General features: G+C 32.6%; 51 protein-coding genes and 2 tRNA genes (2 of these 53 only partly in view). 41 read left to right on the forward strand and 12 right to left on the reverse strand.

The window, feature by feature from the left end:
• The 7 genes from J2W48_RS01180 to J2W48_RS01210 form a co-directional block, all read left to right on the forward strand.
• Positions 1-383, forward strand: the final stretch of a protein-coding gene (locus tag J2W48_RS01180) for a glycoside hydrolase family 97 protein (protein ID WP_310276815.1). The gene continues 1,732 nt to the left of window position 1, outside the view; the window shows 383 of its 2,115 coding nt (coding positions 1,733-2,115); the start codon falls outside the window, past its left edge; the stop codon is at positions 381-383.
• 128 nt (positions 384-511) lie between these two features.
• A complete protein-coding gene (locus J2W48_RS01185) occupies positions 512-2,374 on the forward strand; it encodes a glycoside hydrolase family 13 protein (protein WP_310276818.1) in 1,863 nt (620 codons plus the stop codon).
• Between the two features lie 197 nt (positions 2,375-2,571).
• Positions 2,572-3,249, forward strand: a complete 678-nt coding sequence (locus J2W48_RS01190; protein WP_310276821.1) for a glycerophosphodiester phosphodiesterase — start codon at positions 2,572-2,574, stop codon at positions 3,247-3,249.
• A 98-nt stretch (positions 3,250-3,347) separates the two neighbouring features.
• The gene (locus J2W48_RS01195) at positions 3,348-3,998 is read left to right on the forward strand and encodes a DUF4844 domain-containing protein (protein ID WP_310276824.1); all 651 of its coding nucleotides are present in this window, start codon (positions 3,348-3,350) and stop codon (positions 3,996-3,998) included.
• A gap of 376 nt (positions 3,999-4,374) precedes the next feature.
• Positions 4,375-5,583, forward strand: a complete 1,209-nt coding sequence (locus J2W48_RS01200) for a BaiN/RdsA family NAD(P)/FAD-dependent oxidoreductase (RefSeq protein ID WP_310276827.1) — start codon at positions 4,375-4,377, stop codon at positions 5,581-5,583.
• Between the two features lie 4 nt (positions 5,584-5,587).
• On the forward strand, positions 5,588-6,235 hold the full coding sequence (locus J2W48_RS01205; protein WP_310276830.1) for an HAD family hydrolase: 648 nt from the start codon (positions 5,588-5,590) through the stop codon (positions 6,233-6,235).
• A gap of 108 nt (positions 6,236-6,343) precedes the next feature.
• Positions 6,344-7,090: a hypothetical protein gene (locus J2W48_RS01210; RefSeq protein ID WP_310276832.1), complete on the forward strand. Its 747-nt coding sequence runs from the start codon at positions 6,344-6,346 to the stop codon at positions 7,088-7,090.
• A gap of 41 nt (positions 7,091-7,131) precedes the next feature.
• On the opposite strand, the gene J2W48_RS01215 is transcribed toward J2W48_RS01210, so the two are convergent.
• A complete protein-coding gene (locus J2W48_RS01215; protein WP_310276835.1) occupies positions 7,132-7,608 on the reverse strand; it encodes a TspO/MBR family protein in 477 nt (158 codons plus the stop codon).
• Positions 7,609-7,752: 144 nt separating this feature from the next.
• Between J2W48_RS01215 and J2W48_RS01220 the strand changes: the two genes are divergently transcribed.
• From J2W48_RS01220 to J2W48_RS01240, 5 genes are all read left to right on the forward strand, one after another.
• Complete coding sequence (locus tag J2W48_RS01220) at positions 7,753-8,856, forward strand: diphosphomevalonate decarboxylase (protein WP_310276838.1); 1,104 nt, start codon at positions 7,753-7,755, stop codon at positions 8,854-8,856.
• A 29-nt stretch (positions 8,857-8,885) separates the two neighbouring features.
• Positions 8,886-9,104, forward strand: coding sequence for a hypothetical protein (locus J2W48_RS01225; RefSeq protein ID WP_310276841.1), 219 nt, complete (start codon positions 8,886-8,888; stop codon positions 9,102-9,104).
• Positions 9,105-9,412: 308 nt separating this feature from the next.
• Positions 9,413-10,351, forward strand: a complete 939-nt coding sequence (locus J2W48_RS01230; protein WP_310276846.1) for a mevalonate kinase family protein — start codon at positions 9,413-9,415, stop codon at positions 10,349-10,351.
• A gap of 73 nt (positions 10,352-10,424) precedes the next feature.
• Positions 10,425-11,378: a geranylgeranylglycerol-phosphate geranylgeranyltransferase gene (locus J2W48_RS01235; RefSeq protein ID WP_310276849.1), complete on the forward strand. Its 954-nt coding sequence runs from the start codon at positions 10,425-10,427 to the stop codon at positions 11,376-11,378.
• A gap of 363 nt (positions 11,379-11,741) precedes the next feature.
• Positions 11,742-12,650, forward strand: a complete 909-nt coding sequence (locus J2W48_RS01240) for a pseudouridine synthase (RefSeq protein WP_310276852.1) — start codon at positions 11,742-11,744, stop codon at positions 12,648-12,650.
• A 130-nt stretch (positions 12,651-12,780) separates the two neighbouring features.
• On the opposite strand, the gene J2W48_RS01245 is transcribed toward J2W48_RS01240, so the two are convergent.
• A complete protein-coding gene (locus tag J2W48_RS01245) occupies positions 12,781-14,184 on the reverse strand; it encodes a hypothetical protein (protein WP_310276854.1) in 1,404 nt (467 codons plus the stop codon).
• Between the two features lie 22 nt (positions 14,185-14,206).
• Positions 14,207-16,471 (reverse strand): TonB-dependent receptor plug domain-containing protein, encoded by a 2,265-nt coding sequence (locus J2W48_RS01250; protein WP_310276857.1) that lies wholly within the window; start codon positions 16,469-16,471, stop codon positions 14,207-14,209.
• Positions 16,472-16,612: 141 nt separating this feature from the next.
• Between J2W48_RS01250 and J2W48_RS01255 the strand changes: the two genes are divergently transcribed.
• Positions 16,613-17,665, forward strand: coding sequence for a helix-turn-helix domain-containing protein (locus J2W48_RS01255; protein ID WP_310276859.1), 1,053 nt, complete (start codon positions 16,613-16,615; stop codon positions 17,663-17,665).
• Positions 17,666-17,741: 76 nt separating this feature from the next.
• On the opposite strand, the gene J2W48_RS01260 is transcribed toward J2W48_RS01255, so the two are convergent.
• Complete coding sequence (locus J2W48_RS01260; RefSeq protein WP_310276862.1) at positions 17,742-18,842, reverse strand: DUF4407 domain-containing protein; 1,101 nt, start codon at positions 18,840-18,842, stop codon at positions 17,742-17,744.
• A 266-nt stretch (positions 18,843-19,108) separates the two neighbouring features.
• Between J2W48_RS01260 and J2W48_RS01265 the strand changes: the two genes are divergently transcribed.
• The 6 genes from J2W48_RS01265 (at position 19,109) to J2W48_RS01290 (ending at position 27,844) form a co-directional block, all read left to right on the forward strand.
• Positions 19,109-21,916, forward strand: a complete 2,808-nt coding sequence (locus J2W48_RS01265) for a TonB-dependent receptor (RefSeq protein ID WP_310276865.1) — start codon at positions 19,109-19,111, stop codon at positions 21,914-21,916.
• Positions 21,917-21,989: 73 nt separating this feature from the next.
• Positions 21,990-23,048, forward strand: coding sequence for a phytase (locus J2W48_RS01270; protein WP_310276868.1), 1,059 nt, complete (start codon positions 21,990-21,992; stop codon positions 23,046-23,048).
• A gap of 162 nt (positions 23,049-23,210) precedes the next feature.
• Positions 23,211-25,784 (forward strand): M1 family metallopeptidase, encoded by a 2,574-nt coding sequence (locus J2W48_RS01275; protein WP_310276871.1) that lies wholly within the window; start codon positions 23,211-23,213, stop codon positions 25,782-25,784.
• The gene (locus tag J2W48_RS01280; RefSeq protein ID WP_310276874.1) at positions 25,781-26,707 is read left to right on the forward strand and encodes a DUF58 domain-containing protein; all 927 of its coding nucleotides are present in this window, start codon (positions 25,781-25,783) and stop codon (positions 26,705-26,707) included. The genes J2W48_RS01275 and J2W48_RS01280 overlap by 4 nt, the downstream gene beginning before the upstream one ends.
• Before the next feature lie 85 nt (positions 26,708-26,792).
• Positions 26,793-26,866: transfer RNA gene (locus tag J2W48_RS01285), tRNA-Asp, on the forward strand.
• A 318-nt stretch (positions 26,867-27,184) separates the two neighbouring features.
• Positions 27,185-27,844, forward strand: coding sequence for an HAD family hydrolase (locus tag J2W48_RS01290; RefSeq protein ID WP_310276877.1), 660 nt, complete (start codon positions 27,185-27,187; stop codon positions 27,842-27,844).
• A gap of 144 nt (positions 27,845-27,988) precedes the next feature.
• Here J2W48_RS01290 and J2W48_RS01295 read toward each other — a convergent pair whose 3' ends face one another.
• Both J2W48_RS01295 and J2W48_RS01300 read right to left on the reverse strand, forming a co-directional pair.
• Positions 27,989-28,405: a hypothetical protein gene (locus J2W48_RS01295; RefSeq protein ID WP_310276880.1), complete on the reverse strand. Its 417-nt coding sequence runs from the start codon at positions 28,403-28,405 to the stop codon at positions 27,989-27,991.
• A gap of 17 nt (positions 28,406-28,422) precedes the next feature.
• A complete protein-coding gene (locus J2W48_RS01300; RefSeq protein WP_310277898.1) occupies positions 28,423-28,548 on the reverse strand; it encodes a helix-turn-helix domain-containing protein in 126 nt (41 codons plus the stop codon).
• A 745-nt stretch (positions 28,549-29,293) separates the two neighbouring features.
• Here J2W48_RS01300 and J2W48_RS01305 point away from each other — a divergent pair.
• The 6 genes from J2W48_RS01305 (at position 29,294) to J2W48_RS01330 (ending at position 35,263) form a co-directional block, all read left to right on the forward strand.
• Positions 29,294-29,566 (forward strand): hypothetical protein, encoded by a 273-nt coding sequence (locus tag J2W48_RS01305; RefSeq protein WP_310276883.1) that lies wholly within the window; start codon positions 29,294-29,296, stop codon positions 29,564-29,566.
• A gap of 60 nt (positions 29,567-29,626) precedes the next feature.
• Positions 29,627-30,427, forward strand: a complete 801-nt coding sequence (locus tag J2W48_RS01310; RefSeq protein WP_310276886.1) for a GLPGLI family protein — start codon at positions 29,627-29,629, stop codon at positions 30,425-30,427.
• A gap of 9 nt (positions 30,428-30,436) precedes the next feature.
• Positions 30,437-33,019, forward strand: a complete 2,583-nt coding sequence (locus J2W48_RS01315) for a hypothetical protein (protein WP_310276889.1) — start codon at positions 30,437-30,439, stop codon at positions 33,017-33,019.
• A gap of 107 nt (positions 33,020-33,126) precedes the next feature.
• Positions 33,127-34,344: a hypothetical protein gene (locus J2W48_RS01320; protein ID WP_310276892.1), complete on the forward strand. Its 1,218-nt coding sequence runs from the start codon at positions 33,127-33,129 to the stop codon at positions 34,342-34,344.
• A 9-nt stretch (positions 34,345-34,353) separates the two neighbouring features.
• Positions 34,354-34,914: a LemA family protein gene (locus J2W48_RS01325; RefSeq protein ID WP_310276895.1), complete on the forward strand. Its 561-nt coding sequence runs from the start codon at positions 34,354-34,356 to the stop codon at positions 34,912-34,914.
• Positions 34,895-35,263 (forward strand): hypothetical protein, encoded by a 369-nt coding sequence (locus J2W48_RS01330; RefSeq protein ID WP_310276897.1) that lies wholly within the window; start codon positions 34,895-34,897, stop codon positions 35,261-35,263. Before J2W48_RS01325 ends, J2W48_RS01330 begins: the two co-directional genes overlap by 20 nt.
• 690 nt (positions 35,264-35,953) lie before the next feature.
• On the opposite strand, the gene J2W48_RS01335 is transcribed toward J2W48_RS01330, so the two are convergent.
• Together J2W48_RS01335 and J2W48_RS01340 are read right to left on the reverse strand one after the other, a co-directional pair.
• Complete coding sequence (locus J2W48_RS01335; RefSeq protein ID WP_310277902.1) at positions 35,954-36,181, reverse strand: transposase; 228 nt, start codon at positions 36,179-36,181, stop codon at positions 35,954-35,956.
• 229 nt (positions 36,182-36,410) lie between these two features.
• Positions 36,411-36,492: transfer RNA gene (locus tag J2W48_RS01340), tRNA-Leu, on the reverse strand.
• 108 nt (positions 36,493-36,600) lie between these two features.
• Here J2W48_RS01340 and J2W48_RS01345 point away from each other — a divergent pair.
• The 4 genes from J2W48_RS01345 (at position 36,601) to J2W48_RS01360 (ending at position 40,596) form a co-directional block, all read left to right on the forward strand.
• Positions 36,601-37,989: a dipeptidase gene (locus tag J2W48_RS01345; protein WP_310276900.1), complete on the forward strand. Its 1,389-nt coding sequence runs from the start codon at positions 36,601-36,603 to the stop codon at positions 37,987-37,989.
• A gap of 563 nt (positions 37,990-38,552) precedes the next feature.
• On the forward strand, positions 38,553-38,975 hold the full coding sequence (locus J2W48_RS01350; protein WP_310276902.1) for a hypothetical protein: 423 nt from the start codon (positions 38,553-38,555) through the stop codon (positions 38,973-38,975).
• Positions 38,976-39,004: 29 nt separating this feature from the next.
• Positions 39,005-39,376, forward strand: a complete 372-nt coding sequence (locus J2W48_RS01355) for a BlaI/MecI/CopY family transcriptional regulator (protein ID WP_310276905.1) — start codon at positions 39,005-39,007, stop codon at positions 39,374-39,376.
• The gene (locus tag J2W48_RS01360; protein WP_310276908.1) at positions 39,373-40,596 is read left to right on the forward strand and encodes an energy transducer TonB; all 1,224 of its coding nucleotides are present in this window, start codon (positions 39,373-39,375) and stop codon (positions 40,594-40,596) included. Before J2W48_RS01355 ends, J2W48_RS01360 begins: the two co-directional genes overlap by 4 nt.
• Before the next feature lie 75 nt (positions 40,597-40,671).
• On the opposite strand, the gene J2W48_RS01365 is transcribed toward J2W48_RS01360, so the two are convergent.
• Entirely contained in the window at positions 40,672-42,036 is a 1,365-nt protein-coding gene (locus J2W48_RS01365; RefSeq protein ID WP_310276912.1) for a saccharopine dehydrogenase family protein, read from the reverse strand.
• A gap of 181 nt (positions 42,037-42,217) precedes the next feature.
• Between J2W48_RS01365 and J2W48_RS01370 the strand changes: the two genes are divergently transcribed.
• Both J2W48_RS01370 and pckA read left to right on the forward strand, forming a co-directional pair.
• Positions 42,218-42,604, forward strand: coding sequence for a DUF423 domain-containing protein (locus J2W48_RS01370; RefSeq protein ID WP_310276916.1), 387 nt, complete (start codon positions 42,218-42,220; stop codon positions 42,602-42,604).
• 188 nt (positions 42,605-42,792) lie between these two features.
• Entirely contained in the window at positions 42,793-44,397 is a 1,605-nt protein-coding gene (pckA, locus tag J2W48_RS01375; protein ID WP_310276919.1) for a phosphoenolpyruvate carboxykinase (ATP), read from the forward strand.
• Between the two features lie 71 nt (positions 44,398-44,468).
• On the opposite strand, the gene trxA is transcribed toward pckA, so the two are convergent.
• Entirely contained in the window at positions 44,469-44,792 is a 324-nt protein-coding gene (gene trxA / locus J2W48_RS01380) for a thioredoxin (protein WP_367177907.1), read from the reverse strand.
• A gap of 253 nt (positions 44,793-45,045) precedes the next feature.
• Between trxA and J2W48_RS01385 the strand changes: the two genes are divergently transcribed.
• The 6 genes from J2W48_RS01385 to J2W48_RS01410 all read left to right on the forward strand — a co-directional run bounded on the left by J2W48_RS01385 (position 45,046) and on the right by J2W48_RS01410 (position 53,318).
• Entirely contained in the window at positions 45,046-47,505 is a 2,460-nt protein-coding gene (locus J2W48_RS01385; protein WP_310276923.1) for an AsmA family protein, read from the forward strand.
• 92 nt (positions 47,506-47,597) lie between these two features.
• Positions 47,598-48,818 (forward strand): DNA cytosine methyltransferase, encoded by a 1,221-nt coding sequence (locus J2W48_RS01390; protein ID WP_310276926.1) that lies wholly within the window; start codon positions 47,598-47,600, stop codon positions 48,816-48,818.
• Positions 48,819-51,332 carry a sensor histidine kinase gene (locus J2W48_RS01395; protein ID WP_310276931.1) on the forward strand — a complete coding sequence of 838 codons (2,514 nt, stop codon included), beginning with the start codon at positions 48,819-48,821 and terminating at the stop codon, positions 51,330-51,332. It abuts the gene before it with no gap.
• Between the two features lies 1 nt (position 51,333).
• Positions 51,334-52,062 (forward strand): hypothetical protein, encoded by a 729-nt coding sequence (locus J2W48_RS01400; protein WP_310276936.1) that lies wholly within the window; start codon positions 51,334-51,336, stop codon positions 52,060-52,062.
• A complete protein-coding gene (locus tag J2W48_RS01405; RefSeq protein ID WP_310276937.1) occupies positions 52,055-52,714 on the forward strand; it encodes a hypothetical protein in 660 nt (219 codons plus the stop codon). Before J2W48_RS01400 ends, J2W48_RS01405 begins: the two co-directional genes overlap by 8 nt.
• A 172-nt stretch (positions 52,715-52,886) precedes the next feature.
• Positions 52,887-53,318 (forward strand): very short patch repair endonuclease, encoded by a 432-nt coding sequence (locus J2W48_RS01410; protein WP_310276940.1) that lies wholly within the window; start codon positions 52,887-52,889, stop codon positions 53,316-53,318.
• Positions 53,319-53,395: 77 nt separating this feature from the next.
• Here J2W48_RS01410 and J2W48_RS01415 read toward each other — a convergent pair whose 3' ends face one another.
• On the reverse strand, positions 53,396-53,602 hold the full coding sequence (locus J2W48_RS01415; protein WP_310276942.1) for a helix-turn-helix domain-containing protein: 207 nt from the start codon (positions 53,600-53,602) through the stop codon (positions 53,396-53,398).
• 81 nt (positions 53,603-53,683) lie between these two features.
• Here J2W48_RS01415 and J2W48_RS01420 point away from each other — a divergent pair, with 81 nt between their 5' ends.
• The gene (locus tag J2W48_RS01420; protein WP_310276945.1) at positions 53,684-53,953 is read left to right on the forward strand and encodes a hypothetical protein; all 270 of its coding nucleotides are present in this window, start codon (positions 53,684-53,686) and stop codon (positions 53,951-53,953) included.
• Positions 53,954-54,222: 269 nt separating this feature from the next.
• Positions 54,223-54,537 (forward strand): HPF/RaiA family ribosome-associated protein, encoded by a 315-nt coding sequence (locus tag J2W48_RS01425; RefSeq protein WP_310276948.1) that lies wholly within the window; start codon positions 54,223-54,225, stop codon positions 54,535-54,537.
• 247 nt (positions 54,538-54,784) lie between these two features.
• Here J2W48_RS01425 and J2W48_RS01430 read toward each other — a convergent pair whose 3' ends face one another.
• Entirely contained in the window at positions 54,785-55,474 is a 690-nt protein-coding gene (locus J2W48_RS01430; protein ID WP_310276950.1) for a hypothetical protein, read from the reverse strand.
• 476 nt (positions 55,475-55,950) lie between these two features.
• Here J2W48_RS01430 and J2W48_RS01435 point away from each other — a divergent pair, with 476 nt between their 5' ends.
• Positions 55,951-56,442 carry a nuclear transport factor 2 family protein gene (locus tag J2W48_RS01435; protein WP_310276953.1) on the forward strand — a complete coding sequence of 164 codons (492 nt, stop codon included), beginning with the start codon at positions 55,951-55,953 and terminating at the stop codon, positions 56,440-56,442.
• Positions 56,443-56,703: 261 nt separating this feature from the next.
• A protein-coding gene (locus J2W48_RS01440; RefSeq protein WP_310276956.1) for an ammonium transporter crosses the window boundary here: on the forward strand, positions 56,704-57,671 show its 5' portion. Its footprint extends 415 nt past the window's final position; 968 of the gene's 1,383 nt are visible here — the first part of the coding sequence; its start codon is at positions 56,704-56,706; its stop codon lies beyond the right edge, outside the window.

The following is a 57,671-nucleotide window of genomic DNA, read 5'->3' on the forward strand; positions in this document are numbered from 1 at the left end:
CAGATACTCCTGAAAACTATAACCGTTTTCCGGATGCTTTCCAATTCATTAAAGATGTGGCTGTGGACTGGTCTGAAAGCAAGTATCTTGAGGCTGAACCAGGAGATTTTATTACAGTTGCCCGCAAAGCAAAAGGAACAAACAACTGGTTCGTTGGAAATGTAAACGGAGACAGTTCCCGTACCTCAAACATCGATTTCAGCTTCCTTGAAAAAGGAAAAAAATACACGGCAACCATTTATGCTGATGCAAAAGAGGCGCATTACAAAACAAATCCGCAAGCTTATACCATCAAAAAAATAGCTGTGACAAACAAATCAAAATTATCACAGTTATCTGCACCGGGCGGAGGTTATGCAATTAGCATAATTGAAACTAAATAATTTAATTATAAGACAAGTAATTTTCCCCGAGATTGCTTGTCTTTTTTTAATCTGATATATTTTACCTGTAAGGTTTCCAGACCTGTAGCTTAAACTTTTTCTCACCAGAGAAATTAAATCTATAAATTATGAGAATTCCAATAAACCATATCATTTATAAAATACTTTTATTCCTTCTAATCTTTTCTGCTTCCGCAAAAGCGCAAATTAAGAAAGTTGAACCACCATTTTGGTATGCAGGAATGAAAAATCCTGAAGTACAAATTATGTTCTACGGAAAAAATATCGCACAATATGAAACTTCGGTTTCTAATAATGTTGTGATTAAAAACATAGAGAAAACAGAAAATCCGAACTATCTTTTTGTTACAATTGATACTCAAAATTTAAAGGCATCTGAATTGGTTTTCTCATTCAAAACCAAAAATAAAGTTGCTTTTACGCAGAAATATTCGTTAAAAGAAAGAAGAGCGAATTCGGCAGATCGAAAAAGTTATGATGCATCAGACATGATTTACCTAATCATGCCAGATCGTTTTGCTAACGGAAATCCGAAAAACGACAGCGATGCTTCTTTAACTGAAAAAGGAAACCGCGCAGAACCAGGCGGACGTCACGGCGGCGATATCGAAGGAATCATCAAAAACTTAGATTATATTTCTTCTCTGGGTGCAACTACAATCTGGAGTACGCCATTATGCCAGGACAATGACGCAAAACATTCTTATCATGGTTACGGACAATCTGATGTTTACAAAATAGATGCCCGCTACGGAACCAATGAAGAGTATGTTCGCCTGTCTGCAGAAATGCATAAAAAAAACATGAAACTAGTGATGGATTATGTTACCAATCACTGGGGAATCACGCATTGGATGATCAAAGATTTACCAACAAAATCATGGATCAATCAATTTGAAAACTATACCCAAACACATCACAGACGTGAGGTAATCACAGATATCCACGCCTCAAAATCAGATCAGGAAATTTGTGTTGATGGCTGGTTCGTGCCTTCAATGCCGGATTTAAATCTCAGAAATCCATTAGTTGCAAAATACCTGACTCAAAATGCCATTTGGTGGATTGAATATGCTGATCTTGACGGATTCAGAGTCGACACTTATAATTATTCTGATGCTGCGGCAATGGCAAACTGGGCAAAAGCAATTACCAATGAATATCAAAACTTTAATATTGTTGGGGAAATATGGATGCACAATCAGGCCAATTTAGCCTATTGGCAAAAAGACAGTAAAATTGGCGAAATCAAAAACTACAATTCGAATTTACCAAGTGTAATGGATTTTACTTTGCACAATCAAATTGTTTCAGCATTTAATGACGATGATGCAAACTGGGATAATGGCATGATTAAATTCTACAACAATTTTGCTATGGATTATTTATATCCAAATCCGAATAATATTTTAGTTTTTGCCGAGAATCACGATACAGATCGTATCAACGATAAGTACAAATATGATTTCACGAAATACAAACTGGTTATGACCTTAATGGCAACCGTTCGTGGGATTCCACAATTGTATTATGGCTCAGAAATTGGAATGGGCGGCGATAAAAGCAAAAATGGCGATGCAGGTATTCGCCAGGATTTTCCGGGAGGATGGATCGGCGATAAAAATAATGCCTTTACCACAACTGGAAGAACGGCCGAACAGTCAAAATATTTCGACTTTACATCCAAATTATTCACTTGGAGAAAATCAAACGAAGCAGTTCATTCAGGCAAAATGATACATTATATTCCGGAAAACAATACCTATGTTTATTTCAGATATACCGGTGCTAAAACGGTAATGGTGGTTTTCAATAATAATGCAAAAGAGCAGGTTGTAAAAACGAATCGCTTTAAAGAAAACATCAAAAACTTTATATCAGGAAAAGATGTTCTGACGGGAAAAACATTTGATTTAGCTACTGAAATTACATTAGAACCAAAATCGGCTTTGATTTTAGAGTTGGAATAATTTATTAACTGATTATTTAACCGAAAAGAGAACGCAAAGTTTTACATTAGGTTCACAAAGACTTTTAGCCACAGATTATAATGATTAACACGATTTTTAATTTGTGTTAATTTGTGTAATTTGTGGCTAACTTTTTTAATAATCAAGTAGCGCACTTTGAGTAAAACTTTGCGACCTTTGCGGTAAAACTCACACAGATGCTAAAAATAGCGCACAGAGGTGCCAAAGGATACGAGCCCGAGAATACTTTACAAGCTTTTCAAAAAGCATTGGACTTACATGCTGACGGAATCGAACTCGATGTTCACTTGAGCGCTGACGGATATATAATCGTGATGCACGATGAAACCATCGACAAAATGACCAACGGAAAAGGAGCTGTAAACACCTTTACTTTAGCCGAATTAAAATCGTTTTTGATTGATGGCCAACATAAAATCCCAACTTTAAATGAAGTTTTTGATTTAGTAGATAAAAAATGTTTCATCAACGTTGAATTAAAAAATGCCGATACTTCAAAAAATGTCGTTTCTTTAATCGAAGAATATATTACCAAAAAAGGCTGGGATTATGACCACTTTATCATCTCTAGTTTTGACTGGAATGCTTTAACAGAAGTTAAAAATTTAAATCCTAATATCCCGATTGGTGTTTTAACCGAAGAAAATCTTGATACTGCTTTGGCTTTCGCCGAATCAATAAAAGCAAAAGCGATTCATCCTGATTTTCAATTATTGAACAATGAAAATGTTTGTCAAATTCAGGAAAAAGGATTCCTGGTTTTTCCATGGACAGTAAACACCGAAGAAGATATTCAAAAAGTAAAAAGTTATAAAGTAAACGGAATCATTACAGATTTTCCGGATAGATTATAAAAAAATATAGTTACAGATTTTAAAGATTAAAATCTGTGGTAAAAAAATAGAAGACCATAGTTTGCAGCAAACGACCCACAGAACTTAAAAAAATAAGAATGTCCATATTTGACAAACTAAAATACTTATTAGAGAAAAACAAGTTTTCAGACTCTGAATGGGAAAAAAGAGGATTAAATCCATCCGCTTCAGAATTATGTGAATATTTAGAAAATAATTTAAATAGCTGTTTAAGTTCATTAATCGATAAGGTTGAAAATAATGCTTCACAAAAAGAATTAAAAAAAACTTTGAGCTTAAACTTGAGAAGCTTAAACAAGTCGAACTTAGACACAGAGGAAAAGGAATTTGTATGTGATTATTATAATGATATTTCAAAAATTATTGAAGTTGACTTTAAAAATGAGCTTAATAATTGGCTTTATGGAACACTCTTAAATTCATTTTTAAAAATAATAGAAATAATAAAATGCAAAGAAAAAACCATAGAAACTTTAGTACAAAATTGTACGAAATGCATTTCTAAACTTGAAACATTTGTTCTTGAAAAAGATGAAAACCTTCCAGATTATGCTTTTTTTATTGTAAAATGCAAATCTTGCGGAGAATATAATTTAATAGACAAGGGGCCTAAAATTAAAAGGTTGAAATTTGGAGAATATGAATTAACCGAACAACTTGCTAAAAAAGATTATGATTTAGAAGGAGCAAAAATCAGATTAAAACAAATTCAATTTTTCAGAAACTAAACCACTCTGCACTGAAAGTGCAGAGGTTTGGTTGGCAGACTGAAAGTCTGCAAGGTTGCAGTACTTATTTATTAGCCACAAATTACACAAATTTTCACAAATTAATTAGCGCTAATTTGTGTAATTTGTGGTTAAAATATTTTTAGAAGCTAAAGCTAAATGCACTAAAGTGCATAGTTTTAAACTACTTCTGAGACCAATAAAAAAAGAAGCTGCCAACACACGTCTTTAGCCATTTGCAAATTTAGGGGGATTATTGTTTTTTCATCGTATTTTCGTTTAGCCGAAAATAATAGTCTTCATAATTCGCAAACGGCTACAGGAGCGGAAAGAGAATTTGTGCAAATTCGTGGAATTCGTGGCAAAAAAATAAAATATGAGTCAAAATTTCGATATACTAATTGTTGGCGGAGGCGCTGCAGGATTTTTTACCGCAATAAATATTGCAGAGAAAAACCCAAAACTGAAAATTGCCATTTTAGAAAGAGGAAAAGAAGTGCTTTCTAAAGTTCGTGTTTCCGGTGGCGGAAGATGCAATGTTACGCACGCTTGTTTTGAACCAAATGAATTGGTCAAATTTTATCCGCGTGGCGAAAAAGAACTTCGTGGCCCTTTTCATCAGTTTTGTTCCGGAGACACGATCGAATGGTTCGAAAAACATGGTGTTGAATTAAAAATCGAGGATGATGGCAGAATGTTTCCGGTTTCAAATTCTTCGCAAACCATAATCGATTGTTTCTTAAAAGCAACCGAAAAATTAGGCATCAAAGTTTTGACCGGACAAAGCGTCCAATCGATTTACAAAGCCGAAAACCATTGGAAAATTGACACACAAAATGATAAATTTATCACGGAAAAATTAGTTCTGGCAACTGGAAGCAATCCTAAAATCTGGGAAATGCTTCAATTGCAAGGTCACGCAATTATAAGCCCTGTACCTTCCCTGTTTACTTTTAACATTAAAGATCCGCGGATTAAGGGATTACCCGGAGTTGCGGCACAAGTAACGGTAAATGTAAAAGATACCAAACTAGAATCAACCGGACCTTTGTTAATCACACATTGGGGAATGAGCGGTCCTGCGATTTTAAAACTTTCGGCTTGGGGAGCGAGAACTTTATTCGATAAAAATTATCAGTTCACGATTTTTGTCAACTGGCTAAATGATGTTGATACGGAAGATGCCGAAAAAATCCTGAAAGACTTAAAACAGGAACACGCCAAAAAATCCGTTTCTAAAAAATCACCTTTCGACTTTCCGAATCGTTTGTGGGAAAGTCTGGTTTTGGCTTCCAAAATTGAATCGGAAACAAAATGGGCCGATTTATCCAAAATTCAATTACAAAATTTAGCTTCTCAATTGACAAAAGCAACCTTTCAGGTAAACGGAAAAAGCACTTTCAAAGAAGAATTCGTTACCGCAGGCGGAATTGATTTAAAAGAAATCAATTTTAAAACCATGGAAAGCAAATTGCATCCAAATCTTTATTTTGCAGGCGAAATTGTAAATATCGATGCCATTACCGGGGGTTTCAATTTTCAGAATGCCTGGACAAGCGGATTTATTTTAGCCAATAATATTTAATACAATGAAATTTAAAGGAATTATTTTTGACTTAGACGGAACGTTAGTAAATTCATTAGAAGATATTGCAGATTCCATGAACAAAGTTCTTCAGGACCTTAATTACCCTACCCATTCGTATGATGTATTTCAATATTTTATCGGCAGCGGCTTACGGAATACCGTTACCAAAGCATTGCCTGCATCAAACAATAGTGATGAGCAAATTGAAATCTGTCTCGAAAGGATGGTAAAAGGATATAGTGAATCCTGTACGCTAAAAACAAAACCGTATGAAGGGATTATCGAATTATTAGACAATTTGGCTTCCCGAAATATCAAATTGGCCGTTTTCTCTAATAAAGCAGATGAACTGACCAAAAAAATAGCAGCAGAAATATTTCCTGATTATTTTAATACTGCTGTTGGTTTGAGTGTTGAATCGCTTAAAAAACCAAATCCGTTTGAAGCGCTGGCAATAAGCAAAAATTGGAATTTAAAACCCGAGGAAGTCATTTTCGTAGGAGACTCTGATATTGATATGCAAACAGCCGTTAACGCCAATATGTTTCCTGTTGGGGTTACGTGGGGTTACAGAACAGAAGGCGAATTGAAAGCCAGCGGTGCAAAATTAGTAATACATAATCCTATGGAGTTATTGGAGATTTTGTAAAATACTTTTCGTTTTAGTGTACGAGTTTTATTTAACAAGAATTTACATCTTCGGTAAGTTTTCATTAAGACAATTCTAATAATTTTACTCTCAGAAAATTAACCTTTTATGAGAGTAAAATTACTTACTACAATTTCTTTTTTTACCTATCAGCTTAGCATTTCTCAATCAGAAAAATTACTTCTGGGGAAAGTTATTTCACAAAACTCTGTGCTTAAAGGTGTTGAAGTCATAAATAAAACGGCTAAAACCAGTACAATTACAAATGATTTAGGAGAATTTTCAATTTCTGTTAATGTGAAAGACAGCTTATTATTTTTTTCTAAAGATTATTTTTTTAGCCGGTTAAGAGTTTCCAAAGAAAATATAGAAACTAATAATTTGGTTGTCAATATGATTCTCAAACCAGAAGAATTGCGGGAAGTTGTTATCACTAAAATAAAATTTGAAAAAGTAAAAACTTCTCTACAAAATATAGATGAAATAAAATTGAAAAAAGACAGCCGCTCTTTGCAAAAATATACCGGTGTTTATGATGGAACTATTACAAATGGTATGGATTTCATCAGAATGGGAAAAGGGCTTTTAAATTTAATCAAAAAAGATAAGGAGGAACCCAAAAATAAAATTCCACAAATTGATTTTAAAACACTCATGGGCACAACCGTTCCTGATACTTTTTTCACTAAAGATTTAAAATTAAAAACCGAGGAAAAAGAGCTTTTTATTGAATTCTGCGATGCTGATCCACAGTCTAAATTGCTTCTTCAACATCCTAACATTTTGGCTACAATGGATTTTTTGTATTTAAAAAATGAAGAGTTTAAGAAGTTGAAAACGGAAGTTAAAAATTAAAGAAGTTTACAGATTAACGCCACTGAAGAGTGAGACTGAGACTATCGATTCAACCACCAGATACTGGCATTCAAAATCGCAGCAAATCCAACCCAAACCATATACGGAACCAGCAAATAGCCTGCTATTTTATTGATTTTGATGAATTTTAAATACGTCTCATAAATCATCAGCCATAAAAGGGCAATTCCGATCAAGGCTAGCATCGGGTTTTTTAATCCGAAGAATAAATATGACCAGATTGCATTTAAAGCCAACTGAATCAAAAAGAATCCCAAGGCTTTTTTAACTTCTGAATTTTGTTCTTTTATCCTATCCCAAACCAATCCTGCAGCAATTCCCATTAAAATAAAAAGCAAGGTCCAAACAGGCATAAAAACCCAATTGGGTGGATTAAAAGCTGGTTTTGCAATTGTGGGATACCATGTTTCTACTCCTGATTTTGTAACGGTTGATGAAGAATATCCAACCGTTAAACAAACGATTATGGCTATTGCAATTCGGGTTATTTTGTTCATTTTTATTTAAATTTTTATCCAAAAATAGCTAAAAAGAAAGTTTTAAACCATATAAGTCACACAAGTTCATTCAGCAAATACAACTTAAATTTTCTTATATAACTTATATGGTGAAAAAACTATCTTTGCCAAAATTTATAATTCATGTTTACAGCAGCTGATTTTATTCCTAAAATATATTCTTCGACTATCGAAAAGGGAAATTTTGAGTGGAGCGCTCCCAGCAATATTGCATTAGTAAAATATTGGGGGAAAAAAGACAATCAAATTCCGGCTAATCCATCGATAAGTTTTACGCTTAATAATTGCAAAACGATTACCAAATTGGGTTTTGAGAAAAAAGACATTTCTACTTCGCTCAATGTGGAAAATGATTCCTTTTCTTTTGATTTACTTTTTGAAGGAAAGCCAAAAGAAGATTTCAAGCCAAAAATCAGGAAGTTTTTAGAACGAATAGAAGTGTATTTACCATTTTTAAAAGACTATCACTTTACGATTGATACTCAGAATACGTTTCCGCATAGTTCGGGAATAGCTTCCTCAGCATCCGGAATGGCAGCTTTGGCAATGAATTTTATGAGTTTGGAAAAAGTACTGAATCCTGAAATGACAGATGATTATTTTTACCAAAAAGCATCGTTTTTAGCCCGTTTAGGTTCCGGAAGTGCGTGCCGAAGCGTAAAAGGAAATATTGTAGTTTGGGGACATCAGAAAAATATTGAAAGAAGTACGGATTTATTTGGAGTAGAATTTCCATATACAATTCATGAAAATTTCGAGAATTATCAGGATACCATTTTATTAGTTGATAAGGGCGAAAAACAGGTTTCAAGCACCGTTGGTCATGATTTGATGTACAACCATCCGTATGCCGAAAGGCGTTTTGCCCAGGCACATGAAAATCTGGACCAGTTAATTACCATTTTTGAAAGCGGGAATTTAGAAGAATTTATCAAGGTTGTGGAAAGCGAAGCCCTGACTTTGCACGCGATGATGATGACTTCGATGCCGTATTTTATTTTGATGAAACCCAATACGCTGCAAATCATAAATGGTATTTGGAAATTTAGAAATGAAACACGAATTCCGGTTTGTTTTACACTGGATGCAGGAGCTAATGTGCATGTTTTGTATCCGAAAAATGTATCCAATAAAGTATTACATTTTATTAAGAACGAATTAGTTGGCTATTGTCAAAATGGTCAGTACATTTGCGATGAAATTGGAAGCGGTGCAATTAAACTATAATTTTTGTATCTTTAGGTATAATTTAGATTATGAACATTCAATTAGAAAAACTCGAATTGATTAAAATGTTGACAGAAATTGAAAATCCTGCCATCATTAAATCTATCAAGAAAATTTTGACGAAAGAAAAAAAAGATTGGAGGGATGATTTGACTGACGAGCAGAAAGAAGAAATTGAAGAAGGTGAAAGACAAATTGAACGTGGTGAATTTGTTCTGTATGAAGACATGATGAAAAAGCACCGTTAATGAAAAGAACGATAATCTTTTCAAAAAATGCTGAAAAAAAATTATTTGAATTATTAACTTACTTGGAATTTAGATGGTCAAAAAAGTAAAAGATAAATTTATTTTAAAATTGGACAAAGTAATTTATCTAATACAAACCAACCCGGAAATTTTCCCCAAATCACAATTCAACAAAAAACATCACAAATGTGTGTTGTCAAAACAAACGATAATTTATTATAAATTCAGTACTAAAGAGGTGAGAATTTCATCATTTTTTGACTCCAGACAAGACCCAAATCAAATAAAGAAAGACATTAAATAAATTTATGAAAGGACCATTATTTTACTCAAAAATATTACTCTTTGGAGAATACGGGATTATTCGTGATTCTAAAGGACTTTCAATACCTTATAATTTTTATAATGGTGCACTAAAGAAAGATGAGAATCCTTCGGCACAGGCTATTGCCTCAAATGCAAGTTTAAAACGATTTGCAATTTACCTTGAAACTTTACAAACAGAACAGCCTGATTTGGTTGCTTTTGATTTAACTGCTTTAAAAAATGATGTTGATACGGGAATGTATTTTGATTCCAGTATTCCTCAGGGATATGGAGTTGGAAGCAGCGGTGCCCTTGTTGCTGCTATTTACGACAAATATGCTACACATAAAATTACGGTTTTAGAGAATCTAACTCGTGAAAAACTGCTGCAATTAAAAACCATATTTGCTCAAATGGAGAGTTTTTTCCACGGAAAAAGTTCTGGTTTAGATCCTTTGAACAGTTATTTGAGTATTCCAATTTTAATCAATTCCAAAGATAACATCGAAGCAACAGGGATTCCGACTCAAAGTTTTGACGGAAAAGGTGCTGTATTTTTATTAGACTCCGGAATTGTAGGCGAAACTGCGCCGATGGTGAATATTTTCATGGAAAACTTAAAAGACAAGGGGTTTCGCACCATGCTTAAAAACCAATTTGTTAAACATACAGATGCCTGCGTTGAGAATTTTTTACATGGTGACATGAAGTCATTGTTTACCAATACTAAAAAACTTTCTAAAGTTGTTTTGAATAATTTCAAACCGATGATTCCGGAGCAATTTCACGGAATCTGGCAAAACGGAATTGATACAAATGATTATTATTTAAAACTTTGCGGTTCAGGCGGCGGCGGTTATATTCTTGGTTTTACCGAAGATTTAGAACGTGCCAAAGCATCTTTGAAAGATTACAAATTAGAAGTTGTTTATCAATTTTAATCGAAAATTTTAAGCAAAAAACTTTCCCGACAATTTTCGGTTTTACTATTTTCCATAAACTTAAATTTATAGAATGTTAAGCAGGCAACACAAACTTTTAGTGATGAAAATTGTCAGTCTGTTCTCTGTGGTAAGAGGCTACAACATTCCGATAATTGTATTGGCACAATATTTATCAGCCATTTTTATACTGGCCCCTGAAAAAAGAGCACTTGATATTTTATTCGATTTTAATTTATTTCTGATTGTTTTTGCTTCGGCCATTACGATTGCTTCAGGTTATATTATCAATAATTTTTACGATAGTCAGAAAGATTTAATCAATAGACCCAACAAATCAATGCTGGATCGATTGGTGAGCCAGAAAACAAAGCTGACAGTTTATTTTAGTTTGAACTTTTTAGCAGTTTTAATGGCACTTATTGTTTCCTGGCGTGCTTTTTTATTTTTTTCAGCTTACATTTTCCTGATATGGTTTTATTCTCACAAAATAAAAAAATATGCAATTATAGGCAATCTTACTTCAGCGTTATTGGCAGTTTTGCCTTTTTTTGCGATTTTATTGTATTTCTATAATAAAATTTTATTTGAGGAAATAGAAAATCACATGAGTCATTTTGCTGTAATTTCATCACACGCCATGTTCTTGTTTTTATTATTGCTGATTCGTGAAATGATTAAGGATCTGGAAAATTTAAAAGGTGATTTAGCTAACGATTATCAAACTATTCCGATACTTTATAACGAAACGGTTTCTAAACAAGTCATTACTGTTTTAACCTTTTTGACTATCCTTCCGGTCTATTTTCTGATCAATGTTTACGATGTAGGTTATATGGATATTTATTTCTACTTCTGTTTTGTTGCTTTACTTTTTTTCCTGATTTACCTTTGGAAATCTAATTCGAAAGAACAATATCTACTTCTGCATAATGTTCTTAAATTCCTGATAGTTTCGGGTGTTTTTTGTATTGTTCTGATTAATCCAAGTGTTTTGTGGCATGCGAAGACTTTACTTTTGAAATAATTTTTTATTTTGCAGAAATGCACGAAATTTTTATATATTTCATGCAAATTTTGCAGATTTTTTCTTCACTGTAACTGTGGTCTCTGTGTAAAATTACTATCTTTAAAAATGTATGAAGTAATACGGAATATTGTATCCCTTAGCTTTTATTTTTTATATGAGTTCAGTGAACTTGTTTGAAGTAGAAATCCTTTTATGGTGGTGTTCACTATAAAAATTGAAAAGAATAGCGGAACCAAATACCTGAAAGAAAGCCCAATGTACAGCTCTTAAAAACTAAAAATTTGCAGCTAGTAATCTAAGAACAACGAACTTAAGATTATTTAGCAAGAATAAACTATCTTTGCACAAATTACAGAATTTATGAATAACAAGGAAGGCAATAATAATAGAGGTGGTTCTAGGCCAAATAGCTCCAGATCAAACTCTAATAAGCCAAAACCTGCCATGCAAAAGCGTGCCCAAGGGCCAAAAAAAGTGAAGCCTGCTGTTAAAGCAGCTGAAGAAGAAGCGGCACAAAAACTTAAAAAACAAAATCAGGCTCCAAAAAGACAAAAAGCTGCTGACGAAATTCGTTTAAACAAATTCATCTCGAATTCGGGAGTTTGTTCGCGTCGTGATGCCGATATATACATTCAGTCCGGGAATGTAAAAGTAAACGGTGTTCCGGTTACCGAAATGGGGTATTTAGTAAAACTTACGGATGTTGTCAACTTCGACGGTGTTGTTTTAACTCCTGAAAAAAAGGAATACATTTTGTTGAACAAGCCTAAAAACTTTACAACTGCTCTTGATGAAGGACAGGAATTTCGTAATGTTCTGGAGTTAGTGCGTGGTTCTACAACGGCAAAAATTGCTCCGATTGGAAGAATGGACAAAAATACAACTGGCTTATTGTTGTTTACTAATGATACTGATATGATTCGTAAATTTACTTTACCGAGTCAGAAATCATCTAAAATTTATCAGGTTTCATTAGATAAGAACTTGAAATTTGAGGATTTGGAAAAAATCAGCAAAGGTTTGGTTCTTGACGGACACCGCGTTTTTGTGGAAGAGATCAGTTATATTGAAAAAGAAGCCAAAAGTGAAGTAGGCCTTAAATTACGTTCATCAAATGTAAAAGTGGTTCGTGCTATTTTCGAAAACTTTGATTATGATGTTTTACGTATCGACCGTGTCTCTTTTGCTGGTCTGACTAAAAAGAATTTACCGAGAGGTAACTGGAGGATGCTGACTGAGCAGGAAATTATCAATTTGAAAAACGTTTAAAAACTAAATTCAAAATAATAAAAAAACCTATTTTACTTTCGTAAAATAGGTTTTTTTATGCATTGAAGTTATATAAAAAACAGATGCAGATTTAACAACATCTGTTTTAAACTTTTTGTTTTTCAGTACCTTAATAAGCACCCAAGTAAAAACTACCAGAAGCTGCTTTTAATTTAGCTCCTTTTTTGATTTCTTTAGTTTTCCAATTTACAATGTAAATGTTGCCTTCTTTACCTGCAGGAGTGAATGGAAGATATACATTGTCACCAACAAGACCTATATTTTGGAACTGACCGAATGTTGTTGTTAATGCTGGATCTGTTTCTATTTCTGTAGCTAATTTAGTTGCTGTTTTAGTATTTAAATCTATTAAGGCAACATAGCCGCCGTTATTACCAACACCTGTTGTATATAGCACTACACCAACTCCGTCTTTAATATAACGAAATGCCCTGATACCAGCATCACTAATGCCAAGAGCTGTATTTAAACTAAAGTCATAAGTATTATCATAATCATTAGTTGATTTACTGATACGCAATATTTGATGCCCACTTCCCATACTGGTTGCCGCTTGGTAGATATTTCCGTCAGTCCCTACGTATTGTGTCATAGTACGGAAAGAAAGATTATCTGTTACGGCTTTTGTAGATGTAATTATTTTTGGATTTTTCAAGGATGGATAATCTACAACATAAGTAAGGGTTCCTAAATCTCTTGGGTCTGTAGATAATTGCCACCCGCTTATAGCTCCAGTATTTGCATTTGTAGTAACTGTACCATTAATATTATGTCTTCTAATACCAAGACCAATAAACAGTTTAGTCTTGTCCTGATTTAATACAGGAACATCTGCTCTCCATACATGGTAACCTTTTGACTCTAAATCAGTACCCAGATTGACATCAATATTACCAGTATTTGTAATAGCGGTATTATTTAAATCAATGTTTGCAATTTTGATTTTACCTTTTGGATGTCTCCATACGTAATTTGGGGCAGTCCCCGTGTACGGATCTAATGCTTCACCAAAAGATACGCCTACACCTATTCCTTCAGCAGCTTTAACCCAACGAGGAGAGGTACCTAAAATAACAGCTGTATTTAATTCGTATCCAACTTCTTCGTATTTTCCTTCGCCAGAAACTTTGTATTTGTTGAATACACCACCTTCTGTTCCGGTATATTGAATGTTATATAAAAATTCACCATCTGCAGAAGCCTGAACACGGGCAGTACGACTAGATTTTAATGCAAATCCATTAACATATTTCTCACCATCCATTTTAAAAAGGTCTACCACATAGTCCGGATTTGCAGCATTCTCTGGTGTAATGGCATATGCACGGGTTCCTCCATTTCCTGCAGTTCCAGAAACATCAGGAAAAGATCCCGTCAAAGTTACCCAACGTGTACCTTCAGCTACTGGCGGATTGGTAACTGGATCGCTGTTGTCATCATTACTACAGCTTCCTAATGACAGGGCTGCAATAACAGTACTCAATAATGCTATTCTAAATAGATTTTTTTTCATGATATTAATTAATGTAATTTGATTATAAAAATTTACTAAATGTGTAATTCAATTTGAAATAGATTCCTCTCCCTGGTTTTTGTATTTGAAAATTATCATATACTTCGGCGTTAAACATGTTTTTTACATCTACGCTGGTTACCATTTTTTTAGAAGGAAAACGATAACTCACTCCTAAATCATGTGCAACTTGAGTAGGTGTTTTAGACCATTCGGACATTCCTCTTGCAGTAAAATATTCACCTACATACCCTGCATTATAATAAGTGCTTAATACTGATTGTTTTTGAAAAACATTATTAAAACTATATTGCATATTCGCATTCATGGTAAAAAAAGGCTCGTTGGCTACCTGATGGCCATAATAATCATTTATTCTGCCATCACTATTTAATTCGCTTTTATCAAGGTTGTTGAATTTTGAAATATTAAAAGAAGTATTTAATCGATTGTTAAAGATGTAAATAATTTCAGCTTCGAAACCTTTTGCTTGTGTTTTTTGAAGATTAATGTATTGTGTAGTTTGAATATTAGCATCTCCTTCGTTTACAACATCTGCGGCGTTTACAGTTTGCTGCGTAATTTTATTGTAGCCATTACGCCAGAAAACATTAGAATAAAAGGATATTTTGTGCTTACCAAAGTCCGATGGATTCCAACGAAAACCTAAATTGTAGTTGATGTATTTCTCTGCCTCCAATTGAAGATTAGGCAGAATATTACGTTCAGGTGCTCCGAATAATTGGGTCTCGGAAGGCATTATATATGAGTTTTCTGTAGAACCAATAATAAACAGATTAGAAATCACATTATAAGAAACTGTAGCTCCATAGCCAAAATTACTGTCTGTAGTACTAACCTCCTCTTGTAAAATCGAGTTTACTCCATCAGTTGTCACTATTCTTTTCCGGGTATCATTAACAAGATTAGTGGTGTATTTACCTAAAATAATAGTCTTTAATTTTCTATTAAAAGTTTCGGCTTCATAATTCATAGAAATAATATTTTTGTAGATATTACTGTCGGTAGCTAAATCTTTGGAGGCAGGATTTAGTAAATCCTCCTCTTTTCTATTTGTAGCTTCAAATTTATGGTTCAATGAAACACGATGCCCATCAGCAATCAAATAGCCCAAATTGCTACGTGCGTTTGTGATTTTTGTTTCGATATCCGAAATGACTTTTTTTCCTTGTTGTCCTCCATCTTTGGTACGCAATTGAACTATTTCGTCATTTTGAACAACCTCTCTTATTTTACCATCCCAATTGTAAGCATAACCCACTGTGTCTTGTAAATAGGTACTACGTTCGCTTCGCACGGCATTGACATTAAATGTCAAATCTTTTGTCAGGAAATTTTTCTTATTGTAGTTCAGTTCAAATACATGCGCTTCCGTTTCATTAAATCGGCCAACATAAGGTACCGCCATTGTTATACCATGAGGAATTTCTGTATAGTTACTGGATCCATTATATACAATAAAAAACTGATCAGCCCATTTAGTGTCGGTAAAACCAACTTCAAAACGACCTGCTATATTTTTGTAAGTATTGTTGAATCGTTTTGCCCTATAGTTTCTAATAATTTGCTGATAAACATTTACATATGTTGATGAGTGTCCCCAAGTTTCATAGCTATTGTCTGTGTAGATATAAGAACCAGAACCTCTAAATGACAGCCCTGTTTTTTTATCACGATATATTACGCCAAAATCTGATTGAAAAGTATTGAATGATCCATAAGAAACAGCAACATTAGCTGTGTTTTGAGATACATCTTTTTTTAATACAACATTGATGGCCCCACCTACATAGTCACCTGTTAAATGAGACGGCAGAACACCTTTGTAAACCTCTATACGTTCAATCATGGATGGTGGGATATTGTTGAGATTGAATGACTGACCATAAGTAGAAACTTCAATTCCGTTAAGAAAGATTCCGATTGTACTTCCCGACATACCGTTAAGGTTATATTCAACATTAGAGCCGACTCCCCCATTCTGTCTTACCCGAACACCAACTGATCGGTCTAATAATTCATTGGTTGTCAAATTTCTTAAGGATGCTTCCTTTGTTTCAATGATTGATACAGCAAAACCGGAAGTTTCTATTTTTTTCTTTTTTGATGTTCCCTGGACTTCTACATTTTCTAAAGTTTCCGCATTCGTATCTTTATTATCTGTTTTTTCGGTCTTATTGTCAATTTCCTTAGTAATGGTTTTTTGTGAAAAAACGGGAAGAAACATTAAGAGAAATAGAAAGGAAAAGATATATTTGTTATGCATGGATTTTAGTTGGTTTTTTTTTAACAGAAATCTATTCTTAATTAGACTTATTATAAATAAATTTGCTGCAAAAATACTATTGCCTTACTGATAACAGATAGGGAAAAACGGATTATTATTTTGTAAAAACGGATTATTATTTTGGAATTTAAATCAATTATTTTAGGGCACGAACAACCAATTATAAACGTAGAAACTGGTGATCTATACAATCCTAAAAGTCATTTTACAGAAGAAAAAATCAGTATAAAGAATGAAGAAGTCGAAGAAATTACATTTACCAGCCTGATTACTGAAGGCATTTTAATTATTGATGCTCAAATGTTGTTTTCAACTCCACAAACTATCATAACGCAAATGATTGGAGAGTCTGTAGTAATGAATTTTATTTGCTGTAACAATCTGGAAACCTATATTGACGAAGTAGAGAGCGAAAAGTATACTACAGAGAATACGCATAACATCCTATACACCTCACAATATAATGCAACATTCAAAATCCCTGCTTTTGAAGAAATTAATTACTTGTCTATTATATTATCACTTGATTTTTATTCTAATTTAATTAATGAAGATTGGAATCTCCATCAAAATTTCTCGAAAAAAATTTCACAAAAAAAATCCGGTTATCTTACTCCTAAATATGTTCCTTTTAATTCAGACATACAATGGGTTATTCACGAAATCAAAAATTGCAAATACACAGGCTCCTTAAAAAAAATGTATCTTGAGTCAAAAATAAAAGAGCTTTTAATTTTACAATTTGATTCATTAAAAAGACCTCAAAATAAAGTTCCTGTTGATGAGAAAGATTTTAAAAAGCTCCTTGAAGCCAAAAGAATTCTGGAGACCAATTTTACGAATGCACCAACGCTTTTAGAACTTTCAAGATTAATATCACTTAATGAGTTTAAACTAAAAAAGGGGTTTAAGGCGTGTTTTTCAACGACAGTAAAAAGCTATGTTACAAAACTCCGAATGGAGCATGCTAAAAATTTATTCAAAAACAAGGTTTCAAATGTAGGTGAGGTGGCATATAAATGCGGATATAAAGATGTATCTCATTTTTCAGCCGCCTTTAAATCCTTTTATGGATTTACTCCTATAAGTTTTCGAAAAATTAACGTCTATACCAAATTACATTTTCTATTCTTGGAATTAATGGACATTTTTCCTTTGATGGATCTCTTATAATTTTAAAATTCTTAACAAAAAAAGAAGCCAATTAAGCTCCTTTTTTTTGCAATTAAATTCAATCCTTATCGTAATACTAAAAAGTGTTTTTTTGTTTTTCGACAAAATTGTGTGCCTGTAGTTCTAATAATTCCGTTGCTTTTTTACGTTGCAGGTCGTATAGATTTTTATCCTCTGCAATATCAGCATATACTTTATCATGCATTAGGGCACTGGTTTTTACTAACAAATCACGTTGGTATTTATTCTGTGCCAAAGTTGCTTTCATTGCCGTCTCAGATTCTTCCTGCTTAAAATCGAATTCTCCTTTTGGTGCTAATAATTTTGCAATAATCGGAGAAGTTTCAATCGCCAAAAACAGCAACATTATAAAGAATGAAGGCAGCCACGGTAATTTATTTAATGCATTAATACGTGCCATCAAACCATCAAAACCCTCGATGATGGGCTGAGTCTGTGAAACCTTTTTATCTAAATCGGCTTGAAGTTGTTTTCCTGCTTTTTCTTTCTCAGCAATTTTAGCTTCGTTGACTGTTTTTAAGTCCGCAAATTCTTTTAAAGAGGCATCATGTTTTTCCCGTTTTTCTTTATAAACAGGGCCTTTTCCAAGTTTTTTAGTTCCAGCTGTACCTTCGGCTTCGGTAATATAAGTCGAATATAAAGCGTTTACTTCTTTTTCCTTATTCAGAATATCATTTTTCAACACTGTAATTTCAGCTTTATTCTTATCTAAATCTGATTTGAAATAATTTCCAATTTGTTTTTTATTGGCTAATTCCATTTCATTTTTTTCTTTCAATAAAACGGTATTGATTTCTTTTTCGAAAATTTTAATTTCTAATGGTTTCGAAATTACAATAGCAATAATAATGGCCAGCATAATTCTGGGAGTCGCCTGCAGCAATTCATCCATAAAACGATCCCTCTTTTTAATTGTCGAAACAATAAATCGGTCTAAATTAAAAATGAGTAAACTCCATACAAACCCAAAAATTAAGGCTGGATAAATAGAGTCAAAAACAGTAAAAAGTGCATAAGCACTGGCCAGAAAAGCCATAACTGCAGTAAAAAAAACGGTGGCCCCAATACCAACATATTTGGTTTGTTCGCCTTCTGAACAGCCTTCGAGCAGATTCCGATCGGCTCCTGAACACAGGATAAAAAATTGTTTTAACATGATTGATGATTTTTGATTGTGATTGCTTCGCCAGTTCGCCTTTTCAGGCTCGTGTGATAAGGCAAATTTAACGCCAAAATTTTAATCTACAGTAAATAGTTGGTTTCTTTTTTCCTGTAAATCAATTATTTGATCCTTAGATATTACCTAAACATTAAATGAATTTTGATTTCCCAGGACAATCATAACAGTATGTTAATTTTTATTAAGGGTTATAGTAATACGAAGGTTATAGTTTCGCAGACAAAATCAAACTAAAAAACACAATGAAAAAAATTTATTTATTATTAACGTTTATGTTATTAGCCTTTTCAGGTTATGCCCAAAAAGCAATTATCTCCGGAAAAGTATTAGATACAGACGACAAACTCCCATTACCAGGAGCGATGATTCAAATTGTAGGTGAAAACAAATACACGGTTTCAGATTATAATGGTCGTTTTGAATTGCTTAACATTAATGTTGGTACTTATCAGGTTTCTGTAAAATATATTGGATATACTGCAGTAACCCATGAAATCACAGTAGAGCAAGGCAGGAATAATGTCCTTGATTTTGTTCTTAAAGCCTCAGGCACAGAACTAAATGAAGTTATAGTTGGAGACATTTTAAAAGGTCAGGCAAAAGCATTGAATCAGCAAAAAAACAGCAAAAATATTGGAAACGTAATTTCATCTGACCAGGTTGGACGTTTTCCGGATGCCAATGTTGGAGACGCTTTAAAACGGGTTCCGGGTATCACCATGCAAAATGATCAGGGTGAAGCCCGTAATATTATTATCAGAGGTCTTGCCCCATCTTTAAACTCAGTAACTCTAAACGGTGACCGGATACCATCTGCAGAGGGAGACAACAGAAATGTACAAATGGACTTGATTCCGTCTGATATGATCTCTACTATTGAAGTAAACAAAACCCTAACTTCAGACATGGATGCTGATGCGATTGGAGGTTCTGTAAATTTAGTAACAAGAGCTACTCCAAACGGCGAAAGAATCTCGGCAACTCTTGCCGGTGGTTACATGCCTATTCGTGAAAATGCCACTTACACTGCAGGCTTAGTATACGGAAATCGTTTTTTTGACAATAAATTAGGTGCTGTTCTCAGTGGATCATACAACAATGTAGATTATGGTTCTGATAATATTGAAAACGAATGGGTTAAAGATGAGTTCGGAAACGAATATTTACAAGCATCAGAAATTAGAAAGTATGATGTACAGCGGATTCGCCGAAGCAGTTCTGTAGCTCTGGATTATAAATTTGATGAAAACAACACCCTTTTTGCCAATGCAATTTACAATTGGAGAGACGACAGAGAAAACCGTTTCAGAACCACTTATGATGATATTGAACCTATATATAACGGGGAACAAATTACAGGTTTTGAAGGTCGTGTAAAACGTCAGACAAAAGGTGGTATTGACAACAGCAGAAACAAGAGCAGAAGATTAGAAGATCAGCGTGTTCAAAACTATTCGATTCGCGGAGAGCATCTAATCAACTCAAAATTAGATTTAGACTGGTCAGCAAACTATGCAAAAGCGAGAGAATACCGTCCGGGAGAACGTTACATTGAATACCGTCAGAAAGGTCTGGAAATGATCCAAGATCTATCTGATCCACGATTTCCGTTAATGACAACTATTGGAGAATCAACAGATCAATTTGAATTTGATTCGGTAACCGAAAACACAGATGAAACGAGCGAAAGTGAATTTGGTGCTAAAATAAACGTCCGTTTTCCGTTCTCAATCATTGCAGCTGAAAAAGGAAGAATCAGAACCGGTCTTCGTGTTAGAATGAAAGAAAAAGAAAGAAATAATATTTTTTATTCTTACGAACCTCTTAGCGGAATGGAATTACTATCAGATGTTGCAACAAGTTATTTTGATGGAAAAAATTTCAATCCAGGCAGCAAATATGTTCCGGGAACTTTTGCTTCGGCTAATTTCTTAGGAAACCTTGATTTGAATAATGCAGCCTTATTTGATAAAGAAACAGATCCTTCAGAATTTCTCGCAGTAAATTACAATGCCAAAGAAAATATTTATGCGGCTTATGTCAGATGGGACCAGGATTTCAACGATAAACTTTCAATGGTTTTAGGTTTTCGTTTAGAGAACACTCACATTGATTACACCGGAAACCGTGTTTTAGATGAAGAAGAGTTAGAGAGTAAAATCAACACTACAAATTCTTATACTAATTTATTGCCTAGTATTTCATTTCAATATAATGCAACCAAAGATTTAGTTTTAAGGGCGGCCGCTACAACAGCTTTGGCAAGACCCAACTACTATGCATTAGCACCTTACGTAAACAATGTTGCGTCTGATAAAGAAATTACAGCCGGAAATCCAGATCTGGACGTAACATATTCATATAATTACGATTTCATGGCAGAAAATTATTTTAAATCGGTTGGATTAATTTCCGGAGGTATTTTCTACAAAAGATTAAATGATTTCATATACAATTATAGCGACAACCAATATACTGATGCAAAATTTGCAGCAGATTTCCCTAACCAGATGAACCCAGTTCCAGCTGGCGAGAACTGGTCGTTTATACAATCACGCAACGGAGATATCGTTGATGTATATGGCTTTGAGGTTGCCTTTCAACGTCAGTTAGATTTCTTGCCAGGCAAATTTCTAAAAGGATTGGGTATCTATTTAAATTATACTTACACGAAATCAGAAGCAAAAGGAATTGCCGATGAAGACGGAAACGAAAGAAACAACATTAGTCTTCCTGGAACTACACCACATATGTTTAACGGATCATTATCTTGGGAAAACAAACGTTTTTCTGCAAGAATTTCGACCAATTTCACTTCAGATTATTTAGATGAATTAGGTTCAGAATCGTATAAAGACAGTTATTATGACAAGCAATTTTTCTTAGATGCAAATGCTTCTTATAAAATTACATCACACCTTCGCGTTTTTGCCGAAGCCAATAACTTAACCAATCAGCCTTTGCGCTACTATCAGGGAGTTGAAGCACATACCAAACAAGTAGAATATTATCAGGCCCGGTATAATTTCGGATTGAAGTTTGACTTGTAATAATCCATTTAAAAAAACCTAAATTAGACAGAACTTAACCAGTTCTGTCTAATTCTATTAAAACAAAATTATAATGAAGAATACCTCTATAATCGCTTTTTTGCTTGTAAACTTATTATTGACAGCTTGCAAAGACAGCAAATTAGCTCCCGTTGCCGCAAATGCTATTAAACCCACAGTTATTACTGAAACTTTACCTCATGATACTGATGATCCTTCCATCTGGATTCACCCGACTGATGCTTCAAAAAGTATTATCATCGGAACTGATAAAGACACTAACGGTGGTTTGTACGCTTTTGATTTAAAAGGAAAAATTATTGCAAAATCAGAAGTTTTAAAGCGGCCAAATAACGTTGATATCGCTTACGGATTAATTATTGATGGAAAAAAAGTTGACATTGCCGTAACTACTGAACGCGAAACTAATGAAATCAGAATTTTCAGCTTACCTGATTTAAAGCCCATTGATAATGGCGGAATTTCAGTTTTTGAAGGCGAAACATTACGCGGCCCAATGGGAATTGCTTTATACACACGACCAACAGATGGTAAAATATTTGCTGTTGTTGGAAGAAAATCTGGCCCTTCTGGAAGTTATTTATGGCAATATGAACTTTCTGGAAACGGAAAATTCGCTGTTGCAAAAGTGGTGCGAAAATTTGGAACTTACAGCGGCAAGAAAGAAATTGAAGCAATTGCAGTTGATAACGAATTAGGTACCATTTTATATTGTGACGAGCAATTCGGAATTAGAAAATACAAAGCTGATCCGGCTTTAAACGACAACAAAGAACTGGCTCTGTTTGGAAAAACCGGTTTTAAAGCTGATAACGAAGGAATCGCAATTTATAAAAAAACCGATTCTACAGGATATATTCTGGTTTCGAATCAACAGGCCAATACTTTTATGGTTTATCCGAGAGAAGGCGCAAATGGAAATCCTAACAATTATCCTTTATTAGCTGAAATTCCAATATCGACAGTTGAATGTGATGGCGCTGATGTAACCAATATTAATTTAGGGGGAAATTATAAAACCGGCCTTTTTGTAGCGATGAGTAACGGAATGACTTTTCATTATTATGCCTGGGATTTAATCCAGAAACGCATTGACGAAGCTAAAAAATAAGTTGTCAGTTTATCAGTATTCAGTTTACAACTGTAACTCAATATTGAGGCCATAACCCTTATATTGAAGAGGCTGTCTAAAAGGGCAGCCACTTTTTATAGAAAAGATAGCTTTTAAAACCAATCCTTTTTTTTATTTTTAACGAATCTTATATTCCTTAAAATGAAAATTTTCTATTGGTTTCTTTATTTTTTTACATTTATTACAATTGGTTTTTCTCAATCCAAACAAAAAGAAAGCAGTGTTTTAGAAAACGGTGTTTCAGAACAATTAGCTGGTTTTCGCAAAAAACAGATTTCAGATGTTCAATACGATTTGATTTTTAAAATTCCGAATCACAAAAGTGAAGGCATCAATTCTAAGCTAGTTTTAGACTTGAATTTATCAGATTTGAGTCAGCCTTTATATTTAGATTTTAAAGAGAAATCTTCAAACATAAAATCAGTTCAGATAAACGGAAAAAATATTTCGATAGTGCATGAAAAAGGGCATGTTATCATTCTTCCAGAAACTTTAATTTTAGGAAAAAACACAGTTTCGATTTCTTTCATTGCAGGAAACCTATCCTTAAACCGAAATGATGATTTTTTGTATACATTATTAGTTCCGGACCGTGCGAGTACTTTGTTTCCTTGTTTGGATCAGCCCGATATTAAAGCGACTTATAAACTGAGCCTCTCTGTTCCAAAAGACTGGTCGGTTTTGGCTGGAGCCGGGGTAAGCCAAAAAGAGGAAAAAGGGAATTTTACAATTTATACTTTTGGAGAATCAGATAAAATGAGTACCTATTTGTTTTCTTTTGTAGCTGGAAAATTCAAAAATGTTACTCAAAAACCAGGTTTGGAAATGACGATGTTGTATCGCGAAAATAATCCGGAAAAGATACAGGTCAGTACCGATACTATTTTTAAACTGCATCAGCAATCGTTAGAATTTTTAGAAAAATATACCAATTATAAGTTTCCATTTCAAAAATTGGACTTTGCTTCTATTCCGGGTTTTCAATATGGCGGAATGGAACATGTTGGCGCCATTCAGTACAGAGAATCGACCTTGTTTCTGGATAATAGTGCCACAGACAGCGAGAAATTAGACAGAGCAAAACTCATCGCACACGAAACGTCGCATATGTGGTTTGGCAATTTGGTTACCATGAAATGGTTTGATGATGTGTGGATGAAAGAAGTATTCGCCAATTTTATGGCAGACAAAATCATGAATCCGATTTTTCCGAAAGTCAATCATAATCTACAGTTTTTCAGTGCTCATTATGCCAATGCTTATGCGGAAGACCGATCATTAGGAACACATCCGATCAAACAGAATTTAGCCAATTTGAAAGATGCCGGTTCACTTTACGGAAGTATAATTTACAACAAAGCCCCCATTATGATGCGTCAGCTGGAAACTTCAATGGGAAAAGACGCTTTTCAAAAAGGAATTGAAAAATACATTAAAAAATACGCCAACGATAATGCCGACTGGAATAATTTAGTAGAAATTCTGGATGCCGAGACATCGCTCGACATGAAAAAATGGAGTAAAGTTTGGGTCAACAAATCCGGAAGAGCCATTTTTACAGATAAAATAGAATACGACACACAAAACCGAATCAGGAAATTTGAAATTCAGCAAAAAGCGGAGGACCAATCAAAAAATATCTGGCCTCAGGTTTTTCAGATTGGTTTGATTTATACTGATACGGTGAAAGTGGTAAATGTCAATATAAAAGACAAAAAAAACAATTTAAAAGAGTTAATCGGCCAACCAAAACCGATTAGTATTGTTTACAATTATAATGGTTTTGGATACGGCATTTTTCCGATCGACGGGAATGATTTAGACAATATTTCAACTTTGAAAGATGAGATGGCAAGAGCTTCAGGTTACAGCAATCTTTACGAGAATACATTAATTGGAAATATTTCTCCGGAGAACGCTTTTAATTATTTTTTTAGAGGAATTCAAACAGAAGAAAATGAATTGGTTTTGAAAATTACTTCTAATAATTTGAATACTATTTATTGGAGATTTTTTACAGAGAAACAACAGAACAAAGTGCAAAAGCAATTGGAAAATGTATTGTACGAACGTTTGCAAACCAATTTACCAAGTAATATCAAAAAGACATTATTTAATTTATTTAGCTCAATAGCATATTCAGATTCGGGAAAAGAAAAATTATATCAGATTTGGAGTAAGAAAAATGTAATTCCGGGTTTGAAATTAAACGAAGACGATTATACCAATATCGCTATGAATCTGGCAATTTTCAAACATGAAAAAGCAGAAGAAATTTTAGAGAAAGCCAAAGCCGCCATTACAAATCCGGATAAACAGAAACGTTTTGAGTTTTTATTACCTTCATTATCCAAAGACGAATCAGTTCGGTTTGCTTTTATGGAATCGCTGCAAGACGATAAAAACAGGGAAAAAGAATCGTGGGTTTCGGTTGGATTAGCGAATATTCATCATCCGCTGCGTCAGGAAAGTGCTCAGAAATATATTCGCTTTCCATTAGATTTGACAGAAGAAATTCAACGTACGGGAGATATTTTTTTTCCGAAAGACTGGCTGAATAATACTATTGGAAAATATTCGTCTCAATATGCTTTTAATGAAGTGCATCGATTCTTAAAAGAAAAACCTAATTTTAGTCCGATTTTGAAAAGGAAACTATTTCAGACTACGGATTTGCTTTATAAAGCACAAAATATTAAAAAAGAAACCGAATGAAAATTGAATCGGAAATAGAGAAAGTCTCCAGTTTTCAGCATCTCGAAATGCTGGCGAATCAGGTTGTAGAAGGTTTTATATCCGGAATGCATAAAAGTCCTTTTCATGGATTTTCGGCTGAATTCGCGGAGCATAAAGTCTATAATGCCGGAGAAAGCACTAAACATATCGACTGGAAATTATTCGCCAAAACTGACCGTTTATACACCAAACGTTTTGAGGAAGAAACCAATTTACGTTGTCATTTGATTGTTGATAACTCATCATCGATGCATTATCCGGAACTAAAATCGAATCAGCCTTTTTATGAAAAAAAGATTGGTTTTGCGGTTTTGGCTTCGGCAGTTTTGATGAATATTTTAAAGAAACAGCGCGATGCCGTTGGTTTAAGTGTCTTTTCGGACAGCTATGAATATTATGCTCCGGAAAAAGGAAGCGATCGCCATCATAGAATGTTGCTCAACAAATTAGAACAGTTGCTAATAGAACCGAAAGTCAAAAAAAGTACGGATACGATTACGTATCTGCATCAAATTGCAGAGAAAATGCACCGTCGGTCAATGATTATTTTGTTTACCGATATGTTCCAGTCAGAAGATGATGAAAAATTGTTTAATGCCTTACAGCATTTAAAACACAACAAGCATAAAGTGGTTTTATTTCATGTGGTTGATAATGAAACTGAACTAAAATTTGACTTTGATAACACACCAAGAAAATTTATCGACCTGGAATCTGGCGAAGAAGTATCAATTTTTGCCGATAACGTAAAATCTGAGTATGAAAAAAGGTCTTCGGCATACTTTAAAAAATTAGCGTTAACCTGCGCAAAGAACCAAATCAAGTACGTTCCTGTGAATGTTGGTGATAATTTCGAAAAAATACTGACTACATATTTAGTTGAAAAACAAAACTTTGGCTAATAATTTAAAATTTATTAGATTTTTTTTATCAAAACACTTGCAGAAACGAAATTCTGTACTATCTTTGCAACCGCAATAACGCAGAGGTTTGGTAGTTCAGTTGGTTAGAATACATGCCTGTCACGCATGGGGTCGCGGGTTCGAGTCCCGTCCAGACCGCAATATTGGGAGAAGCCTTTCTTAACGGAAAGGCTTTTTTGCCCATAAACGGTATCTAAAATTAGTTGTGTTGTTTTGCTACGAATTTGTAACTCGTAGCTCGGTTTAGTAGTTAGACCAATGAAAAGCTTTCCACTTTTGTGGATGGCTTTTTTGATTTAAGGCTTTTTTTGTCTGAACCATATAAGTAATATTTAATGGATCAATCCCAAATTTTAAAATTGCTTCGCCAGTTCCCTATCGCTTAGTGCCAATACCAAAAAAAAAAAAAGATTAAATGATTGTATATTGCAATTATTAAAAACAACTCAATATATAATGAAGCAGCAATGTGTTATTTTTGATATGGATGGCGTGATTTGTCATACGAATCCACATCATGTAAAAGCTTTCGAGGCCTTTTTTAACAATTATCAAATTCCTTATACAGAAGAAGAATTTGAGGAGCATATGTACGGAAAACATAACGGTTATATTATGACGCATTTCTTTAAGCGTTCAATTACCGGAGAGGAACTTACAAAACTGGAGGATGAAAAAGAATCGATGTTTCGTGAGATTTATAAAGACAAAGTCGAAACGATTCCGCACTATCTGGAATTTTTAGAGGAACTAAAATCCCGTAACTTTAAAACAGCTGTTGCAACTTCTGCCCCGCGTGCCAATCTTGATCTTATTATAAAAACGTTACAAATTGAAGATAAAATGGATTCTATGATGTCAAGCGAAGACGTAAAACATCACAAGCCTGATCCTGAAGTGTACCTAAAATCGGCAGAACGTGTTGGAGTTTCTCCGGCTGACTGTATTGTTTTCGAAGATTCATTTTCAGGAGTTTCAGCAGCGCTAAATGCAGGAATGAAAGTTGTTGGTGTGTTAAGTACGCATACAAAAGAACAACTGCCTCCATGTAATTTTTATATTAACGATTACAGCGAAGTAAATGTCGATAAGATTCTGGAATTATTGAAAGCTTAGATAATTTGTGAAAAGTAAAAAGAGAATTGTTAAATTTTTAAACCATATAATATAAGTTCATTTAAATAAATGAGCAAATTTGAATAGCCTCCAGTTTTAACTGGAGGTTTTTATGTTTGAAAGAGAATGGCTTTAGCCGAAATTTTATTCCCAGAACATTTTTTGATTATGTTTTACCAAGTATAAACAGGTATTACCTTTATCATCTATTTCTTTCTTTAAGTCAAAAATATATGATCCTTTAGATTGTTTGTTTCTCTCTGTACCACACCAGCTCCAATTGAGTTGACTTACTTTCTTATTATTTATAATTCCACTAATTTGTTCGTATGGTTCACTTCCATCAAAAACAAATTCTTTAAAATTAATAGATTCGGTAGAACTGCCATTTTTAATATTTCCAATTAATGTTTCTCCTATTACCAATGAATCAATATTTTCTCCGGTTTTGTTGTAAAACTTCGCATGCAGACTTCTGAAGTTTACAAAACTGCTTAAGATAATTATGCTTAGTAATGTAAAAACAAACAGTTCTACTTTCCTTTCTTTAGATAGCAGCATTTTTTTAATGTAGGTTTTTATTTTATAGAAAAATCCAGCAATTCTTTTGGCTCAACATCTAAAGCATTGGCAATTTTTACAAGAGTTCTTACAGTTGTATTTATTTCAGCTCTTTCAATTCTACCTATTTGAGATTTAGGAATATCTGAACATTGGCTAAATCTTGTTGAGACATGCCTTTCTTTTCACGCAATTTTCTGATGTGAACCCCAAGATTTGCAATAAAAGTTTCTTCTGAAATATCCATATTTCAAAAGTCATAAGATTTACTCTTCAAATGGACTCATGTATGAGTCCAAAAGTATTGTATTTGAATGATCAAAAAAATAAGACGATGACTACAGAAACCCTTTTATACTAATTGAGCAGACCGAAGAAAGTTAGACGGTTATTTTAAAAATTCCTTATTAGAACCCATAATTTATATGTTTTTTATTTTTCAAATTTATAGTAGTTCAGAACGGATTTATATTCAGTGCTATCATATATACATCCCTTATAATAAGTGTTTTTTTAGTTTATATATTTGAATTACGGATTATGAATAAAAGTGAAGAATCATTTAATATTATATGACTGTCCACTAAGCGGACTAAACTATAAAATAACACACAGATTATACGGATAAAAACAAACGGATTTAAATTTGATCTGTGGTAATCTGTTTAAATCCGTATAATCTGTGTGCCAATTATTTAATTGGTATTAGAAGCGGATAGTCACATAACATTATAATAAAAACACTTTGCAGTTACAAATTGAAGTTTTTTTTGTTAATCTCAAAGAAAATAAAATAGTGAAATATTAGCTACACGAAAAAAAGAGTCTACACCCAAAATTGACTTTAAAATTAATGGGGAATTATTTATAAATTAAAAAATTAAAGAAATGAAAAAATTAATTTTCAGCCTTGTTGCAACTGTAATGATTACATCTTTTGGTTTTGCAAACCCAAACGAACCCGTAAAAGAAAAAAAGGATGAAAAAGCTTCAAAAGAAAAAGTGAAAAGGGAAGAAGAAGTTAAAAAAGTATCATGCTCAATAACAATTGGAGATTATACTTATAGTTCAACCTATTCCTGTTTCTTCTGTTGGGGCGGTTCTGATGATGGTTGTAAAGCAGCTTTGTTGGATTTCATTGAATTATGTCAAAATTATTAAACAAATTATTAGGGGTACTTTACTATTTTTTAGTACCCTGTTTTTTTAAACTAAATAACAATGAAATACTTGATAATAGCTTTATTATTATTTTCAATATCATATTCTCAAAATTTGAAAGTTGAATTCAATTTTACTATAAACAAATCAAATGATTTAGCGTCAACCACTAAGAAATACATTTTAGAACAAAATGAATCTAAATCCATCTTTTATTTTGAGCAAATTCGAGACAAAACACAATTTAAAAACTCAGAACTTGCAGAGGTAATTTTTGATAGAGACTCAATTGTTGCATATATTATTGGAGATGACGTTGTTGAATTTTTCCGAAAAGAGAAACATTATAAAGATTTTAAAAATAACCTGCAATATTATAATTTTGCCATTGCATTTAAATTAAAACCAATTTATATTAGAGAAGAAATAAATCTATTTGATTGGAAAATTTCTTCAACAGAAAAAGACACTCTTATTGGTGGATATAGTTGTAAAAAAGCAACAAGTAATTTTAGAGGTCGAAATTATGTTGCATATTTTACTAATGAATTAGCAAATGAAGGTGGTCCTTGGAAATTTGACGGATTACCTGGTTTTATATTAAAAGTTAATTCATCAGATAGGTATTTATCAATTGACCCAATAAAAATTGATGTGAACACAGAAAATGAAATAAAATTAACAAATCCATATTTACATAAGAATACTATTTCATACAAACAAATAAAGGGTGTGATTTTAGAAAGTGATAATGATTATCTAAAAAAAATTAGAAGTTTGCCTAATCCACCAGATAAAATTATAATAAATGGCCCGGAATCAATTGAAAATTTTGAACTTGGGGAACGTGTATATGAATAAATATATTATATGTATAAATATCTTATTTTGTTACTATCAACTCTTTCTTTTGGTCAAACTATAAATTTAAATATAATTAATAAAGAAGGTTCATTAATAAATAATTGTAATGTTTTATTTAAAGAAAAAAAAAATGATTTTATTAATGAGTTTATTAAAATATACAACGGTAAAAGTTCCTATACTTTAACATATACATATGATGAATTAAAAATTGAAGTTCAATCTTTTGGATATAGTAGTGAAACTATTTTAGTCAATAACCCTAAAAAAAATAACGTATATTCTTTTGATGTTAAACTAATAGTAAAAGTAAATGAATTAAAAGAAATAATTTTAGTTGGAAAACAAACACCTTTTAAAATTAAGAATGACACAATTGTTTTTAATGTAAATGAATATAAGGATGATAGTGATAAAAAAGTTGAAGACCTTTTAAAAAAATTACCTGGTATAGAAGTAGATGGTAATGGCTCCATTAAATACAAAGGAAAACAATTGGAAACTGTTACTTTGGATGGCAATAATATATTTAATAATAATTATAAATTAGGTACAAAGAACATAAATATCGACATGATTGATCAAATAGAAGCTATTGACAATTATACTAATAATTCATTATTAAAAGGTATTGAAAGTGAAGGCAAGGTCGCACTAAATTTAAAATTAAAGAAAGGGAAAACTGATTTTTCAGGTAATTTTGAAAATGCTTTCGGGCTAAAAAACGACTTAAATCCAGCATTTTACTCAAACTCTTATGTAATGCAAATATCTTCAAGAGTAAAGTCTTTTGGCTTATTAAATATTAATAACATAGGAAGAAGCGACACTTATTTTTATGAAAAACAAAACAATAACAGTTTAGACAGAATTTCAGATGATTATTTCAGAACCAAGAGGCTTTTTTCTGATGATTTATACAGTCCACAAATTGATCCCATTAGGTATAATATAAATAATCAAATTTATTTAAGTAATAACAATTTATTCAAAATAAATAAAAGACTCACCTTAAAGTCAAATTTAAACTTTATCATTGACAAAATTTATTCTAATCAAAATATAAATACCATTAATTTTATTGATACTACATTAGTTAAAACTAATGACAACTTTACTTCAATAAAAAAACCAAATGTATTTAGTGGAGATTTTGAATTAAAATATAATACAACCAATAATACTTTAATAGAAGTCTTTAGCAAACAATATTTTGAAAAAACAAGTGTGTTTAGTAATTATTTAAAAAATGAACAGATTGGTTTTCAAAACTTTAACGAGACAAAGAGTTTTTTTTCAATTAACAAATTAGCACATACTTGGAAAATTTCTTCCGATAAAGCTCTTCAAGCAAACTTATATTATTCATACAATACTATTCCGCAAACTTTCGAAAGTATAAACACACTAGAAAATATTAATCAAGATAGTAAATTTAAAAAGTCAACATTACTTTTAAACTATAACTTAATTGGTAAAAATAAAGATTATAGCTATGCGTTACAAATTGGTTCAGGTTTCCAAAAAAATCCTTATTTTTCAGAAAACTCAATAGATATTAATGATACCTCATTTAAAAAAAATTACTACTTTAGTCACTCAAGAATTAATATTTTTTTAAAAAAAATTACAATAATCCCTAATATTTCATTAACACACTATAATCTTTCTTTAGAGAATAGAATACCTATTAATAAATCCTATTCCAAAAGTTTTATTTTTGAGCCCTCACTAAATATTATTCTTAATAATAAAAATTCCACTTTCCTTATTTCATATTCTAATACACAAAAACCTGTTTCTGAAGAATATATTTTTACTAATAATGTTTTTACAAACAACCGAATAATAATTAATAATCAACCAACTTTAGACTATAAAAAAACAAATAACTTCTTATTTAATTATTTTTATAATAATTTATATACTAATACAACTGTAAATTTTTCTTCCCTATTTCAAAAAAACAATGGGCAATATTTATCTAAGTTTTCTATTACCGAAAATTATTCTATAATTAAGAATTCTTTTTATAATGAAGAAAACTCCTCTTTTAATACAAGTTTTCGCCTGTCAAAATTTATAGAAAAATTAGCATTAAATTTGACATATAGTTCAAGTTTAATTTATAATAAATATCCAAATTTTTTAAACAATTCTGATATCCGAAAAAACAACAATCAGGTATTTACAAATACCTTTATAATTAGAACAGGGTTTAATAGTAAAATTAATTTTGAGAATTCCATGTCTTATAAAATTTTAGAATCAAAATCTACAATTACAAATATTAATAGTTCAATAGATAATAATTTTAAAATAAGATGTAAAATAAACAAAAAATATAAAGCATCAATAAAATGGAATGTTTTTATGCCTGACTTTAACGACAAATCTAATGCTTATAATTTTGTTGACTTTGAATTGAATTATAAATTGAATGACAAAATTAATTTTATTTTAGTTGGCAACAACTTATTAAATTTAAAATACTTTAATCAAGTTGAAAACAATGACTTTTCCTCTTATGTTTCAACAACAAATTTAACTCAACAATTTTTCTTACTTAATATGGAGTATACCTTTTAATGTCCACTAACAGCAGTAGTTCTTTGGACATACTAACTTAGCCATCACATAAAGTAAGAAATAATCTTAATTTTAACCTATAAAACATTTACCCAAAAATAACAGTAATGAACGAGTTCATAGCCTTTTTTACCCAAAATGAAGTTACCTATGCGGGCATTGTCTTTTTTATGCTGGCAAGTTGTTTTGTTGCCATTTTTCATACCGTAATTCTGTCTGGCCTATTTCGTTTCAATTTCAAAGGCTGGTTGTTTTTTGTAGTGAATCCATTACTAATACTTCTAACGGGGATATTGAACAGCCCTTTAGTGCCACTTGTATTTTTTGTATTATTTATTTCTGTTTTTATTTTAGGTTTCATCGGGATGATTTATTCCGGATTCACCAAATCTAAAGAAGAAAAAAAGGAAAGGGAGCAGCTTATGAAACGATATCATATAGCCCCTAAACCATTGTGGAAAAAAATTGGTGGGTTCATTGTTGTTGCTCTGTTTTTTGTAAGTTTTTACTATTTTGGGTTCTATTCCATAGTGTTGCTTTTTATAATTATCCCGGTGCTTTCTGCCATATTGCCCAGTAATAAGAATAAATTCCTGAAGTACCAAAGGGCTTTGCCTACTTCTAAAATACGCTCAGTTGCTATGGGATTAGCCGAAATTGAAGGTACTTTGCAAGGGATAGAACCAATGCTCTCGCCCATAAAAAACAAGAAATGTATAGGCTACAGATACCGTATAGAAGATATTAGTACAGATAAGGATGGAGACAAAAGCTATTCCTCCATTTTTGATGAAACGGTATGTAACCCCTTTTATGTTTCGGATGAAACCGGTAAAATAAAAGTAAATCCAGATAAAATAGAATTTGTTTTTGTAGAGAATGACGAAATGTATAGTAGCAGTGGAAAGCGATATACACAGTTTCTAATAAAAGAAAACGATAAAATGCTGCTCATAGGCAAATCCGGTTTAGAAGAAAACAATCAACCAGTTTTTGAGTACGAAGCCATCAAAAAAGTTTTTGCCATAGCCCCTTCAGATAAAGTAATACATTACAACACCTTTAAACCATTGTTAAACTCTTTTTTAATTTTTTCCTGTGCCTTCGCCTTTATGGTTTCCATTATACTTGTAACCCCACTATATATAGAAAATGGCCAGTTAATAGTGGGGACACCAAATTTTGGGATCAATAGGAGTCCTACAGGGCCACTTGAAAACAGTAAAGAAGAAGAATTAGATATTCAAAACGAAGAGATTGAGGAAGATCCGGTTTTTGAACCTCAAACAGCACGACAACCCACAATACAAGATTCTATAAATTAAAACAAAAATATGAACGCAATTATCTCTTATGCCATTATTGGTCTATTAGCAATAGCTCTTTTAAGTGTTATTATTTCGGCTTACAACACGCTTATAATGCTAAAAAACAATGTAAATAAGTCCTTTTTTAATATTGATGTACTATTAAAACAACGGGCTGATGAAATACCCAACCTCATTAAAGTGGTAAAGGAAAGCATGCGTTATGAAGAATCGATGCTGACCAAGTTGACGCAACTAAGAACCGACTTTTTAAACAGTCCCAATAATGAGGACAAATTAAAATTATCCAATGAAATGGATAAAATGGTAAAATCCATTTTTGCCGTATCCGAAAATTATCCCGATTTAAAAGCCAACAACAATTTCGTACTCCTGCAGCAAAGGGTTTCGGGCATTGAAGACGCCATAGCAGACCGTAGGGAGTTTTACAACGAAAGCATCAATATGTATAACATTGGTATTGCCGAATTTCCTCCATTAATCCTGTCGAAACTATTGGGATACAAGGAAAAGCAACTTTTACATATATCAGAAAACGAAAAAAAATATGATGGTATCCAGTTTTGATTTGATTTCTGTTTTAGAAGCGTTAGAACAACACCCTGAATATATGGTTATTTGGGCTGCTTTTGGAATATTTTTTAGTGCATTAGTTCTGTTTATTCCGGTTATAATTTTAAGAAAATTAAATAAAACCGTTAAAATCGAAAATGCTATAGGACTGGCTGTAAGTGCCCTGATGATATGTTGGATCGTAGGTTTCGTCACTCAAATACTCTTGTTTTTTTCAGGAGTTTCAGGCATAAAATTATTTTTTATCTGGATAGTCCTTTTTCTCACTTATGTGGTTTTTACTATACTCAATAAAAAAATGATCCTGAAATGGAGCCATACCCTTACAAAAAAAGACACCTAAAAAGTGTTCTCACACACTAATAAAAACGATCTATTTTCTTAAGGATAAATTAATATATGAAGGCACCACTCCTGAAAAAAAATCAAAAACTTGAAAAAAGCTGAAAAATAAATGGAAGATTGTGAATGAAAAATAGGATTCCTTTGTCTGAAATACTCCTATGGTTTTTAATACTGTTTGCACCAATTTTTATTCTATCTGTTTACCTTCTGGTTTCTACGATAAACAAGTTGAAAGTTTTTTTTTGAAAACAGATTAAAGCTACAAATATAGAAATGGACAGCGTTGAATTTAACAGGAAAAGCAATAAATATATAATTTACAAATATTATGGTAATATAAAGGTTGAGCATAAAAATCAAAGATTGATTTCTAAATATGAATTGGGTAAGAACAAAAAGTGGAAGATGAACTGGATTTATACTATCATAGAAAATATGGGATTCTATAACTCCTTACCCAAAATTGGGATATAGCTTTCATAGTTATATTTTTGATTGTCTGTTCTTTCTATCTTATTTTTACTATTCCTGTTCTATGGAAAAGTTTTAAATCTATATATTTAGAGCCTGTTTAAATTTTATTCAATAATAATTTTATTGTTGCCATTTTAACCATATTCTCTGATGTTTCTAGAAGTAGTTCGTAATTTCCACACAACCTTCGGTCATTATCAAGCCAAGAAAATGTTCACTCTACAATCCATCTTTTATGTATGGGTTTAAAACCAGTTTTTCTATCGTCTGAACGCATTACCACTTGAATAATATGGCCAAATTTATTCTTTATATTTTCTATTACTTTGCCTCTGTAGCCTCCATCGGTAAGGATCACTTTTACAGGGCACAAGAAATAACGAAGGGTTCTCATTAATAAATCTATCGCTTTACTGTCATGAACATTAGCAACTGTTACCATTATAGCCAAAAGAAACCCTTTTTTATCAACCACAATATATCATTTAATTCCTTTTACTTTTTTATTGCCATCAAAACTATTAAGGAGGGATTATTTTCTCGCAATTGTGACAGTAATAAATCAAAATATTCCAAATTTGCCCAAGTTTGCTAATTTTAATGGATTTTATAAAATTTAGAAATATATCCCAAAACAAAAAAGCTCCTGAGTATCTCAGAAGCTTTTTCAGTGCGGATAATAGGACTCGAACCTACACGCCTTGCGGCACCAGATCCTAAGTCTGGCATGTCTACCAATTTCACCATATCCGCGTAATTGTGGGTGCAAAGATAAGCATAACTTCCAATTTTCAAAGCAATTTTGCAAAAAAATATTTATTCTCTTTTTTGTATATTTGAATTTCTACAAAAATATTTTAAATGGAAGATATAAAAGCATACGTTCAACAACATAAAGATCGGTTTATCAATGAATTGATCGAATTATTAAAAATTCCGTCGGTAAGTGCTGACACTGCATACTCACAAGATGTAATTGATACGGCAGAGGCTGTAAAAGTAAGTTTAGAACAAGCAGGTTGCGATTTAGTTGAAGTTTGTGATACGCCGGGTTACCCAATTATTTACGGAGAGAAAATAATCGACCCTAATTTACCAACCGTTTTAGTCTACGGACATTATGATGTTCAGCCGCCAGACCCAATGGAATTATGGACATCACCACCTTTTGAACCCGTTATCAAAACTACCGAAATTCACCCTCAGGGAGCCATTTTTGCCCGTGGTGCCTGCGACGACAAAGGACAAATGTACATGCACGTAAAAGCGCTGGAATATATGGTGCAAAGCAACACATTGCCATGTAACGTAAAATTCATGATCGAAGGCGAAGAAGAAGTAGGCTCGGCAAGTTTAGCCTGGTTTGTAGAACGCAATCAGGAAAAATTGAAAAACGACGTGATTTTGATTTCTGATACCGGAATGATTTCGAACCAACAACCGTCAATTACGACAGGTTTAAGAGGTTTGAGTTATGTTGAGGTTGAGGTTACAGGTCCAAACCGCGATTTACATTCCGGATTGTATGGTGGGGCTGTGGCGAACCCAATTAATATTCTGGCAAAAATGATTGCTTCGCTTCATGACCAAGATAATCAGATTACAATTCCGGGATTCTACGATAAAGTTCAGGAATTATCTACTGAAGAAAGAACTGAAATGGCAAAAGCACCTTTCAGTTTAGAAAAATATAAAAATGCCCTGGCCTTAAATGATGTTTATGGCGAAAAAGGATATGTTACAAACGAACGCAATTCGATTCGTCCAACCTTAGACGTAAACGGAATCTGGGGTGGCTATCAGGGAGAAGGTGCAAAAACTGTTATTGCGAGCAAAGCTTTTGCTAAAATCTCGATGCGTTTGGTTCCAAATCAGGATTGGGTAGAAATAACAGAACTTTTTACCAAACATTTCACCAATATTGCACCGGCCGGAGTTACAGTAAAAGTAACACCACATCATGGTGGGCAAGGTTATGTAACACCAATCGACAGCATCGGGTACAAAGCGGCAAACATGGCCTATACCGAAACGTTTGGAGTTCCGGCCATTCCGGTTCGTTCCGGAGGAAGTATTCCAATTGTGTCCTTGTTCGAAAAAGAACTGAAAAGCAAAACCATTTTAATGGGCTTCGGACTGGACAGTGACGCGATTCACTCGCCAAACGAGCATTTCGGAATCTTTAATTACTTAAAAGGAATCGAGACTATTCCGTTGTTTTATAAGTATTTTGTGGAATTAAGTAAATAATTTTTTTTAACCGCAAAAGGTGCTAAGATTTACGCAAAGTTCACCGTAGTTTTTTGCTCGCAAAGACGCAAATTTTTAACTTTATAAAGTTGACTTCAATATAATCCGTTCAGCAATGAGCGGATTTTTTTATGGGTTTTGAAGTTGATATTCCCATTGAAATTTGTCATAGATATTGAGTTGGGCGTTACCTTCGGCCGGGCTTTCGGCTATATCTTTTATTACGTTATCACTTCATAAAAGGATACCGCCTCTATCCCTAACGCAGACTCAGTATTTTCCAAGATGCAAAGTGTTTTGTTTGAGATCCTGTGTTTCAAATTTTAATAGCCTCTTCCGAAAAATTCGGTTATAGCCATTCTCTCTTTTTATTATAATCTCCAGCCAAAGCTGGAGGCTATTCATCAAAATCTTTGTAGTTCTGCACCTGTGCATCGTTGAAACTAAAATCATGAAACCTTATCAACATTGAATATCAGTGTCTTAAAAAAAACTTGCATATTAAAAAATAAACTCTACATTTGTAGAGCGTGATCTATAATTGTAGAAGTAAAAATATCAAAATGCGTCAAATATTTGTTTTATTATTTTATGGAATATTGATTTCGGGATGCAAAAGCAGCACAATCAATCAAAAGATTGATAAGAAAAAAGAAGGCGTCTGGATTGATAATTACACACAAGACAGTACAAATTACAAATCGTTCGAATATTATAAACACGATGAGCCAGTAAAAAAATGGAAATCCTACATTGACGAGAAAATCTACAAAACCGAAAAATATAAAAATGGAATTTGTACTGTAAAATATTATTACAAAAACGGAAAACTACAATCGAAAGGAAAAACGAAAATTGAAACCGACTCAAAAGAAATACATTGGTTTTATTTCGGTGACTGGAAATTTTACTCAGACAAAGGAAAATTGACAGAGATTAAAAGATATCATAATGGTGAATTAATTTCAGAACAAGAAATAAAATAAGAATCCTAACAACTTAGAAAACTCAAAAAATGCAATTAACAAACTCAGAAGAACAATTAATGGAGCATCTTTGGACGCTTGAAAAGGCCTTCATGAAAGATTTGCTAGAAGCGTATCCGGAACCAAAGCCTGCAACAACAACCGTTGCAACGCTTTTGAAAAGAATGATTGACAAGAAATTCGTAGCGTATAACGAATTCGGAAATTCTCGCGAATATTATCCGTTGGTTAAAAAAACAGCCTATTTCTCCAAACACGTAAACGGATTAATAAGTAATTTTTTTAATAATTCGGCATCACAGTTTGCTTCTTTCTTTACCACCGAAACCAATTTGTCAGCTTCGGAATTAGAAGAGCTCAAAAAAATAATTGATAGTCAAATTCAAAAAAAGAAAAAATGATCATCTACCTTTTAAAATCAGGAATACTGCTTTTTATATTTTATGCAGTATATATATTGTGGTTGGAAAACGAAAAAATGCTTCACTTTAATCGTATTTATTTATTAGGAAGTTTGGTTTTTAGTTTTGTAATTCCAATGCAAATTATTTCGTTTGGTTCTGCTGTTTCGAATAAAATTGGATTGATTCAGTTAGATGAATTAGTCATTCAAAGAAGCATTGAAAAAATTGAAGTGATCTCAACAAACGATTTCATAATTGGTTTAATTGGTTTTGTATATGTTTTTGTGCTTTTGTTCTTAATTATTCGATTTGTCCTGAATTTGCATTCATTTTATAAGAAATCAAAAAGCAATGAAACACGATTTATAAATGGTGAAAAAATACTTTTAATTGAGGAAACTGTATTGCCGCATTCCTTTTGGAAAACTATATACATTAATAAGCACGAATTTGAAAACGGAAAAATTCCATCAGAATTAATCGCTCATGAAAAAGCGCATTTAGAGCAAAGACACACTTTAGATATTCTTTTTATAGAGGTTTTGCAAATCGTTTTTTGGTTCAATCCATTGTTTATGTTTTATAAAAAAGCTATTAAACTCAATCATGAATTTCTTGCTGATGAGTTCGTAAACAAACAATTTGGTGCTGTTAAAAGCTATCAGAATTTATTGCTCGATTTCGCCTCAGATAAAAACACTATTTCGCTTGCCAGTAATATTAATTATTTAATAACTAAAAAACGTTTACTCATGATGACCAAAAAAGAAAATCCTGTTAAGATTGTATTTAAAGTATTTACCGTAGGAATAGTTTATGCTTTGTTATTGCTTGTTTTTTCTGCAAAAAGTATTGCCCAATCCAATATAAATGCATTAAATAAAAATGATTTAAAAATTAGTTATGATACAACTAGTATCAAAGAACCTCAATTTCCACAAGGAATTGAAGAATTTTATAAATTTGTTGGAAGCAACTTTAAAATGCCGTCAGTAGCATCTAAAAGTAAAGTTTCAGGAAAAATTCTTATGGAGTTTATAGTTGAAAAAGATGGAAGCCTATCAGAAATTAAAGTGCTAAAAGATTTAGGATATGGTTTAGGAGAAGAGGCAATCAGAGTTTTAAAACTTTCTCCAAAATGGAATCCCGCATCTAAAAATGGGCTACCAGTTCGTGTACAGTACAGTTTGCCAATAACAATTCAGACCGATAAATAGAAATAAAAAATCCGCTTCTAAATTTAGAAGCGGATAATCAAACTAAAAAAATTCAAAAACTAAAAATAAATCCGTTTAAAACAAGTCCGGATTGTATCCAAAATAAGGCATGGTTTGTTCATTAAAAATAACGCCATATTCTTCTAACTCTTTTAAAATCGGCAAATACACTTCTTTGTTCGTTGGAAGCTGAACGCCCGGAGTCGTTATTTTTTTGTTCAAAATTAATAATGTGGCTATGGCAACAGGCAATCCTACCGTTTTTGCCATTGCTGTATAGGTCTGATCATCGCCAATACAAACCATTTTCGAATCGATTTGTTTTTTTTCTCCTTTTAATTCATATCCGAATTTGTGATACATCACAATCATATCTTTATCATCAGGCTCCAGTGTCCAGCTGTCTGAAAGTATCTTTTCTAAAATCTGGGCTGGTGTAGCGTTGGGTAAATTCACTTTTTTATCGGGATTAAACAAATCCAGTTCCAAAAGTTTATCCCACATAATATCATCCTGATCGATTTTTAAAATCAACCGCATTTTTATTTCGACAGAATCTGTTGGATGATAGGGTAAAAACGAATTAGTAAACTGACGATAACTCATGTTTTCAGAATCTTCCATGATATAGCTGTCATCAGTCATGCCCAGTTGCACAAACATATTCCAGGCTTTCGAGAAACCGACTCTTCTAATCGTTCCTCTATATAATGTAAGAATATCGTCTAAACCGTAAATCGATCTGTATTTAAGTGAATCCCGATTAGAGTACGCTTCAAATTTTCCGTAACCTTCAACTTCAAGAAATTCGGTTCTTCTAAATAAAGTACCATACGGAATATATTTATAAGTACCTTCCTGAATAAATTTTGCTGCTCCACCCTGACCGGCTAAAACCACGTTTCTGGGTGCCCAGGTAAATTTATAATTCCATAAATTATTGTCGGATTCAGGAGCCACTAAACCACCACAGAAAGATTCGAAAAGCAACATTTTACCGCCTTCGGCCCTGATTTCATTAATGACCTTCATGGCACTCATGTGGTCGATTCCTGGATCAAGACCAATTTCATTCATAAAAATCAAATTGCTTTTTTTGGCTTCTTCATCCAATTCCTGCATAGCATCGCTTATATAAGAAGCTGTTACCAGATGTTTTTTGAATTCTAAACAATCCTTTGCGATTTCAATATGTAAGTAAGCGGGAAGCATTGAAATTACGATGGAGGCATTTTCAATAGCCGCTTTTCTTTCGGCAATGTCAAAAATATTTAAGGCCAGCGGAGTGGCATTTGGATGGTTTTCTGTTTTTTTTTCGGCCAAAGCCAAAGATAAATCGGCGACTACAAGATGTAAATTTTCACTATCTGATTTTAATAACAGATAACGAATCAAGGAAGATGCCGACCTTCCGGCCCCGATTATTAGAATACGTCTCATGATTTATAAATATAACACAAACATACTAAATTGTTATAAAAATAACAATCGGCATACTGTTAAATGATTGGATTTCTTAAAATAAAGCAGAACAAAGTAAATCAGATTTTTTTAAAAAGTATATTTGAAATGTTTTTTGTTTGATTGAATTAAGAGTATTTTTGTGATATAAAAAGATATTATGGAAAGAAAAATAATTTTAACAGCTACATTTTTTGGAATCTTAGCGATTATCTTAGGTGCTTTTGGTGCACATGCTTTAAAAGCAATATTGACTCCGGAACAATTAACCAGTTTTGAAACAGGAGTTCGTTATCAAATGTACCATGCTTTCTTTCTGTTTTTTATAGCCACGAGAAAAGAGTTGCCTTTAAAAGCGCTAAAAGTTATATATAATTTAGTGGTAGCAGGTGTACTTTTCTTTTCCGGTTCCATCTATTTGCTGACCACAAAAAATGTAACAAATGTTGACTTTAAAATTATAGGATTCGTAACTCCAATAGGCGGACTCCTATTAATCTTCGCCTGGTTGGTACTTTTTGCTACTTTTTTTAAGAAAAAATCATAAAATTGGTTTAAAAAAATTCTATCTGAAATTTAATAACTAATTTTGTTGTATATATAACAAGTAATTCTTTTAGTGTGAGTTTTTTACATTATTTAAGTTTAAAACTAAATAATATAACACATTAGGAAGTCGGATTATATTTTAAAATTGATATTTAAAATAATAATATAACTACAACAATTAAATTTATGGAGACTAACACAATTTCCACGCAATCGATTTCGCTAGATGATTTAGGAATTAAAAACGCTAAGGTTCACTATCAATTATCTGCTGATGAATTACATGCTATAACTGTACAGTGTGGGCAAGGTATTGAGAATTCTACAGGAGCATTGGCAATTAATACAGGAGAGTTCACAGGACGGTCTCCTCAGGATCGTTTTATAGTAAAAGATAGTATTACCGAAGATAAAGTTTGGTGGGGAAATGTTAATATTCCGTTTTCATCTGATGCTTTTGAAAAACTGTATAAAAAAGTAACCCAATTTTTATCAAATAAAGAAGTTTTTGTTCGTGATGCTTATGTTTGTTCTGATTCAAATTACAGATTAAATGTTCGTGTAGTTACAGAAACTGCCTGGTCTAATTTGTTTTGCTACAATATGTTTTTAGGACCGGAAGAAAGTGAGCTAACTAATTTTAGTCCGGAATGGACGGTAATTTGCGCTCCGGGTTTTATGGCAGATCCTGCAGTAGACGGAACACGCCAGTCAAATTTTGCTATATTGGATTTCACTAAAAAAGTAGCATTGATTGGAGGAACTGGGTATACAGGAGAAATGAAAAAAGGGATTTTCTCTGCTTTGAATTTCATTTTGCCGGTTTTCAAAAATACATTACCAATGCATTGCAGTGCCAATGTGGGTGAAGCTGGTGATACCGCAATTTTCTTCGGATTATCAGGAACAGGAAAAACAACTTTATCTGCAGATCCTTCCCGTAAATTAATCGGGGATGATGAACATGGATGGACAGCTGAAAACACTGTTTTTAATTTTGAAGGCGGCTGCTACGCTAAAGTAATTAATTTATCAGAAGAAAATGAACCGGATATTTTTAGAGCAATTAAAAAAGGGGCTCTTTTAGAAAATGTAGTTTTCAAAAAAGGAACAAACGAAGTAGATTATGATGATGTTTCCATTACACAAAATACTCGTGTGAGCTATCCTATAACTCATATTGATAATATTCAGCCAGGTTCTATCGGGCATGATCCTAAAAATATATTTTTCCTGACAGCAGATTCTTTCGGAATTTTGCCTCCAATCTCAAAATTGACTCCTGGTCAGGCAGCTTACCATTTTATTTCAGGATATACCGCTAAAGTTGCCGGAACTGAAGCAGGGGTTACAGAACCGCAACCTAATTTTTCTGCTTGTTTTGGAGCTCCATTCATGCCTTTGCATCCTACACGTTATGCCGAAATGCTGACTAAAAAAATGAAGGATGCTGATGTAAAAGTCTGGTTAATCAACACAGGCTGGACAGGTGGTGCTTACGGAACTGGAACGCGTATGAAACTAAAATATACCCGTGCAATGATTACAGCAGCACTGAACGGGGAGCTGGATAACGTAGAATTTAAAAATCATGCCGTATTTGGAATTGCAAAACCACAATCCTGCCCTAATGTTCCAGGTGAAATTTTAAATCCGAGAAATACTTGGGAAGATCCTGCGTTATATGATAAAAAAGCAATAGAATTAGCGCAGAAATTCAAAGCCAATTTTGCCAAATTTGAAGAGTTTGCCAATGCCGAAATTTTGGCCGGTGCACCCATTACAGAATAAGGGAAATTACTAATTCAAAAAAAAAAGCTGTTCGTTTTGAACAGCTTTTTTTTTTTATCATAATCCTACGATTACAACAAAGCATCTAAACTATCTGCATAGGTTTGTTTCGGAGCAACTCCTACTTGTTTTCCTACTACCTCACCGTTATGGAAAACCAAAACAGTTGGGATGTTACGAACACCGTATTTTGCAGCGAATTCCTGGTTTGCATCAACATCAACTTTTCCAACAACAACTTTACCTGCGTATTCGTTGCTTAGTTCGTCAATGATTGGACCAACCATTCTACAAGGACCGCACCATGCTGCCCAAAAATCTACCATTACCGGTTTATCTGATTTCAAAACTACTTCATCAAAAGTAGCATCTGTGATTGCTAATGCCATAATAATTTTATTTAAGTTACTCCTTCAACTTTATTAAAGGTAACAATTTTTAATGGGTTTTAAACTTAAGTACAAATTTAGAAATTTTAAATCAATGAAATGTCATTCGCAAATTAGTTTTGATTATAAATGTATTGCCAATACTTATATTAACAATAAACCTCTTATTTAAAGCATTCCATTTTCTAAGAAATTGCAAATTAAATTATAAATAACCGCTTTTTTTTAACGTATCTTTAATAATCAAAAAATTTTTCTGATGAAAAATGTTTTACTTAATATTAAAAACTTCTTCCAGTCTGTTCGCTTTAAAAAATATGCCAAACGTTTTGGCTATTTTATTTTAGGCTGTACAGCATTCCTTCTTATTGCTTCTGGCGCATTATCATTTTATTTTAATCAGAATAAAACCGAAATCATAACCAGGATTAATACCAAAATCAATGAAAATATTAACGGAAAGTTTCATGTTGGCGATTTTCAGTATAAGTTTTTAACTGGTTTCCCGAATTTTACTCTGGCACTAAAAGATGTTGAGTTAAAAGACAACAATTGGAATATCCACAAACATATCTTATTAAAAGCTAAGGAAATCGAAGCACGTTTAAATCTTTGGAGTTTGCTTCAAAACGAAATCAACATTCATAAAATCCTGATCAAAGGTGCCGATATCTACATTTATAAAGCCGAAGATGGCTACTCCAATGCCAATATTTTCAAGCCAAAAAAGAAAACAACTCCTGAAAACAAAGAAAAGTCAGGAACCACAATTGACCAAATCGATTTCAGCGCAGTTCACATTACAATTGACAATCATGTGGGAAATAAATTATTTGATTTTTATGTCGAAAGTTTAAAATCAAAAGTAGAGTATGACGGAGACGACTGGCAGACTGATTTATTTTTAGATACCCACATCAACAGTCTGGCTTTTAATACCCGTCACGGAAGTTTTGCGAAACAAAAAGAGCTGAAAGGCAAGTTTGAAATTTCGTATTCTGCCGAAAAACAAAAAATTGATATAACAACCCGTAAACTAAAAATTGGAAGTGACTCTTTCGACATCATTGCTTTTTTTAATATTGGCAAGACCAATTCGCTTTTCGGAATCAATATCGGAACCACCATTTTATGGAAAAATGCTTCCAATTTATTATCCGGAAACATCAGCTCTCAACTGAATCGCTTTGATCTAAAAAAAGAAATCAACGTAAATTGTGATATCAAAGGCGACCTGAATGCGCAGGGTGATCCTAAAATTGTCGTGCAGGCCGAAGTAAAAAACAACGAACTCAGTATTCCCGACGGTCTCATTACCGATTGTGCTTTTAAAGGCATTTTTACCAATAATTTCAAACCAAAAAACGGCTTTAACGATGGCAATTCAGCAGTGATTTTAATCCGTTTTTCCGGAAAGTACAAAAATATTCCGCTTACGATTCCGCAGGCCGTGATCAATAATTTAGAAAAACCAATTGCAACCGGTCTTGTCAATTCTGATTTTGATATTGAAAACCTCAACGAAATGAGCAACGACAAATGGATTCAGTTTACAGAAGGCCATGCAAAAGCCAATCTGAAATTCAGGTTTGACATTGTCGATTTACACATCAATAAACCTCATTTTATTGGGAATGTAGATGTGGAGAATGCCTCCTTCCATTTTATTCCAAAAAACGTAAAAGCCGAAAAAATAAACATAGCGCTTACCTTCACCGAAAAGGCATTATTAATTAAAAAAATCGCCTACAAGCACAAAAACAACACGGTTTTCATAGACGGAAAAATCAATAATTTCCTGAATCTGTATTACGATGCGCCGGAGAAAATGGTGGTCGACTGGAATATCTATTGCCCCAATCTTGACCTGAAACAATTTTTAGGTGTTTTAGCTACATCCCAAAAAAAGAAAACCACATCCAGACCCGCCAAAAAGGCAACCATGTCCGAACAATTACGAACTACAATCGAAAAATGTGCCGTAAACATCAACATCAAAGCCGACAAAATAACCTATAACAAACTGACCGCCACCCATACAAAAGCCACTATCCAGATGCTCGATTCGAGGCTGATCATCAAGAATGGTTTCCTGCAAACCTCTGGCGGAAACATTACTTTTAATACGGTCGTGTCGCCCAATGGCAAAAATTACAATTTCGCCTCCAATGCCCGCGTCAGTCAGGTAGATATTGCAGGGTTTTTAAAATCGTTTAACAATTTCGGAATCCAGTCTTTCATTCCCGAAAACATAAAAGGAAAACTCAGCAGTCAGGCCAATCTTACCGGTTTCATCAACAGCCAGGGCGAACTCATCACCAATTCCATGCACGGAAAACTCGATTTTAAGGTCACTCGTGGCGCTTTAGTCAATTTTGCGCCAATTGTAAAAGTGGGCAAATTTGCTTTTCCGTTTCGCGATGTCAAAAACATTACTTTCAGCGATTTATCCGGCAACCTCAACATGCGCGGAGAGTTAATCGACGTCAATAATCTAACCGTCAGCTCGAGTGTGCTGAACTTAGATATCAATGGCATCTATTCGTTTGGCGCAGGCACCAATCTAGCCCTCACCATCCCGCTCCGAAACTCCAAAAACGATGTCAACCTCGCCACCAATGCCGAGCGTGATGCCGTTCGCGACAACGGAATCGTTCTGCATTTAGTAGCCGTTGACGATGACGGAAAAATAAAATTTAAATGGGGGAAGAAAAAGTAAAAATAAAATTTTATGTATAATATGTGAGATTTTACATTTAAATTTACTATAATGTGTTTTTTATTGATAAATTTGGATTTTTAGAAATTTCAATGAAAAATAAATTTACTTATATAGATCTTTTTGCAGGGTGTGGCGGGTTATCACTTGGATTACACCAAGCGGGATGGCAAGGCCTTTTTGCCGTTGAAAAAAGTCCCGATGCATTTAAAACATTAGAATACAATTTAATAGAAAACAAAAACCATTTCAGTTGGCCGAATTGGCTTCCTCAAAAAGCACATGAAATTAATACTGTACTTGATCAATATTCTTCCAAATTAGTTAAGCTAAAAGGAAAAGTGACGATGATTGCGGGAGGGCCGCCTTGTCAGGGATTTTCAATGGCAGGAAAACGTAATGAATTCGATTTAAGAAATGATCTCATTAACTCATACATAAATTTCGTAAAAATTGTTGAACCTAAAATTATTTTCTTCGAAAATGTAAAAGGTTTCACGATGGAATTTAAGAAGAACAAAGAAAAAGGAATTGCTTATTCTTCACAAGTTACTCAAAAATTAGATGAAGCTGGTTATTTTGTAAAAGGACAATTGGTAAATTTTGGTGATTATGGAGTTCCTCAAAAAAGAACACGTTTCATACTTGTAGGAATAAAAAAAACATTAAAAAATGCTTCACAAGAAAAAGCAGAAAGTTTTTTTAATTCTCTGAAAGAAAATCGATTTGACTTTTTGAAAGAAAAAGGATTAAATATAAAAACAAATCTTCAAGATGCAATTTCTGATTTGTTTAAACAAAATGGATTGAAAGAAACACCTGAATATCCTAGTTTTCAATCCGGCATTTACGGAAAAGAAAAAGGAAGTTATCAAAAATTAATGCGTGCAGGAGTTGAAAATAAAATTGCTGACAGTCATCGCTTTCCCAGACACTCTTCTTTAATAATAAATAGATTTAAAAATATTCTAGAAGAAACTACTATTGAAAGAAGAAACTTTAACGTTAGTAAAACCATTCAAGAAAAATATAATATTAAAAAAAGAACAGTAATACCTCTAAACGGCTTAGATAAAACACCAACTATAACAACCTTACCAGATGATTATATACATTATTTTGAGCCTAGAATTTTAACTGTTCGAGAGTATGCTCGTATACAATCATTTCCAGATTGGTATATTTTTCAAGGAAAATATACTACTGGTGGGAAATTAAGAACTCAGGAAGTCCCTCGTTATACGCAAATAGGAAATGCAATTCCACCACTTTTTAGTGAGCAAAGTGGGTTGGTTTTAAAACAACTTTTATAAATGGATAAAGGTGTATTAAGTTTTGACATAAAAACAGGAATGAAAAATATCATCGGTAGGGATTTGATTACCGACGATTTTATTGCTATTTACGAGCTAGTTAAAAATTCATATGATGCATATGCAGATTCTGTAAAAATTATTTTTAATAAAGACGAAATCATTATTGCAGACAATGGTAAGGGAATGTCAAAAAATGATTTACAAAAAAAATGGTTTGCAGTCGCTTATTCTGCTAAAAAAGACAAAACTGAAGATAATGATTTATCACGAGATTCTCATTTAAACAATTTAAAATCTAGAAGATTTTATGCAGGAGCAAAAGGAGTTGGTCGTTTTTCTTGCGATAGATTGGGGGGTAAATTAGAACTTATTACATCAAAAGTAAATATAGATGAAACTTATAGAGTAGATGTAGATTGGGGAGAATTTGAAAAAGATGCACAGCAAAGTTTTGATTCAATCCAAATTCCATTTGAAAGTATTGAAACTAATAATATTTTTCCCAAAAATAAAAATCATGGTACAATTTTAAAAATTAAATTCTTAAATTCTAATTGGGATATTCAAAAACTAAGAGAGCTAAGAAGATCATTAGAAAAACTAATCAATCCTTTTTCAAAAGAAAATAGTTTTACTATTGAAATTGAGGCAAAAGATTTCGTAGAAATTGATAATAACTCAGGTAACAACCTCAAAATAAATGGAGTTATTGATAACAGCATTTTAAAAGTTCTTGATTTAAAAACTACTCAAATTGACTTAAGATTAAAAGATGAAACAATAAGTACTAAGATCATTGATAGAGGTGCGTTAATTTACCATATTGAAGAACCTAACAAATATTCTTCTTTGATTAATGATTTAGAAATTAATCTTTACTTTTTAAATAGAAGTGCTAAGGTAAATTTTGGAAAGTTAATGGATATTGAACCCGTAAACTATGGAAATGTCTTTTTATTTAAAAATGGTTTTAGAGTTCAACCTTATGGAAATGTGGGAGATGATAGCTGGGAACTCGACAATAGGAAACAACAAGGATATAATCGTTTTCTTGGTACGAGGGATTTATTTGGAAAGGTTGATTTAATAACTGAAAATTTTAATGAATTTAAAGAAGTTTCGAGTAGAGCCAGCGGTTTGGTTGAAACTTCAGGTAAAAAAGTATTATTTGATTTATTTAAAGAAAAAGCTTTTTTAAGATTGGAGAGATACGTAGCGGGAGTTCTTTGGGGTGAAGCATTTAAAAGGAGAAATTATTTTTTAGATAAGGAAATTGCTCAACAATTTAGAGATGAACTACAAAATGATAAAGATAACGACTCTTATGAAGATGCATTAAATAATTTAGGAAGTAAAATTGATTTTGTTAATTTAATTAAAACTTTGAGTGATGACAAAGACATAAAAATCATTGAATACAATAAGCATCTTGTTAATCTTGTAAATGAAAAACTTGATATTGTGCAACCTAAATTCATTTCTGATTTAGAAAAAATAGCTGAAAAAACTAATGATGGAAACTTATTAAATCAAGTTAGATTAACAGAAGAAAGTTTTAAAAAAATTTTAAATGATAAACAAGAGGCTGAAAAACGAGAAGAAGAAGAAAGAAAAAAGCGTATTGAAGCTGAAAAACAAGCTGAATTAGAAAGGTTAAAAAGAAACGAAGCTGAAAAAAAACAAAAAGAAGAGGAAGAAAGAAGGAGGAAAGCCGAACTTGAAACATTAAAAAAAGAAAAGGAAAGAGCTGAAGCTGAATTAGCAAAAATCAAAGCTGAGCAAAAATCAAAGGAAGAGCAAGAAATAAATAAAAACCTAACAGATAAATTAAGTATTGAAACAAAGAAAAATCAATATTTAAATGCTACTAGAAAAACTTTAAGTGAAGATGCTGAACAATTAGTTCATTCAATAGATTTATATGTTGGAAATGCTTCTACTTATATTAATGAATTGCTAACATCAAATCTTGATAACGATACAAAAGATAAGCTTTATTCAATTAAAAGTAATATCGATAAGGCTATAAAAGTTTCGCAAATTATAATCAAATCAAATTTTGATTATAAACATACTAAACAGAGAATAAATTTACCCATATATATAAGAGAATATATTGAAGATTTAAATATATCTAGGCCAAACTTAAAATTTACAATTGATGGAATTTTTGACAAATATTATTTAATTAATCCAATAGAAATAGATATTATTTTAGACAATTTGGTCTCAAATTCAATAAAAGCTAAAGCTACTAAAATCATAATAGCATTTGAAAAGTTAAATGATAAAATACAAATAAATTATTATGATGATGGTTTAGGCATGTCCGAAAAATTGCTTCATAACTCTGAATCTATTTTTGAATTAGGTGTAAGAGATTCATCTGAACGTGGCTCAGGGATAGGTATGTTTGATGTAAGGAAAAGAATAGATAATTTAAAAGGGAATATTAATTTTTTAGGTAACAATTTAAAGCTTAAAGGAGCTGCTTTTCAAATAACGATATAATATGGCGTCCACAGAAAAAATTCAATCAAGATACCTAGTTTTCGATGATGATGATGAAGCAGAAAATCAATATAAGAGAAATATAAAAATTGATGGCTATGAATGTATTCCTATTTATATTAATCCAAGTGATTTTTTCAATGCAGAAAATAATGAATTTAAAGAAGATGAGTTTATTGCTACAATAACTGAAAAAACTGCGGGAGTAAATATTAATTTAATTGTGACGGATTGGAATATTATAGACAAGAATGATGGCTATAATGGTTTAGTGGGATGGGATGTTTTACAATATGTTATAAAATCAAAAGATAAATTAAAATCTAGACCTTTCTTTATTTATTCTTCAGATATAAAGAAAGCTTCTAAATATATTTTAACAAAAATTTCTCAGGAAGTCTGCAACGGAGACGATAAAATAGATGATTTGTCTCTTAATAATTTTATTGCAAATATTCTTCAACTTAGAGTCACTTTTTGGAAAAGAGATGGCACTCAGTTTAATGAAATTACAACACTATTAAAAGGCTCAAATACAATATCAAATATCGTGTTAGATTCAATCTTATCGTTTGATAAAAACATGGTTATTAATACCGGTAATGAAAATTATGATGGGAAAAACATCGCTGAAATTTTAAATACAGATAATATCGATATTAATGGTTTAAAATTTGTACGAGAATTTATTGACCTTTCTATAGCGCATTATTCGAAATTAAATGAATGATTACAAAGGAATATTAGTTCTACATGCTGTAGATAATTCAACATTGTTTTTAAATGGTTTCGAGAAAGAGTTTAGTGATTATTATTTTTCATTTGACTCTACACAGGACTCAATTTTAAAAGCAAAAACTTTATTGGGTGATTTAAATCCAAAATCGTTAATAATATATCTCGGGCATGGTAGCTCTTCCGGTCTCTATGAGCCAGACGAAAGTCATCTATATGAAAAAAAATTCTTAGATGTGACATGGGGTAATCATTATTTTGAAGATCATGATATACTAATACTAAGTTGTAAATCAAACGACTATACGAATAAGGTTTACACATCAAATTTTTCATTAGGATTTGGAAATATTATAAGCTCTGAAGAAGAACTAAAGATTTACAATGAAAAAAATGATATTAAAAAAAAACTGAGTGTTAATGAAATAAATTTATTTAATGAAATTTATATAAAAATTTCCATCAAGATTGTTAAAAGCTTAATCAATAGCTTAATAAGTTTTGACAATATCTCTAAATACTTTAATTTTCTTATTAATCAGGAAATCAATAAAATACTTCTAGATAAAAAGAATGACAATAGGGTGGAATTATCCAGAATGCTATTTGAATTCCGAAATGAAATAGTTCTAAAGAAAAATGCATAAATATCTGAGCAAAATTACTTTCTTGTGATTAAAATTCTAATGAATTAATTAAAAAATAAAATAGTTTGTTGTAAGCTAACCAAGCTTAAATGTAAATTATAAAACATTTCATTTAACAATCTATAACCATAAAATACTACTAATTATTAAATTTAAAATTTTAATAATTATTATGGATTTCCTCACTCCAGAACAACGCTCCAAACTTATGAGTGCCATTCGAAGCACCAATACCAAAGACGAAGTTCGTTTGGCAAAAGCTTTATGGGCGTTAGGATATCGATATCGTAGAAATAACAAAACAGTTTTCGGAAGACCCGATTTTACCTTCAAAAAAATAAAATTAGCCATATTTGTAGATGGTGAATTTTTTCATGGCAAAGATTGGCATATTGACAGAAATCGTATTAAAACCAACACTGAATTCTGGATCAAAAAAATCGAACGAAATATGCAAAGAGATATAGAAGTCAACACACATTTAGAATCTCAAAATTGGAAAATTCTTCGTTTCTGGAGCAACGATATCAAAAAGAATTTAGATTCCTGTATTCTCGAAATTGAAAACGCAATACGCGAAAGGAAAGATAACAACTTCAAATAATTGAATTACTAACCTGTTTCCTCATTCTTAGGAATTGTAAACTCTAAATATATCTTCACTGTAAAATCTAATAAGCCCTATTCATCAAACAAGTCACTTATTTTGACTTCTAAAGCATTCGCTAATTTCTCAACAACTTCAATAGAAACATTTCTTTCACCTTTTTCTATCGTTGGTAAATAAGTCCGATCTATCTCTGCTAAATTGGCTAGCTTTTCCTGAGATAATCCTTTGAGTTTTCTAAGCTCTTTAATTTTAAGTCCGAATTTTTGTTTAATATCCATGTTAACAAAAATTGTAAAATGTAGACTCTAAAACAACGGAGTATAGTCGGGTTTTTTGTCTATATTTGAAATAAAAATCTTATGTTAAGTTTAGACGAAAAAATTCAATATTTAGAAAGATATTTGTCCATGTCAACTAAAAACTACGCAGATACTTTCAAAGAAGATATCGTTATGTTTTTAGATGACTTTACAAATAAAAATGAATTATTGTTTTTTCTTAATAAACTTAATTCATTTCAAGAAATTGAAAATTGGACTGATAATTTATGTTCAGGAATTGTTTTAAAGTTTGACTATGAAGCAGAGCACATAAATGATTTTATATATGATTATATAGAACTCGGCTAATTAAAAATAATTTTTAAAGGCTTTCAGAATATAATGAATCCGATTTAAGATATTTAAAAATATGATAGAATATTCAATATTAGAAATCCCAACTTCCCTTAATCCACCTATTAGGCTTAGGGATATTGTTGCGGAGTTTCTACTGTGATTTCTCCTTCGTCGAAAATGACAAAAATGAGCACAAAATTTTCATAATCTTTCCTTAACTCACTTGGCTTTTCATCTTAAATAAAATAGCTTTGAGAATAATCATTAAAATACAAACCAATATGAAAATTCAAATCAATACCGACAAGAATATAGAAGGACACGAAAGACTGGAAACCTATTTCTCAGGAGAACTGGAAAAAGGCCTAACCCGTTTTGAAGAAAAAATAACCCGCATAGAAGTTCATTTTGGAGATGAAAATGGAGAGAAATTTAGCCTGAACGATAAAAAATGCGTAATCGAAGTTCGTACAGCAAAACTACAGCCGGTAACCGTTACAGAACACGCTGAATCTATCGAAAAAGCATTTCAGGGTGCTTTGGCTAAAGTAAAAAAAACATTGACTACGACTTTCGAAAAAATGAAAGAATATTAAGTTTTTAAACCATATAAGAATCATTTAAGTTTTTTGATTCTTTTTAAAAAACCATATAGGTGATATAAAGTTCATAGTAAGCATGCGTTAAACGGTGCCAAATTAAATGAACTTTATATCACCTATATGTTTTTTTTCATTAATACAACTACATAATAAGTACGTTAAACAGGTACTAAATTAAATGAACTTATATCACTTATATGGTTATGGTTTTTCCCTTTCGACTTTCGACTTTCGACTATTTTTAAGATTTCGGTAATGGTGCTCCTACTGAAATATCACAGCGATGACCGGGTTGACCGTGTGCGGGGTTCATGCCTTCGGCTGTGGTTACGGCTTTTGTATTGGCACTTTCGGTACTTAATAAAGCAGGAACGGCAGGATCATTTGTAGGTGGTGTAACGGTAAAGGTTTTTTCAGTGCTTCCGCTTTGTGGAGCTGACGTTGAAGTTGCAGCTGTCGTTTTTGCAACTGGCGAATTCAAAGGCGAACCTACCGGAATATCACATCGGTGTCCCGACTGTCCGTGCGCCGGATTCATTCCTTTTGCCACTTTTGCAGGAACTACGGTTGTAGTGGTGGTTGTCACGACGTTTTTCTGATTCGGATTTACCTGAACAGTTTGTGTTGGTTGTGCGGTTGTGGTCTGCCCTTGTGTTGGAGCCGAATTTAAAGGAGCGCCAACAGCAATATCACAACGATGTCCCGGTTGCCCGTGTGCTGGATTCAATCCTTTTGACTCTCCCAAAACAATATTGGGATTTGTAGCCTGAGTCTGCACAACCGGAGCAGCGGTTTGAGAAGTATCTTTTGCAAGTCCTAATCTAACCAATTCAGATGTTGCGGTATTATCCTGTGGTTCTAATTCTTTTTTACAGGAAATAAAAAGTAAAGAAGTAATCGCTATTGAAGTTATGTAGATTTTCGGATTCATGATTGGGAATTTTAAAGCACTCAAATATAATTGTTTTTCCAGATTAAACCATATATAAATTTTTTTCTACCCTATAAGTTATATAAGATAATTTAAGTTTTGGTTTTACTTTGTCAATGATCTTATAAGTCATATAAGAAAATTCAAAAAAACTTTGTGACTTCGCGTCTTTGCGCGAGATTTATTCGCAATATCAAATCAACGAATCTCTTTGCGCATAATTTTTTAACACATAGAAAAAATATAGTTGCTGTACGCTGAAAAAAAAGCGTTCCACTTATTAAAAGACACAAAGCTATGTGTAAAAAAATGTATTTCTTTATTGAACTCTTTTTTTACCCCATAAAACTATGTTTTGCTATGTGTTTAAAATAAAATTTCACAAGATTAAAAGTGCCAGATTTAAATGAACTTATATAACTTATATGGTGGAAAAATTTTAGATCTTCTTATCTTTAAACTCAAATATTTCACATATGAAAAAGACAACCCTGCTTCTGTTATTCGTTATCATTTTTGCCAACGCCCAAACATTATACAAAGAAAAAATCAATCAGACTTTAGACAACTGGCATAAAGCTGCCGCCGATGCGAAATTTGACCTTTATTTTAACCTAATGGCAGATGATGCAATTTTTATTGGTACTGATGCCACAGAAAACTGGACAAAACCTGATTTCAAAGTCTGGGCAAAACCTTTTTTCGACAAAGGCAAAACATGGAATTTCACTACTCTCGAGCGTAATATCTTTTTTGACAAAACCGGAAAAACAGCCTGGTTTGACGAACTGCTGAATACCCAAATGAAAATTTGCCGTGGCTCAGGCGTTTTGGTAAAAATTGGAAAAGAATGGAAAATTCAACATTATGTTTTATCCATGACGATTCCAAATGATGAGGTCGATGCCGTAGTAAAAGTAAAAGCACCAATCGAAAACGTTCTGATAGAAAAACTTCAGAAAAAATAAACAATCTTAGCCTTTCTTATTACAATCCTAACTTTTATAGCGCTTTAAAAAAACATAGATCAATTACATTATAATGTATTTGGCAATAATTACTTTAATTTGCAACATCAAAATAAGATACTCTCAAAAAAACAGATGGAATTTTACAAAATTTACTAAAATAAAAGCTTAGCCTCTATTTTATCAGCCCTAAAAACCACAATATTTATTTTTTTTTAACTTTGCCCCCAAAAAAAATAGGGTTATATAAAGAATTTGAAAATGAAAATAGAAAAACGCTGGATCATCTCCTTTATTATTATTAGTATTGTTTGTATTATAGGTGCTTTTTGGCCAACCGTTACAGAAAACGCTTATGTATTATCTAAATTTGATACATTAGACCACATTGTACCTGCCGATGTTGCCTGGATGTTAACATCCTGCTGTCTTGTTTTGATTATGACACCGGGTTTATCTTTCTTCTACGGTGGAATGGTGGGTCGAAAAAATGTGATTTCGACCATGCTTCAAAGTTTTATTTGTTTGGGTGTTGTAACGCTTTTATGGGTAACGGTCGGATTTAGTCTGGCATTTGGAGAACCTGTAGGTTTTAATTCCGGAGATCATTTTTACAGTTTTTTTGGAAACCCGGCTACTTTTGCTTTTATGGATTATGTGGGTGTTTTGCCTCATAAGCAATTAGCTGGTACTATTCCGTTTATGTTATTTGCTTTGTTCCAGATGAAATTCGCTATTATCGCTCCGGCAATTATTACCGGATCTTTTGCAGAACGTGTTCGTTTCATCTCCTATTTATTATTCATCAGCTTATTTACCATTTTTATATATGCTCCTTTGTGCCACTCTGTTTGGTATCCAACAGGGGTTTTAGGAAGCTATTTTGGCGTTAAGGATTTCGCCGGAGGAACTGTAGTACACATGAGTTCCGGATTTGCTGCCTTGGCAGGAGTTCTGGTTTTGGGAAAAAGAAAAAACAGCGATCATATTCCAACCAATATTCCGTTTGTTTTATTAGGAACCGGAATGTTATGGTTTGGCTGGTTCGGATTCAACGCCGGTTCAGCCCTTGCCGCCAACGGAACTGCTGCTATGGCTTTTGCAACTACAACTACATCATCGGCTGCTGCCATGTTAACCTGGGTTTTCTTTGACAGAATGAACGGAAGAAAAGTTTCGGCTTTAGGTGCTTGTATTGGAGCAGTAGTAGGCTTGGTAGCTATTACTCC

Source organism: Flavobacterium piscis, assembly GCF_031457575.1.
In the GTDB taxonomy this organism is placed as follows: Bacteria; Bacteroidota; Bacteroidia; order Flavobacteriales; family Flavobacteriaceae; genus Flavobacterium; species Flavobacterium piscis_A.

Excerpts from the sequence above, each read along its gene's own strand:
- J2W48_RS01185 (WP_310276818.1), top strand. The coding sequence starts at position 512 with ATGAGAATTCCAATAAACCATATCATTTATAAAATACTTTTATTCCTT.
- J2W48_RS01190 (WP_310276821.1), top strand. The coding sequence starts at position 2,572 with ATGCTAAAAATAGCGCACAGAGGTGCCAAAGGATACGAGCCCGAGAAT.
- J2W48_RS01195 (WP_310276824.1), top strand. The coding sequence starts at position 3,348 with ATGTCCATATTTGACAAACTAAAATACTTATTAGAGAAAAACAAGTTT.
- J2W48_RS01200 (WP_310276827.1), top strand. The coding sequence starts at position 4,375 with ATGAGTCAAAATTTCGATATACTAATTGTTGGCGGAGGCGCTGCAGGA.
- J2W48_RS01205 (WP_310276830.1), top strand. The coding sequence starts at position 5,588 with ATGAAATTTAAAGGAATTATTTTTGACTTAGACGGAACGTTAGTAAAT.
- J2W48_RS01210 (WP_310276832.1), top strand. The coding sequence starts at position 6,344 with ATGAGAGTAAAATTACTTACTACAATTTCTTTTTTTACCTATCAGCTT.
- J2W48_RS01215 (WP_310276835.1), bottom strand. The coding sequence starts at position 7,608 with ATGAACAAAATAACCCGAATTGCAATAGCCATAATCGTTTGTTTAACG.
- J2W48_RS01220 (WP_310276838.1), top strand. The coding sequence starts at position 7,753 with ATGTTTACAGCAGCTGATTTTATTCCTAAAATATATTCTTCGACTATC.
- J2W48_RS01225 (WP_310276841.1), top strand. The coding sequence starts at position 8,886 with ATGAACATTCAATTAGAAAAACTCGAATTGATTAAAATGTTGACAGAA.
- J2W48_RS01230 (WP_310276846.1), top strand. The coding sequence starts at position 9,413 with ATGAAAGGACCATTATTTTACTCAAAAATATTACTCTTTGGAGAATAC.
- J2W48_RS01235 (WP_310276849.1), top strand. The coding sequence starts at position 10,425 with ATGTTAAGCAGGCAACACAAACTTTTAGTGATGAAAATTGTCAGTCTG.
- J2W48_RS01240 (WP_310276852.1), top strand. The coding sequence starts at position 11,742 with ATGAATAACAAGGAAGGCAATAATAATAGAGGTGGTTCTAGGCCAAAT.
- J2W48_RS01245 (WP_310276854.1), bottom strand. The coding sequence starts at position 14,184 with ATGAAAAAAAATCTATTTAGAATAGCATTATTGAGTACTGTTATTGCA.
- J2W48_RS01250 (WP_310276857.1), bottom strand. The coding sequence starts at position 16,471 with ATGCATAACAAATATATCTTTTCCTTTCTATTTCTCTTAATGTTTCTT.
- J2W48_RS01260 (WP_310276862.1), bottom strand. The coding sequence starts at position 18,842 with ATGTTAAAACAATTTTTTATCCTGTGTTCAGGAGCCGATCGGAATCTG.
- J2W48_RS01265 (WP_310276865.1), top strand. The coding sequence starts at position 19,109 with ATGAAAAAAATTTATTTATTATTAACGTTTATGTTATTAGCCTTTTCA.
- J2W48_RS01270 (WP_310276868.1), top strand. The coding sequence starts at position 21,990 with ATGAAGAATACCTCTATAATCGCTTTTTTGCTTGTAAACTTATTATTG.
- J2W48_RS01275 (WP_310276871.1), top strand. The coding sequence starts at position 23,211 with ATGAAAATTTTCTATTGGTTTCTTTATTTTTTTACATTTATTACAATT.
- J2W48_RS01280 (WP_310276874.1), top strand. The coding sequence starts at position 25,781 with ATGAAAATTGAATCGGAAATAGAGAAAGTCTCCAGTTTTCAGCATCTC.
- J2W48_RS01290 (WP_310276877.1), top strand. The coding sequence starts at position 27,185 with ATGAAGCAGCAATGTGTTATTTTTGATATGGATGGCGTGATTTGTCAT.
- J2W48_RS01295 (WP_310276880.1), bottom strand. The coding sequence starts at position 28,405 with ATGCTGCTATCTAAAGAAAGGAAAGTAGAACTGTTTGTTTTTACATTA.
- J2W48_RS01305 (WP_310276883.1), top strand. The coding sequence starts at position 29,294 with ATGAAAAAATTAATTTTCAGCCTTGTTGCAACTGTAATGATTACATCT.
- J2W48_RS01310 (WP_310276886.1), top strand. The coding sequence starts at position 29,627 with ATGAAATACTTGATAATAGCTTTATTATTATTTTCAATATCATATTCT.
- J2W48_RS01315 (WP_310276889.1), top strand. The coding sequence starts at position 30,437 with ATGTATAAATATCTTATTTTGTTACTATCAACTCTTTCTTTTGGTCAA.
- J2W48_RS01320 (WP_310276892.1), top strand. The coding sequence starts at position 33,127 with ATGAACGAGTTCATAGCCTTTTTTACCCAAAATGAAGTTACCTATGCG.
- J2W48_RS01325 (WP_310276895.1), top strand. The coding sequence starts at position 34,354 with ATGAACGCAATTATCTCTTATGCCATTATTGGTCTATTAGCAATAGCT.
- J2W48_RS01330 (WP_310276897.1), top strand. The coding sequence starts at position 34,895 with ATGATGGTATCCAGTTTTGATTTGATTTCTGTTTTAGAAGCGTTAGAA.
- J2W48_RS01335 (WP_310277902.1), bottom strand. The coding sequence starts at position 36,181 with ATGGTAACAGTTGCTAATGTTCATGACAGTAAAGCGATAGATTTATTA.
- J2W48_RS01345 (WP_310276900.1), top strand. The coding sequence starts at position 36,601 with ATGGAAGATATAAAAGCATACGTTCAACAACATAAAGATCGGTTTATC.
- J2W48_RS01350 (WP_310276902.1), top strand. The coding sequence starts at position 38,553 with ATGCGTCAAATATTTGTTTTATTATTTTATGGAATATTGATTTCGGGA.
- J2W48_RS01355 (WP_310276905.1), top strand. The coding sequence starts at position 39,005 with ATGCAATTAACAAACTCAGAAGAACAATTAATGGAGCATCTTTGGACG.
- J2W48_RS01360 (WP_310276908.1), top strand. The coding sequence starts at position 39,373 with ATGATCATCTACCTTTTAAAATCAGGAATACTGCTTTTTATATTTTAT.
- J2W48_RS01365 (WP_310276912.1), bottom strand. The coding sequence starts at position 42,036 with ATGAGACGTATTCTAATAATCGGGGCCGGAAGGTCGGCATCTTCCTTG.
- J2W48_RS01370 (WP_310276916.1), top strand. The coding sequence starts at position 42,218 with ATGGAAAGAAAAATAATTTTAACAGCTACATTTTTTGGAATCTTAGCG.
- pckA (WP_310276919.1), top strand. The coding sequence starts at position 42,793 with ATGGAGACTAACACAATTTCCACGCAATCGATTTCGCTAGATGATTTA.
- J2W48_RS01385 (WP_310276923.1), top strand. The coding sequence starts at position 45,046 with ATGAAAAATGTTTTACTTAATATTAAAAACTTCTTCCAGTCTGTTCGC.
- J2W48_RS01390 (WP_310276926.1), top strand. The coding sequence starts at position 47,598 with ATGAAAAATAAATTTACTTATATAGATCTTTTTGCAGGGTGTGGCGGG.
- J2W48_RS01395 (WP_310276931.1), top strand. The coding sequence starts at position 48,819 with ATGGATAAAGGTGTATTAAGTTTTGACATAAAAACAGGAATGAAAAAT.
- J2W48_RS01400 (WP_310276936.1), top strand. The coding sequence starts at position 51,334 with ATGGCGTCCACAGAAAAAATTCAATCAAGATACCTAGTTTTCGATGAT.
- J2W48_RS01405 (WP_310276937.1), top strand. The coding sequence starts at position 52,055 with ATGAATGATTACAAAGGAATATTAGTTCTACATGCTGTAGATAATTCA.
- J2W48_RS01410 (WP_310276940.1), top strand. The coding sequence starts at position 52,887 with ATGGATTTCCTCACTCCAGAACAACGCTCCAAACTTATGAGTGCCATT.
- J2W48_RS01415 (WP_310276942.1), bottom strand. The coding sequence starts at position 53,602 with ATGGATATTAAACAAAAATTCGGACTTAAAATTAAAGAGCTTAGAAAA.
- J2W48_RS01420 (WP_310276945.1), top strand. The coding sequence starts at position 53,684 with ATGTTAAGTTTAGACGAAAAAATTCAATATTTAGAAAGATATTTGTCC.
- J2W48_RS01425 (WP_310276948.1), top strand. The coding sequence starts at position 54,223 with ATGAAAATTCAAATCAATACCGACAAGAATATAGAAGGACACGAAAGA.
- J2W48_RS01430 (WP_310276950.1), bottom strand. The coding sequence starts at position 55,474 with ATGAATCCGAAAATCTACATAACTTCAATAGCGATTACTTCTTTACTT.
- J2W48_RS01435 (WP_310276953.1), top strand. The coding sequence starts at position 55,951 with ATGAAAAAGACAACCCTGCTTCTGTTATTCGTTATCATTTTTGCCAAC.